At 64.4% G+C, this 57489-nt stretch carries 52 protein-coding genes, 1 tRNA gene and 1 pseudogene (2 of these 54 running past the window's edge); 40 read left to right on the forward strand and 14 right to left on the reverse strand.

Annotated elements, in window-relative coordinates; genetic code table 11:
• The 6 genes from NX862_RS11550 to NX862_RS11575 form a co-directional block, all read left to right on the forward strand.
• A protein-coding gene (locus NX862_RS11550) for a response regulator (RefSeq protein WP_264494065.1) crosses the window boundary here: on the forward strand, positions 1-745 show its 3' portion. The gene continues 626 nt to the left of window position 1, outside the view; 745 of the gene's 1371 nt are visible here — the last part of the coding sequence; the start codon falls outside the window, past its left edge; the stop codon is at positions 743-745.
• A gap of 87 nt (positions 746-832) precedes the next feature.
• On the forward strand, positions 833-3073 hold the full coding sequence (locus NX862_RS11555; protein ID WP_413694558.1) for a sensor histidine kinase NtrY-like: 2241 nt from the start codon (positions 833-835) through the stop codon (positions 3071-3073).
• Complete coding sequence (ntrX, locus tag NX862_RS11560; protein ID WP_264494066.1) at positions 3070-4446, forward strand: nitrogen assimilation response regulator NtrX; 1377 nt, start codon at positions 3070-3072, stop codon at positions 4444-4446. Before NX862_RS11555 ends, ntrX begins: the two co-directional genes overlap by 4 nt.
• A gap of 100 nt (positions 4447-4546) precedes the next feature.
• Positions 4547-4780, forward strand: coding sequence for an RNA chaperone Hfq (gene hfq, locus NX862_RS11565; RefSeq protein WP_264494067.1), 234 nt, complete (start codon positions 4547-4549; stop codon positions 4778-4780).
• A 23-nt stretch (positions 4781-4803) separates the two neighbouring features.
• Positions 4804-6120, forward strand: a complete 1317-nt coding sequence (gene hflX, locus NX862_RS11570) for a GTPase HflX (protein ID WP_264494310.1) — start codon at positions 4804-4806, stop codon at positions 6118-6120.
• A 133-nt stretch (positions 6121-6253) separates the two neighbouring features.
• Entirely contained in the window at positions 6254-7642 is a 1389-nt protein-coding gene (locus NX862_RS11575; RefSeq protein ID WP_264494068.1) for an aminotransferase, read from the forward strand.
• A 404-nt stretch (positions 7643-8046) separates the two neighbouring features.
• On the opposite strand, the gene uraH is transcribed toward NX862_RS11575, so the two are convergent.
• A complete protein-coding gene (gene uraH, locus NX862_RS11580; protein ID WP_264494069.1) occupies positions 8047-8406 on the reverse strand; it encodes a hydroxyisourate hydrolase in 360 nt (119 codons plus the stop codon).
• Positions 8407-8542: 136 nt separating this feature from the next.
• Between uraH and puuE the strand changes: the two genes are divergently transcribed.
• From puuE to NX862_RS19455, 9 genes and pseudogenes are all read left to right on the forward strand, one after another.
• Positions 8543-9946, forward strand: a complete 1404-nt coding sequence (gene puuE, locus NX862_RS11585) for an allantoinase PuuE (RefSeq protein WP_264494070.1) — start codon at positions 8543-8545, stop codon at positions 9944-9946.
• A 10-nt stretch (positions 9947-9956) separates the two neighbouring features.
• On the forward strand, positions 9957-10781 hold the full coding sequence (locus tag NX862_RS11590; RefSeq protein ID WP_264494071.1) for a bifunctional allantoicase/(S)-ureidoglycine aminohydrolase: 825 nt from the start codon (positions 9957-9959) through the stop codon (positions 10779-10781).
• Between the two features lie 172 nt (positions 10782-10953).
• Complete coding sequence (speB, locus tag NX862_RS11595; RefSeq protein ID WP_264494072.1) at positions 10954-11919, forward strand: agmatinase; 966 nt, start codon at positions 10954-10956, stop codon at positions 11917-11919.
• A gap of 73 nt (positions 11920-11992) precedes the next feature.
• A complete protein-coding gene (locus tag NX862_RS11600; RefSeq protein WP_264494073.1) occupies positions 11993-12436 on the forward strand; it encodes a DUF1499 domain-containing protein in 444 nt (147 codons plus the stop codon).
• A gap of 100 nt (positions 12437-12536) precedes the next feature.
• Complete coding sequence (locus NX862_RS11605) at positions 12537-15209, forward strand: hypothetical protein (protein WP_264494074.1); 2673 nt, start codon at positions 12537-12539, stop codon at positions 15207-15209.
• 81 nt (positions 15210-15290) lie between these two features.
• The gene (gene prfA / locus NX862_RS11610; RefSeq protein ID WP_264494075.1) at positions 15291-16343 is read left to right on the forward strand and encodes a peptide chain release factor 1; all 1053 of its coding nucleotides are present in this window, start codon (positions 15291-15293) and stop codon (positions 16341-16343) included.
• Positions 16340-17197 carry a peptide chain release factor N(5)-glutamine methyltransferase gene (gene prmC, locus NX862_RS11615; RefSeq protein ID WP_264494076.1) on the forward strand — a complete coding sequence of 286 codons (858 nt, stop codon included), beginning with the start codon at positions 16340-16342 and terminating at the stop codon, positions 17195-17197. The genes prfA and prmC overlap by 4 nt, the downstream gene beginning before the upstream one ends.
• Before the next feature lie 164 nt (positions 17198-17361).
• Positions 17362-18143: pseudogene (locus NX862_RS19450) on the forward strand (DUF4167 domain-containing protein).
• Positions 18144-18225: 82 nt separating this feature from the next.
• Positions 18226-18522, forward strand: coding sequence for a hypothetical protein (locus NX862_RS19455; RefSeq protein ID WP_413694559.1), 297 nt, complete (start codon positions 18226-18228; stop codon positions 18520-18522).
• 314 nt (positions 18523-18836) lie between these two features.
• Here NX862_RS19455 and rsmA read toward each other — a convergent pair whose 3' ends face one another.
• Together rsmA and NX862_RS11630 are read right to left on the reverse strand one after the other, a co-directional pair.
• Positions 18837-19679, reverse strand: a complete 843-nt coding sequence (gene rsmA / locus NX862_RS11625) for a 16S rRNA (adenine(1518)-N(6)/adenine(1519)-N(6))-dimethyltransferase RsmA (RefSeq protein ID WP_264494077.1) — start codon at positions 19677-19679, stop codon at positions 18837-18839.
• Position 19680: 1 nt separating this feature from the next.
• Positions 19681-20139, reverse strand: a complete 459-nt coding sequence (locus tag NX862_RS11630; RefSeq protein ID WP_264494078.1) for a YbaK/EbsC family protein — start codon at positions 20137-20139, stop codon at positions 19681-19683.
• Positions 20140-20277: 138 nt separating this feature from the next.
• On the opposite strand from NX862_RS11630, the gene ndk reads away from it, so the two are divergent.
• A complete protein-coding gene (gene ndk, locus NX862_RS11635) occupies positions 20278-20700 on the forward strand; it encodes a nucleoside-diphosphate kinase (protein WP_264494079.1) in 423 nt (140 codons plus the stop codon).
• Positions 20701-21038: 338 nt separating this feature from the next.
• Here ndk and NX862_RS11640 read toward each other — a convergent pair whose 3' ends face one another.
• Positions 21039-21392 (reverse strand): TfoX/Sxy family protein, encoded by a 354-nt coding sequence (locus NX862_RS11640; RefSeq protein ID WP_264494080.1) that lies wholly within the window; start codon positions 21390-21392, stop codon positions 21039-21041.
• 201 nt (positions 21393-21593) lie between these two features.
• On the opposite strand from NX862_RS11640, the gene NX862_RS11645 reads away from it, so the two are divergent.
• From NX862_RS11645 to NX862_RS11675, 7 genes are all read left to right on the forward strand, one after another.
• Complete coding sequence (locus NX862_RS11645; RefSeq protein ID WP_264494081.1) at positions 21594-21956, forward strand: hypothetical protein; 363 nt, start codon at positions 21594-21596, stop codon at positions 21954-21956.
• Positions 21957-22052: 96 nt separating this feature from the next.
• The gene (locus tag NX862_RS11650; RefSeq protein ID WP_264494082.1) at positions 22053-24461 is read left to right on the forward strand and encodes a glycogen/starch/alpha-glucan phosphorylase; all 2409 of its coding nucleotides are present in this window, start codon (positions 22053-22055) and stop codon (positions 24459-24461) included.
• Between the two features lie 30 nt (positions 24462-24491).
• Positions 24492-26660 (forward strand): 1,4-alpha-glucan branching protein GlgB, encoded by a 2169-nt coding sequence (gene glgB / locus NX862_RS11655; RefSeq protein WP_264494083.1) that lies wholly within the window; start codon positions 24492-24494, stop codon positions 26658-26660.
• A 53-nt stretch (positions 26661-26713) separates the two neighbouring features.
• Positions 26714-27985: a glucose-1-phosphate adenylyltransferase gene (gene glgC / locus NX862_RS11660; protein ID WP_264494084.1), complete on the forward strand. Its 1272-nt coding sequence runs from the start codon at positions 26714-26716 to the stop codon at positions 27983-27985.
• A gap of 75 nt (positions 27986-28060) precedes the next feature.
• A complete protein-coding gene (gene glgA, locus NX862_RS11665; RefSeq protein ID WP_264494085.1) occupies positions 28061-29494 on the forward strand; it encodes a glycogen synthase GlgA in 1434 nt (477 codons plus the stop codon).
• Positions 29491-31584: a glycogen debranching protein GlgX gene (glgX, locus tag NX862_RS11670; RefSeq protein ID WP_264494086.1), complete on the forward strand. Its 2094-nt coding sequence runs from the start codon at positions 29491-29493 to the stop codon at positions 31582-31584. Before glgA ends, glgX begins: the two co-directional genes overlap by 4 nt.
• Before the next feature lie 15 nt (positions 31585-31599).
• Positions 31600-33228, forward strand: a complete 1629-nt coding sequence (locus NX862_RS11675; protein WP_264494087.1) for an alpha-D-glucose phosphate-specific phosphoglucomutase — start codon at positions 31600-31602, stop codon at positions 33226-33228.
• A gap of 22 nt (positions 33229-33250) precedes the next feature.
• Here the strand turns inward: NX862_RS11675 and NX862_RS11680 are convergent, their stop codons facing one another.
• Positions 33251-33694 (reverse strand): lytic transglycosylase domain-containing protein, encoded by a 444-nt coding sequence (locus NX862_RS11680; RefSeq protein ID WP_413694560.1) that lies wholly within the window; start codon positions 33692-33694, stop codon positions 33251-33253.
• Between the two features lie 255 nt (positions 33695-33949).
• Between NX862_RS11680 and NX862_RS11685 the strand changes: the two genes are divergently transcribed.
• The 4 genes from NX862_RS11685 to pgi all read left to right on the forward strand — a co-directional run bounded on the left by NX862_RS11685 (position 33950) and on the right by pgi (position 38477).
• Entirely contained in the window at positions 33950-34534 is a 585-nt protein-coding gene (locus NX862_RS11685) for an HNH endonuclease (RefSeq protein WP_264494088.1), read from the forward strand.
• Between the two features lie 211 nt (positions 34535-34745).
• Positions 34746-36197: a glucose-6-phosphate dehydrogenase gene (gene zwf / locus NX862_RS11690; protein WP_264494089.1), complete on the forward strand. Its 1452-nt coding sequence runs from the start codon at positions 34746-34748 to the stop codon at positions 36195-36197.
• A complete protein-coding gene (gene pgl, locus NX862_RS11695; protein WP_264494090.1) occupies positions 36194-36862 on the forward strand; it encodes a 6-phosphogluconolactonase in 669 nt (222 codons plus the stop codon). Before zwf ends, pgl begins: the two co-directional genes overlap by 4 nt.
• A 1-nt stretch (position 36863) precedes the next feature.
• Positions 36864-38477 carry a glucose-6-phosphate isomerase gene (pgi, locus tag NX862_RS11700; protein ID WP_264494091.1) on the forward strand — a complete coding sequence of 538 codons (1614 nt, stop codon included), beginning with the start codon at positions 36864-36866 and terminating at the stop codon, positions 38475-38477.
• Between the two features lie 305 nt (positions 38478-38782).
• Here pgi and NX862_RS11705 read toward each other — a convergent pair whose 3' ends face one another.
• Positions 38783-39127 carry a RidA family protein gene (locus NX862_RS11705; protein WP_264494092.1) on the reverse strand — a complete coding sequence of 115 codons (345 nt, stop codon included), beginning with the start codon at positions 39125-39127 and terminating at the stop codon, positions 38783-38785.
• A gap of 169 nt (positions 39128-39296) precedes the next feature.
• A tRNA-Gly gene (locus NX862_RS11710) sits at positions 39297-39370 on the reverse strand.
• A 294-nt stretch (positions 39371-39664) separates the two neighbouring features.
• Here NX862_RS11710 and NX862_RS11715 point away from each other — a divergent pair.
• From NX862_RS11715 to NX862_RS11725, 3 genes are read left to right on the forward strand one after another with little or no spacing between them, the layout of a single operon-like run.
• Positions 39665-40039, forward strand: coding sequence for an NADH:ubiquinone oxidoreductase subunit NDUFA12 (locus NX862_RS11715; protein WP_264494312.1), 375 nt, complete (start codon positions 39665-39667; stop codon positions 40037-40039).
• A 3-nt stretch (positions 40040-40042) separates the two neighbouring features.
• A complete protein-coding gene (gene mlaD / locus NX862_RS11720) occupies positions 40043-40501 on the forward strand; it encodes an outer membrane lipid asymmetry maintenance protein MlaD (protein ID WP_264494093.1) in 459 nt (152 codons plus the stop codon).
• Positions 40498-40860: a DUF2155 domain-containing protein gene (locus tag NX862_RS11725; RefSeq protein ID WP_264494094.1), complete on the forward strand. Its 363-nt coding sequence runs from the start codon at positions 40498-40500 to the stop codon at positions 40858-40860. The genes mlaD and NX862_RS11725 overlap by 4 nt, the downstream gene beginning before the upstream one ends.
• A 31-nt stretch (positions 40861-40891) precedes the next feature.
• Here the strand turns inward: NX862_RS11725 and aat are convergent, their stop codons facing one another.
• From aat to accB, 3 genes are all read right to left on the reverse strand, one after another.
• Complete coding sequence (aat, locus tag NX862_RS11730; protein WP_264494095.1) at positions 40892-41503, reverse strand: leucyl/phenylalanyl-tRNA--protein transferase; 612 nt, start codon at positions 41501-41503, stop codon at positions 40892-40894.
• Between the two features lie 84 nt (positions 41504-41587).
• Positions 41588-42934 (reverse strand): acetyl-CoA carboxylase biotin carboxylase subunit, encoded by a 1347-nt coding sequence (accC, locus tag NX862_RS11735; protein WP_264494313.1) that lies wholly within the window; start codon positions 42932-42934, stop codon positions 41588-41590.
• A 19-nt stretch (positions 42935-42953) separates the two neighbouring features.
• Entirely contained in the window at positions 42954-43445 is a 492-nt protein-coding gene (accB, locus tag NX862_RS11740; RefSeq protein ID WP_264494096.1) for an acetyl-CoA carboxylase biotin carboxyl carrier protein, read from the reverse strand.
• Between the two features lie 271 nt (positions 43446-43716).
• On the opposite strand from accB, the gene NX862_RS11745 reads away from it, so the two are divergent.
• Both NX862_RS11745 and preA read left to right on the forward strand, forming a co-directional pair.
• Positions 43717-45003 (forward strand): NAD(P)-dependent oxidoreductase, encoded by a 1287-nt coding sequence (locus NX862_RS11745; RefSeq protein ID WP_264494097.1) that lies wholly within the window; start codon positions 43717-43719, stop codon positions 45001-45003.
• Positions 45004-45021: 18 nt separating this feature from the next.
• Positions 45022-46317, forward strand: coding sequence for an NAD-dependent dihydropyrimidine dehydrogenase subunit PreA (gene preA / locus NX862_RS11750; protein WP_264494098.1), 1296 nt, complete (start codon positions 45022-45024; stop codon positions 46315-46317).
• A 108-nt stretch (positions 46318-46425) separates the two neighbouring features.
• Here the strand turns inward: preA and NX862_RS11755 are convergent, their stop codons facing one another.
• Together NX862_RS11755 and NX862_RS11760 are read right to left on the reverse strand one after the other, a co-directional pair.
• Positions 46426-46704: a hypothetical protein gene (locus NX862_RS11755; RefSeq protein ID WP_264494099.1), complete on the reverse strand. Its 279-nt coding sequence runs from the start codon at positions 46702-46704 to the stop codon at positions 46426-46428.
• Positions 46689-46907, reverse strand: a complete 219-nt coding sequence (locus NX862_RS11760) for a hypothetical protein (protein ID WP_264494100.1) — start codon at positions 46905-46907, stop codon at positions 46689-46691. The genes NX862_RS11755 and NX862_RS11760 overlap by 16 nt, the downstream gene beginning before the upstream one ends.
• A gap of 386 nt (positions 46908-47293) precedes the next feature.
• Between NX862_RS11760 and NX862_RS11765 the strand changes: the two genes are divergently transcribed.
• Positions 47294-48298 carry an LLM class flavin-dependent oxidoreductase gene (locus NX862_RS11765; protein WP_264494101.1) on the forward strand — a complete coding sequence of 335 codons (1005 nt, stop codon included), beginning with the start codon at positions 47294-47296 and terminating at the stop codon, positions 48296-48298.
• Here NX862_RS11765 and NX862_RS11770 read toward each other — a convergent pair.
• Complete coding sequence (locus NX862_RS11770) at positions 48295-48663, reverse strand: hypothetical protein (protein ID WP_264494102.1); 369 nt, start codon at positions 48661-48663, stop codon at positions 48295-48297. The two genes, NX862_RS11765 and NX862_RS11770, sit on opposite strands and share 4 nt — an antisense overlap.
• A 138-nt stretch (positions 48664-48801) precedes the next feature.
• Between NX862_RS11770 and NX862_RS11775 the strand changes: the two genes are divergently transcribed.
• The 7 genes from NX862_RS11775 to phoB all read left to right on the forward strand — a co-directional run bounded on the left by NX862_RS11775 (position 48802) and on the right by phoB (position 56315).
• Positions 48802-49821 carry an ATP-binding protein gene (locus NX862_RS11775; protein ID WP_264494103.1) on the forward strand — a complete coding sequence of 340 codons (1020 nt, stop codon included), beginning with the start codon at positions 48802-48804 and terminating at the stop codon, positions 49819-49821.
• A 366-nt stretch (positions 49822-50187) separates the two neighbouring features.
• The gene (locus NX862_RS11780) at positions 50188-51243 is read left to right on the forward strand and encodes a substrate-binding domain-containing protein (protein ID WP_264494104.1); all 1056 of its coding nucleotides are present in this window, start codon (positions 50188-50190) and stop codon (positions 51241-51243) included.
• A 99-nt stretch (positions 51244-51342) separates the two neighbouring features.
• Positions 51343-52791 carry a phosphate ABC transporter permease subunit PstC gene (pstC, locus tag NX862_RS11785; RefSeq protein WP_264494105.1) on the forward strand — a complete coding sequence of 483 codons (1449 nt, stop codon included), beginning with the start codon at positions 51343-51345 and terminating at the stop codon, positions 52789-52791.
• Complete coding sequence (gene pstA, locus NX862_RS11790; protein ID WP_264494106.1) at positions 52788-54110, forward strand: phosphate ABC transporter permease PstA; 1323 nt, start codon at positions 52788-52790, stop codon at positions 54108-54110. The genes pstC and pstA overlap by 4 nt, the downstream gene beginning before the upstream one ends.
• Before the next feature lie 3 nt (positions 54111-54113).
• Positions 54114-54914, forward strand: a complete 801-nt coding sequence (gene pstB / locus NX862_RS11795) for a phosphate ABC transporter ATP-binding protein PstB (protein ID WP_264494107.1) — start codon at positions 54114-54116, stop codon at positions 54912-54914.
• Positions 54915-54924: 10 nt separating this feature from the next.
• Positions 54925-55632, forward strand: coding sequence for a phosphate signaling complex protein PhoU (gene phoU / locus NX862_RS11800; RefSeq protein WP_264494108.1), 708 nt, complete (start codon positions 54925-54927; stop codon positions 55630-55632).
• Complete coding sequence (gene phoB, locus NX862_RS11805) at positions 55632-56315, forward strand: phosphate regulon transcriptional regulator PhoB (protein WP_264494109.1); 684 nt, start codon at positions 55632-55634, stop codon at positions 56313-56315. Before phoU ends, phoB begins: the two co-directional genes overlap by 1 nt.
• 279 nt (positions 56316-56594) lie before the next feature.
• Here the strand turns inward: phoB and NX862_RS11810 are convergent, their stop codons facing one another.
• Positions 56595-57489, reverse strand: the end of a protein-coding gene (locus NX862_RS11810; RefSeq protein ID WP_264494110.1) for a penicillin acylase family protein. 1574 nt of this gene lie beyond the right edge of the window; only the last 895 of its 2469 coding nucleotides appear in the window; its start codon lies beyond the right edge, outside the window; it ends in the stop codon at positions 56595-56597.

Below are 57489 nucleotides of genomic sequence, written 5' to 3' on the forward strand. Positions count from 1 at the left end.
ACTGGTGGCCAAGGCCAAGGGCGGCACTTTGCTGATCGACGAGGTCGCCGATTTCGACGAAGACGGCCAGTCGCGCCTTGTCCGGATGCTGGATGTGGCCGATGACCATGCGCCGCGGATTTTGGCGACCTCGCAGGCCGATCTGGCCGCCAAGGTCGAGGAAGGCCGCCTGCGCAAGGACCTGTTTTACCGTCTGGGAGGGGTCAGTTTCAACGTCCCCCCCCTGCGTGAACGGGTCGAGGATATCCCGCTTTTGACCGACCATTTCCTGACCAAGGCCGAACGCGAACTGGGCGCCGTGCGCAGGCTTTCGCCCGAAGCGCGGGCGATTTTGCGCGCCTTCCCCTGGCCCGGCAATGTCCGCCAGCTGGAAAATGTGCTGAAACGCCTGCTGGTGACGTCTTCCGAGCCTGACATTTCGGCGGCCGAGCTTGAGGCCACCTTGGGTGGCCCGCAGCCCACCGAACCTGCGCGGGCGGGGGCTGTGGAAAACGAGAAACTCAGCCAATCCGTGGCCCGTCACCTCAAGCGTTATTTCGATCTGCACAATGGCCAACTGCCGCCGCCCGGCGTCTATGACCGCGTCTTGCGCGAAATCGAGATGCCCTTGATCGAGATTGCCTTGGATGCCACCGCGGGCAACCAAGCCAAATGTGCCGACCTTTTGGGGATCAACCGCAATACCTTGCGCAAGAAGATCACCGATCTCGATATCCGCGTGACACGGCGGCGCAAGCTGATGTAATCTCGCAACAGGACGCGGCAAAGCGGTGACGTCACCGGAATGCCGCGCCCTGTGACAAAGGGGCCGCAGCGCCCTGCGGGAGGCGCATTGAGGAACAGGGCGGAAAGCCGGTGGTTGACGCGCCTGTCGCGACTGCGGCGGCAAAAGCAGATGCAGTCCGCGGCGACGCTGGGGCTTGTGCTTTTGGGGCCCGCGCTGGCGGTTGCGACCTTTCTGACGCTGGGGCCTTTGAACCTTGGGGCTTCGTCGAACGCGCTGCGTTTGGTGCTGCTGGCGGACTTGGTTTACGTGCTGGTCATCGCCACGATGGTGCTGCGGCGGATCATTCAGATCGTGGCCGATCGCCGCTCTGCCTCGGCGGGCTCGCGGCTGCATCTGCGGCTGACGCTGGTGTTTGCGACCGTCGCGCTGGTGCCGACCGTGCTGGTCGCGGTCTTTGGCGTCTTGACGGTGAACATCGGGCTGGAGGGCTGGTTTTCCGACCGCGTGCGTGGCGTGATCGGCGCAAGTCTGGATGCGGCCCAAGCCTATGAGGCCGAACAGACCGCCAATTTGCAGGCCGATGCCGAGGCGCTGGTGGGGCTTCTGGTTCAGGCGCATGAGGCCAATGGCCTGCTGCAGGACGGCGACATCCGCGCCATTCTGGTTCAGGGCCAGGGGCAGATCCAGCGCGGGTTAAAGGAAGCCTATCTGGTCTCGGCAAACGGCGAAATGAAGTTGCGGGGCGACAAGTCCTATCTCTTTGATTTCGAAGCGCCTTCCCTGGCTCAGGTCGCCCAGGCCGAGGCCGGCGAAGTCGTCATGATCCCCGATTGGCCGAATTCGGAACTGCGCGCCCTTGTTGATCTGCCGGGCTATCCGGACCGGCTTTTGTATGTCTCGCGTCGGGTTGACGGGCGAATCCTGGGGCTTTTGGACGAGACGCAGGCCACGGCGACCCTGTATCAGCAACTGGAGGCCGAACGAGGCAAGATCCTGTTCAACTTCGGCCTGTTATACCTTGGTTTTGCAGTGATTTTGATCGTGGCCTCGGTCTGGGGCGGGCTGTGGTTTGCCGAAAGGCTCTCGCGTCCCGTGGGGCGTCTGGCGGGGGCGGCGCAGCGGGTCGGCGGCGGCGATCTGGACGTGCAGGTCCCCGAGGACGAGGGCGACGACGAAATCGCCATGCTGGGGCGGTTGTTCAACCAGATGACGCGGCAGCTGCGCGGTCAGCGGCGCGACCTGGTGCAGGCCCATGCCGAAACCGAGGGGCGGCGGCGGCTGTTTGACAGCGTTTTGTCCAATGTGACGGCGGGGGTGATCGGTCTGGATGCGGAGGGCCGTGTGGACGTCATCAACCGCGCGGGCCTGCGGCTTTTGGATGTGACCGAGGCGCCGGGTCGCGCGCTTGGCGAGATTGCACCGGAGTTCGTCAATCTTTTCCAGCGTTTGCAAGGCGATCTTGGTGTGGCTGTCCAAGACGAGGTCCGCCTTTCGCGCCGGGGTCGGTTGGAAAGCCTTTTGGTCCGCATGTCCGAACGTCAGGGCGAGACGGGCGCGGTTGAAGGCTATGTCGTGGCCTTTGACGATGTGACCGATCTTGTGTCGGCGCAGCGTATGGCGGCCTGGGGTGATGTCGCCCGCCGCATCGCGCATGAGATCAAGAACCCGCTGACGCCGATCCAGCTTTCGGCCGAACGCATAAGGCGCAAGTTCAGGACCCAGGTGCAAGACCCTGATGATCTTGAACAATTGGCCGATGTGATCATCCGCCAGACCAACGACCTGCGCCGGATCGTCGATGAATTCTCGAAATTCGCGCGGATGCCCGAGCCGGATCGTCGCGAAACCGACCTGACGGCTTTGGTCAAGGCGGCGGTCATGCTGCAGGAAAACGGCCTGCCGGGGGTTAGTTTCACCAAGGACCTGCCGCAGAGCCCTGACATGATCGAGATTGACGCGACGATGATCGGTCAGGCGCTGACGAACTTGATCAAGAACGCCGGGGAAGCGCTTGATGAGCAACGCGAAAAGACGCCGGGCATGGCTCCGGAAATACGCGTCAGCCTGAAGGTCAGCGACACCCATTCCACCATCCGCATCGAGGACAACGGCCCAGGCCTGCCGCCCGACCGCGCGCGCCTGTTTGAACCTTACGTGACGACCAAGGAAAAGGGCACCGGTCTTGGCCTGCCCATCGTGAAAAAGATCATCGAGGAACACGGCGGGACCCTGGTCCTGACCGATGCACCGGTTTTTGACGGCGGGACCCATGCCGGGGCCCTGGCCGAGATCCGTTTGCCGCGCGCCACGCGGGGACGGCGTTTGAATTTAGGAGGAGCCGCATGAGTATTCTGATCGTCGACGACGAAAAGGACATCCGCGAATTGATCGCGGACATTCTGAAGGACGAGGGCTATGCCGTTCGTATGGCAGGAAATTCCGACGATTGCATGACGCAGGTCAATGCCGAACCGCCCAGCCTGATGATCCTTGATATCTGGTTGAAGGACAGCCGGATGGACGGCATCGACATCCTGAAATCGGTCAAACGTGACAACCCAGACATCCCGGTCGTCATCATCTCGGGCCATGGCAACATCGAAATCGCTGTGGCGGCGATCAAGCAGGGCGCTTACGATTTCATCGAAAAGCCCTTCAACATCGACCAGCTGATGGTCGTGGTTTCCCGCGCGATGGAGACGGCGAAACTGCGCCGGGAAAACGCCGATCTGCGGCGGCGCGAGGTGACGGCCTCAGAGATGATTGGATCAAGTCCGTCCTTCAAGGTCTTGAAATCGAACCTGGAAAAGGTGACGAAATCCAACGCGCGTGTCATGCTGGCGGGGCCTGCGGGATCGGGCAAGGAACTGGCCGCGCGTCAGATCCATGCCGGGTCGAACCGGGCTGCCGCGCCCTTTGTTTCGGTCTCTTCGGCCTCTGTCGAACCCGAACGGATGGAGGAGGTGCTTTTCGGCCGCGAAACCTCGGATCGTGGTGTGGAAAAGGGGCTGTTGGAACAGGCCCATGGCGGCGTCGTCTATTTCGACGAAGTGGCCGATATGCCCTTGGGAACGCAGTCGAAAATCCTGCGCGTCCTGACCGAAAGCCAGTTCACCCGGGTGGGCGGCTCTGACAAGGTGCGCGTCGATCTGCGGGTCATCTCCTCCACCTCACGCGATTTGCGCGCCGAAATTGCCGCCGGGCGCTTTCGCCAAGAGCTTTACGACCGGCTGAACGTGGTCCCGATCCAGGTCCCTTCGCTGGAGGAGCGCCGCGAGGATATCCCTGAGCTGACCGCGCATTTCATCGACCATTTCCACCGCACGCAGGGCCTGCCGCTGCGTCGCCTGACCACCGAGGCCGAGGCCGTGTTGCAGACCATGGCCTGGCCCGGCAACATCCGCCAACTGCGCAACATCATCGAACGCGTCCTGATCCTGGGCGATGGCGCGGGCCCCGTCGAGGCGCGCGAACTGCCGCAGCCCGAACCCCAGGCCGATTCTGGCGCGCGGATGGTGCTGGGAGGCGCAATGGCGACGCTGCCCCTGCGTGAGGCGCGCGAGGTTTTTGAGCGCGAATATCTGCTGACCCAGATCAACCGCTTTGGCGGCAACATCAGCCGCACCGCCGGTTTCGTCGGCATGGAGCGTTCGGCGCTGCACCGCAAGCTGAAGTCCCTGGGTGTGGTATCCTCGTCCAAGGGCGCAGATGATGAGTAAATAGGGCTGGAATCTCCGACTATACCGCAGCATAGTGACCCCGGGTGCGCCCGCGACAGGGACAAAACTGACCCGCCACGAGAAAAACAAGGGCTATAACATGGCTGGCGATAAACAAAACTTGCAGGACGCTTTCCTGAACCATGTCCGCAAGGCCAAGGTTCCGGTGACGATTTTCCTGATCAACGGGGTCAAGCTGCAAGGCGTGATCACCTGGTTCGACAACTTCTGCGTTTTGCTCCGCCGTGATGGGCAAAGCCAATTGGTCTATAAACACGCGATTTCGACCATCATGCCGGGCGGGCCCATCGCTTTGTATGAAGGCGAAGAGTGAGCGACGACCTGACCGAAGAAGACATCTTCGCCGAGGACCTTTGGGCGGAACGCCACAAACGGCGTGGGCACGAGACGGCGGACAAGCCGACCCGGGCCTATGTTCTGCATCCCGATGTCAAGACGACCAAAAAGCGTCGCCTGGCCGAACATGGCCTGGCCGAGGCCGTGTCGTTGGCCCGCGCTTTGCCGGGGCTGGAGGTCGTGGGGGCCGAGGTTGTGCGCCTGTCCAAGGTCCATCCCGGGATGCTGTTTGGCACCGGCAAGATCGAAGAGATCAAGGGTCGGATCAAGGACCACGAGGTCGATTTGGTGCTGGTCGATGGCACCGTGGGCCCGGTGCAACAGCGCAACCTGGAAAAGGAATGGGGCATCAAGCTTCTGGACCGGACCGGGCTGATCCTGGAGATCTTCGCCGACCGCGCCCGCACGCGTGAGGGCGTGTTGCAGGTGGAACTTGCCGCGCTGACCTATCAACGAAGCCGCCTTGTCCGCGCTTGGACCCACCTGGAACGCCAGCGTGGCGGTTTCGGTTTCGTGGGCGGCCCCGGCGAGACGCAGATCGAAAGCGACCGCCGCGCCATCGACGAACAGGTGGTCAAACTGAAGCGTCAGCTGGACACCGTCAGTCGTCGTCGGGAACTGCAAAGGGCAGGGCGGCGCAAGGTGCCTTTCCCGATCGTGGCCTTGGCGGGCTATACCAACGCCGGAAAATCCACGCTGTTCAACCGGATGACCGGGGCAGAGGTGCTGGCGAAAGACATGCTTTTCGCCACTTTGGACCCGACGATGCGCGGCCTTGAACTCCCCTCGGGTCAAAAGGTGATCCTGTCCGATACCGTGGGCTTCATCTCGGACCTGCCGACGCAGCTGGTGGCGGCCTTTCGTGCGACCTTGGAAGAGGTTCTGGAAGCCGATCTGATCCTGCATGTCCGCGATATCTCGCATCCCGAGACCGCCGAACAGGCCGCCGATGTGGCCGATATCCTGACCTCTTTGGGTGTGACGGCTGCGACGCCGCAGTATGAGGTCTGGAACAAGCTGGACCTTGTCACCCCCGAGGCCCGCGCCTCTTTGGAGTTGGCCCAAAGCGGCCGCACGGGCGTCTTTGCGCTGTCGGCCATCACCGGAGAGGGCATCCCCGCGCTTCTGGAGGCGATTTCCACCGCCTTGTCGGATGCGCGCACCGAAGCGCTGCTGGAGATCCCCTTTGCCCAGGGTCGCCAACATGCCTGGCTGCATGGCAAGGGTCTGGTCCGCTCCGAGACCCAGACCGAGGACGGCTGGCACCTGACCGTCGAATGGACCGAACGCCAGGCGGGCGAGTTCCAGCGCCTTTGACCCCAAGCGCGCTGGCTTCACCTGCGAAGGCCTGACACCACCCCCCGCCCTCGGCGGGGGGTTTCATTTGATCAAAACTCTGGCGCGGATTTCGGGCCTCTGCTATCCTTATTATATTGGATGGAGATTCAAAATGAACGTGACCAGCAACCAGGATTTCGCAGCCCTCGACCAGGCCCATGCTTTGCACCCCTGGCAGCATTTTGCGGGCATGGCGCGCGAGGCGCCCTTGGTGATCACCGGCGGGCAGGGCTGCATGGTCACTGACAGCGCCGGGCGCAGCTATCTGGACGCGGTGGGCGGGGTGTGGTGCACCAATATCGGGCTGGGTCGGGCGGAAATGGCCGAGGCGATCGGCGCCCAGGCGTTGAAACTGGCCTATGCCAATCCCTTCGTCGACATGACCAATGACCCGGCGGCGCTTTTGGCGGCCAAGCTGGCCGAACTCGCGCCCGGCGACCTGAACCGTGTGCATTTCACCACCGGAGGCTCCACCGCCGTCGATACCGCCGTGCGCATGGTCAGCTATTACCACCACGCCCGCGGCAATCCGACCAAGACCGACATCGTCAGCCGCGAGAACTCTTACCACGGCTCGACTTACCTCACGCAATCGGTGGGAAAGCGGCCGGGCGACCGGGTCGACGAGTTTCGCTACAAGACCGAGGGCATCCATCACCTGAGCTGCCCCAACCCCTACCGTCGCCCGGCCCATCTGACCGAGGCGCAGTTCTGTGACGCGCTGGTGGCCGAGTTCGAAGCCCTGATCGCCCGCGTCGGCGCCGACCGGATCGGCGGTTTCATCGCCGAGCCCATCCAGGCCTCGGGCGGCATCATCATCCCGCCCGAAGGCTATCTGCGGCGGATGTGGCAGCTCTGCCAGCGCCACGACATCCTCTTTATCGCCGATGAGGTCGTCACAGGCTTCGGCCGCATTGGCCATTGGTTCGCAAGCTTGGCCGAATTCGGCGTGCAGCCCGACATGATCACCACGGCCAAGGGCCTGACCTCGGGCTATATCCCCTTGGGCGCCTTGATCTTTTCCGACCGGGTCTATCAGGCCATGGCGGGCGGCGCCTCGGGCTGGTTCACCTCAGGTTTCACCTATTCCGGCCATCCGGTCGCCTGTGCGGCAGGGCTGAAGAACATCGAGATCATGGCCCGCGAAGACCTCTTGGGCAATGCCGTCCGCGTCGGCGCCTATTTCGAGGCGCGGTTGCAAGCGCTGTCGTCGCTGCCGTTGGTGGGTGATGTGCGCGGCCGCAAACTGATGCTGTGCGTGGAGAACGTGGCCGACAAGACGACCAAGGCGCTGTTGCCCGACGAGGCGGGTGAGAGCAAGCGCATCTCCAACGCCTGCGAAGAGATGGGGCTTCTGGTTCGCCCGATCGGCCATCTGAACGTGATGTCGCCGCCCCTGACGATCACCGAAGCCCAGGTGGATTTCGTGGTGGACACGCTGGAACGCGCCATCGCCAAAGTCGCGGATGATCTGGTGCGTGAAGGGTTCAAACTGGGCTGACGGTTGGGGCGCAGCGCCTGTTGCTGACCCTTGCCCTTTCCGGCCCAAGGCGGCCTCGCGCAAAGCGCTCGGCCCGCGCGGCGGCGGAGGGGGCCTCGCCCTGCGGGCTCGTCCCGCGCAGCGGCCCCGGCCCGGGGGCAAGCCCCCGGGTCCATCCGGTCTGCCCGGCCCAGCCTATCCCCTGGCGGAAACAACAGACGCCCAAGCGTCCTTGCTCTTTCATCTTTTCAAAAATATCCCACGGAGGGATCCGGGGAGGTGTGAAACCTCCCCGGGGCCTCCGCCCGCGCGCCGTCTGGCATTACGCCCGCGCGTCCCGCAGCGCCACCGCCGCCGCGCGGGCCGAGCCGCAGGCGAGGCCCCCCTTTCCGCCCAAATGCCCCCCGAATCAGCTTCCCCCCGACTCAGCTGCCCCGGTAAGTCGAATAGCCAAAGGGCGACAGCAACAGCGGCACATGGTAATGTGCGTTCTCATCGACGATGCCGAACCGGATCGGCACCTGGTCGAGAAACAGCACCTCCCCCGCAACCTGACCCGTCGCCCGCAAGTAATCGCCCGCGTGAAACACCAGCTCGTAACCGCCCGCCCGGAAGTCCTTGCCCTTCAGCAAGGGCACATCCGACCTTCCATCAGCATTGGTCACCACTTCGGCGATCTTTTTGTGGCTGTTGCCCGTCACCCGGTAAAGCCAGATCACCACCCCCGCCGCAGGCATCCCCCGCGCGGTATCCAGCACATGCGTCGTCAGCCAACCTTCCGCCATTTCTGCCTCCATTTTCCGCAAATCTAGCCGCCTGCGCCGCCCCTGTCGCGCCCCTTATCCCCCGAAATCACCTATCGGCATTATTTGATACCGCCCGCGCCGCCCTGCGCCTAAACTCCGGCCATTGGAGGCGAAAATGATCCGTTACCCCCGTGACTTCCGTGGCCATGGCCGCAATCCTCCGCCCGCGAATTGGCCCGGTGGCGCCCGCATCGCGATTTCGCTCGTGCTGAACTACGAGGAAGGCGGCGAGAACAACCTTCTGCATGGCGATGCGCAGTCCGAGGCCTTTCTTTCCGACATCGCCGGCGCTGCGCCCTGGCCGGGGATGCGGCATTGGAACATGGAATCGATCTATGACTATGGGGCGCGGGCCGGGTTCTGGCGGCTGCATCGGCTGTTCACGAGCCTTGATTTGCCGGTGACGATCTATGGCGTCTCGACCGCCTTGGCGCGCAACCCCGAACCGGTGGCCGCGATGAAAGAGGCCGGTTGGGAGATCGCCTCGCATGGCCTGAAATGGGTCGATCACCGTGACATGGACCCCGCGGAGGAGGCCCGCCAGATCGCGGAATCCATCCGCCTGCACACCGAAGTCGTGGGCACCCCGCCGCGCGGCTGGTATACCGGGCGCTGTTCGATGAACACGGTGCGCCTGACCGCCGAGACGGGCGCTTTCGACTGGATTTCCGACACTTACGACGACGATCTTCCCTATTGGGCCGAAGTGGGCGACCGTGACCAACTGGTCATCCCCTATACGCTAGAGGCCAATGACATGCGCTTTGCCACGGCGCCGGGCTATACCGATGGCCAGCAGTTCGAGACCTATTTGCGCGACACCTTCGATACGCTGATGACGGAGGGCGGAAAGATGTTCTCGATCGGGCTGCACAACCGCTTGATCGGGCGGCCGGGCAAGATGGCGGGGCTGAAGCGCTTCCTTGATTACGCCATGGCACATGACGGGGTCTGGTTCGCGACGCGGGGCCAGATCGCGGCGCATTGGGCGGCAACCCATCCCCACACCCGCATCGAGCGGCCCTCGAAGATGACCCGCGACCGGTTTGTGGCGCTTTATGGTGGGATATTTGAACACTCCCCCTGGATCGCGGAGGGGGCACATGGGCTGGAACTGGGGCCCGCACATGACAGCGCCTTGGGTCTGCACTCTGCGCTCGCCCGGGTTTTCCGAAGCGCCCCGCAGGCGGCGCGGCTTCAGGTGCTGCAATCCCATCCCGATCTGGCCGGAAAACTCGCCGCAGCCAAAAGGCTGACAGCGGACAGCAGCGCCGAACAGGCCTCGGCCGCCCTGGACGCCCTTACGGATGAAGAACGCCAGCGTTTCAGGGGCTTGAACGCGACTTACACCGCAAGGCATGGCTTTCCCTTCATCATCGCGGTGCGCGACCATTCGAAAGCGCAGATCCTGCAGGCCTTCGAAACCCGCATCGCCCATGACACCGACACCGAATTCGTCACGGCCTGCGCCCAGGTCGAACGCATCGCCCTCCTCCGATTGAAGGCTGTTTTGCCATGAAAGTTTTGCCATGAACTACCACCTGCCCCCCGGCGGACTGCCGCCGCAAACCGCGCTGATGACCGGACGTGCCGTCTTTACCGAGGCCTATGCCTTCATCCCGCGTGGTTGCTTTTCCGATATCGTGACCAGCCATCTGCCAGGCTGGGCCCAAACCCGTCTTTGGCTGATCGCGCGCCCCATGTCGGGGTTTTCCGAAACCTTCAGCCAATATGTGATGGAGGTCGCCCCAGGCGGCGGTTCGGACATGCCCGACGCCGATGAAGGCGCCCAGCATTGGCTGTTTTTCACCGGCGGCAAGGCGACCTTGACCGTGGATGAGGTAACGACAGAGGTGTCCGCCGGGTCCTATGCCTATATCCCGCCCGGCACAGCCTGGCGTCTGCGGGCCGAGGGCCAAGACCCCACCCGCTTTCACTGGATACGCAAGCTATATGAGCCCGCCCCGGGGATTGCGGCGCCCAAGCCCTTTATCACCTCGGACCAGGAAACCCCGATCCGCTGGATGCCCGACACGCAAGACCGCTGGGGCACGACGCGCTTTGTCGATCCCCAGGACCTGAGCCATGATGCCCATGTCAATATCGTCACCTTCGAGCCCGGCGGCGTCATCCCCTTCGAGGAAACCCATGTCATGGAGCATGGGCTTTACGTGCTGGAGGGCAAGGCGGTCTACAAGCTGAACCGCGATTGGGTCGAGGTCGAGGCCGGCGATTTCATGTGGCTGCGCGCCTATTGCCCGCAGGCCTGTTACGCGGCAGGCCCGGGGCGGTTCCGGTATCTGCTGTATAAAGACGTGAACCGCCATGCGAAGTTGCGCGGGGTGTTGAGGTAGCGGCGGGGTGAACCCCGCCCTACGTCCTGCGGTAACGGGGGGATTGATCTGGCTTGACCCCAAGCCGGAGCATCTTGCCCGCCCCCCCTGTTTCGGCTACCAAAACCCACCGGATAGGCTGCGTCTCCGGGGCATCAGGCCGAACGACGGGGCTCCCCATATGGAGCTGACGATGGCCCTTGAAGATGCCAAACACGAGATCGACACCGCCTTCACCCGCACCCAGCACCGCGGTTACGCCTTTGAAAACGCCTTTGCCGGGGCGACATCCTTCCTGCGCCGGACCTATACCAAGGACCTGACCGGGGTGAACCTCGCGATCACCGGCGTCCCGTTTGACCAGGCCGTCACCCATCGCACCGGCACCCGCTTTGGGCCAAGGGCGATCCGCGAAGCGTCAAGCCTCATGGCCTTTGACCCGCCGACGGGCTGGCCCACCAACCCTCTGGAAGAGCTGGACATCATCGACTACGGCGATGTGGCTTTCGATTATGCCATGGTCAGCGACTTTCCCGCGACGCTGACCGCGCATATCCGCAAGATCCTGGATGCCGGGGCAGGGTCCATCACCCTGGGCGGCGACCATTACATCACCTTTCCGATCCTGCGGGCCTATGCCGAGAAGTTCGGCCCCCTGAGCCTGATCCATTTCGACGCCCATTCCGACCTGTGGCCCGATGATGATCTGACCCGGATCGACCACGGCACCATGTTTTACAAGGCGGTCAAGACTGGGCTGGTGGACCCCAAACGCTCGGTCCAGATCGGCATCCGCACCACGACCGAGGATTACCTTGGCGTCAATGTGATCACCGCGCGCGAGCTGCATGAAAAGGGCACCGCATGGGCCGTGGCGCGCGCGCGTGACATCGTGGGCGACCATCAGACCTATGTGACCTTTGACATCGACGCGCTGGACCCGGCCTTTGCGCCGGGGACGGGGACGCCGGTTTGGGGCGGTCTTGCCTCTTGGCAGGCGGCGGCGATGCTGCGCGACCTTGCAGGGATCAACATGGTCGGCGGCGATGTGGTCGAGGTCTCGCCGCCCTATGACCCGACAGGCGTCACGGCGATTGCCGGGGCCCATGTTGCTTATGAGTTGATCTGCCTTTACCATTGGGCCCGAACCCAAAGGTAAGCCCAACCCAAAGGTAAGCCCAACCCAAAGGGGAAACCCTGCTCATGGGGAAACCCGAATCCATAGGAAAGCCATGACGCTGAAATCCGCAGCCCTGTTGATCCTGACGATTTTCGCGGGGCTGCAGATCTATATCCGCCTGGCGGTGAATGATCCGGCCGATTGGCATGTCGACCTGGTCAAGGCGCGGCCTGCCGATCTGGTGCCCAACCCCTCGGCTGCGATCACGCGACTGGAGGGCGGGGCCTTTGTCGACCTGACCCCCACCGATCCCGCCGCGGCCCTGGCCGCCATGGCCCAAGCGGCCGCCGCCACGCCGCGGACCCAGGTCTTTGCGGGCTCGGTCGCCGAGGGCCACGTGACCTGGGAGACCCGCTCTCTGCTGTGGGGCTTCCCCGATTACACCACGGCCCAAGTGACGCCACAGGGGCTGACGGTCTATGCCCGCCTGCGCTTTGGGCGGGGCGATATGGGCGTGAACGCGGCACGGCTGGCGGAATGGACTGCCGGGCTGTAGGTTTGGGGGATTGACCAAAGCTGTCATTGACCAAACCTGTCATTGAACAGTTGCGACTTGCCCTGTATCGGCAAAAGGCCCCCCCGGACAGGAGCCTTGCGTGTCGACCATCGTCTTTATCCGCACCACCAAACTGACCGCCGCCGTCACGCAGCTTTTTGACCTTTGGTCGCAAATCCTGCCCGGAGAGGTGGCGCTTCTGGTCGACGAGACGGCCGGCGCGGTTGATACCGGCGATCTGCCCAAGCATGGCTTTCGCTGGGGCGATCTTTTGGCCCAGGGCCTGCCGGATCGGCCACGGGGTCAGACACAGGCGGTCTGCGCCGATTACCTGATGGCGGCGCTGGCGGCGGATATGGCGCCGACCGACAGGGCTTTGGTCGTCGATGCGGCCCTGGTGCCGCAGATTGCCGATGTCCAGGCCTGGCGCGCGGTTCTGGACGGGCTTGGCGGCCATGACCTGATCCTGGCGCAGGTGGCGCCTGCGCCGAAACCGATGGCCGGGCTTTACGCCGAAGCCCTGACCGCAAGCCCCGCGCTCTTTGGCTTTACGGCGGCTGCGGCGCGGCTTTTGCTGCAGCGCCGGCGCGAGATTGCCGATCAGATCCTGTCGGGCCAGCACCTGCATTGGCCGGCGGCACAGGTTTTCTTGCCCTCCGAGGCGCGCGCCCTGGGGCTTGTGGTGGCCGACCTTGCCACGCTGTTGCCCGGCCCTGTGGTGATGGAGCCTGCGGCGCCGCTTTTGCGCGAAAGCCAGCCAAAGACGGTGCTGGCCAATGGCCTGACCTTCCCCCTGGCCGATGACCGCGCCGATTACCTGACCCGGGTCGGTGCGCTGTTGACCGCACGTCTGGCGCCCGAGGCCCTGGCCGCACTTCTGGCCCCCGTCATGCCCCTGACCGCGCCCGAGGAAAAGGCGCTCTCCGACCTGGCCTGGCAGCGCTACGGCTCGCCCTCGCTTGAACGGTTCTTGCCCCGCCCGCGCCCTGCGCCGCGGCTTTATGTCCAGGCCAGGGTGTTTGACGATCAGGCGGCCGAAGTCTTTGATCTGTGGTCCAAGGTCCTGCCGGGCCGAGTCAGCCTTCTGCTGCCCCAAGCGGCCGAGACGGGGGACCGGCCCTTTGTCCTGTTGGCCACGGCTTCCGACCCCCAGACCCCCGACCCCCAGACCCCCGAGACCGCCATGGCGACCCTGGCGCCGCTGATGTCGGACCTGGATTTCACCTTGGTCGTCCAGGTCGAGGCCGTGCCGGTGGTGCAGACCCCCAAGGCCTGGGCCAAGATCCTGACCCAATGCGCCGAGGCGGATCTTGCGCTGGTCCAGGTCACGCATCGCGGGGCGGCCTGGGTCCATGCCCGCGGTTTGGACGGGCTTTACACCGATGCCGAAATCCACGGCTGCCAGCCCTTCTTTGTGGGCTTTACCGCCCAGGCCGCCCGGGCGCTTTTGGCGCGTCGGGCCGCGCTGACATCCCAGCCCGCGCCGATGGTCTTTCTGGCCACCGAGGCGCTGCGCCTGGGTCTGACCATCGCGGACCTTGCCAAGCTCATGCCGCGCCTGGCGCGCGGGTTGCAGCCGAACCGCCCCTGGTGGTGGCCCGCCCGGCCGCGCTATTTCGGCCATAACCTGCTGGTCCATCCCGTGACCTCTGACCGCAAGGTCTTTTTGACCGGCGTGGTCAGCATGATCCGCGCCAAGGTCGACCCCGCGCGTGTGGCCTCTCATCTGGCGCCGGTCCTGCCGCTGACCGCGCAGGAAACCCGCTGGATGCAGGTGACGGTGGACAAGGCCTGGGGCGGCGTGCCCGGGCTGGAGGCGCTGATCCCCCAGACCGCGCGCGACCCCGGCACCCCCGCCACGCTGCGGCTTTTCATCCGCAGCAAGGTCATGGACGACATGACTGCGGCGCTTTTCGACCTTTGGTCGCAGGTGCTTCCCGGTCAGGTCACGATCCTGATGGATGAGACAGAGGGCAGGATCGACACCGGCGATCGGCCGAAAGTGGCCTTCGACCTCAAGGACTTGCAACGCCAGGGCCTGCCCACGCGGCCCGAGGACAAGGCCGCCTGGCATTGCAGCGACTATGTCATGGCCGCGCTGGAACCCCATCTGGCGCCGCAGGATTTCGCGCTGGTGATGGATGCCGCCGCCGTGCCGGTGATCCATGACCCAGAGGCCTGGCGCGCGGCGCTGGCGCGGCTGGCCCTGGGCGATCTGGCCGCCGCCGACCTGGGGCCGCGCCCCGAAGAGTGGCGCTGGCGGCGCGGCCTGGGCCGGATCTATGCCGATGCCGAGGTGATGGGCTGTCAGACCGTGGTTCTGGGCTTCACCCGCGCCACCGCCCGCGCCATGACCGCGCGCCGGCTGCAGATTGCCGCGGACCTTGCCGCCGGTCTGCACGACCAATGGCCGCATGGCGAGGCTTTCGTGGCCACCGAGGCCCTGCGCCTGGGGCTGCGTGTCACCGATCTGATGGTCGAGATGCCGGGGCTTGGACCCGAGTTCTCGCCCCATGCGCCCTTTTGGTGGGACAAGCGGCCGGCGCAGATCGGCCGCAACACCTTGCTGCATCCGGTGACGCGCCAGCGCGAGACCTTCGTGGCCAATATCGTGGCGATGATCCGCAAATCCGACCCGCCGCGCCTGGTGGCCGAGCGTCTGTCCGCGATCCTGCCGCTGACCGATGCCGAAAGGGAATGGCTTGACCTTGTGGTGTCGCGCCACACCGATATGCCCGACCTTGCGCGCTTCCTCGCCTTTGGCGCAGCTTGACGGGTCGCGGATCACCGGTTGGCCCCCCCGATCAAAGGAGGGGCCCTTGACCAAACCGACATTCCGCGCCAAACCCGCGCCATGCTGCCAGTGGACAAACTCGCCCAGATCGAAGACCGCTTCGCCTATGTCGAGGCGCGGTTGAATGACGGCGGCCAGCCGTCGCAGATTGCCGACCTGTCGCGCGAATACACCAACCTGCGCCCCGTCGTGGCCCAGATCGCTGAATGGCGCCAGTCGGTCCTGGACCTGACCGAGGCCGAGGCGATGCTTTCCGACCCCGAAATGCGCGAACTGGCCGAAGAAGAGCTTCCCCGGCTGAAGGCGCGCATCCCAGAAATGGAACAGGCGCTGCGCCTGGCGCTGTTGCCCAAGGATGCCGATGACGCCAAGCCCGCCATCCTGGAGATTCGCCCCGGCACCGGCGGCGACGAGGCGGGGCTTTTCGCCGCCGACCTGGCCCGGATGTATCAGCGCCATGCCGAAAAGATGGGCTGGTCCTGGGAGGTGCTGGAAGAGGCCCATTCCGACCTGGGCGGGATCAAGGAACTGACCGTCCGCGTGGCCGGCGAGGGCGTCTTTGCCCGGCTGAAGTATGAAAGCGGCGTCCACCGCGTCCAGCGCGTCCCCGAGACCGAGGCCCAGGGCCGCATCCATACCTCGGCCGCGACCGTCGCCGTCCTGCCCGAGGCCGAAGAGGTCGAGATCGACATCCCGGCATCAGATATCCGCATCGACACGATGCGCAGCTCTGGCGCGGGCGGCCAGCATGTCAACACGACCGACTCGGCCGTGCGCATCACCCATTTGCCCACCGGCATCATCATCACCTCGTCGATGAAGTCCCAACACCAGAACCGCGCCACCGCCATGGCCGTCCTGCGCGCCCGCCTGCACGACATGGAGCGTTCGCGGATCGACAATGCCCGGTCAGCCGATCGTCGGGCGCAGGTGGGGTCAGGCGACCGGTCGGAACGCATCCGCACCTATAACTTCCCCCAAGGCCGCCTGACCGATCACCGCATCAACCTGACGCTGTATAGTCTGGCGCAGATCATCGAAGGCAACCTGACCGAAATCATCGACGCTCTGACCGCCCATGACCAGGCCGCCAAACTGGCCGAAGCGGAATGAGGGCGCAACAGGCCCTGACCGAGGCCGTGGCGGTCTTGCGCGGGGCAGGGGTCGCGGATGCGGGCCGCGATGCGCGGCTTCTTTTGGCCCAGGCGCTGGGGATCGCGGCGGAACGGGTCAACATGATCTTGCATGACGATATGCCCGACGCGGCCCATCTGCGTCTTGGCGCCCTCGTGCAAATCCGGGCCTCCCGGGTGCCGATGGCGCAGATCCTGGGGGAAAGGCTCTTTTGGGGCCGCGCCTTCAAGGTGACGCGGGACACGCTGGACCCCCGCCCCGAAACCGAGATCCTGGTGGCCGAGGCCCTGACCCGGCCCTTTTCCAGGATGCTGGACCTTGGCACCGGCACGGGCTGCATCCTGATCTCTTGTCTTTTGGGGATGCCGCAGGCGGTGGGGGTGGGCGTCGATATCTCGCCCGAGGCCCTGCAAGTGGCCGCGCAAAACGCCCGCACCCATGGGGCCAAGGCCAGCTTTCTGGAGTCCGACTGGTTTGCCCGAGTCGAGGGGCGCTTTGACCTGATCGTGTCGAACCCGCCCTATATCGCCGCGGACGAGATGGCCGACCTCGCGCCCGAAGTGCGCGACCACGAACCCCATCTGGCCCTGACGCCCGGTGGCGACGGGCTGCAGCCCTACCGGATCATCGCCCGCGCGGCGCCGGCGCGGCTGATGGCGGGGGGGCGTCTGATGGTCGAGATCGGCCCGACCCAGGGCGCCGCGGTCCTGCGGCTTTTTGCCGCCGAGGGGCTGAAGCCCATCCGCATCCTGCAGGATTGGGATCAGCGTGACCGGGTTGTGATTGCGGAAAAACCGGCCTTGGAGCGTGACTTTGACGCCACCTTGGGCTGATTGTCCCGGATTGGCGGAAAAATCTCCTTGCCGTGAGCGCCGGCATGTGGTTATCAGACCCAACGCAGGCAGGTGCATGACGCCGCCCGCGCCCCCTTCCATCCGCTTCTTTCCGGGTCATTCTGTCCCGAAGCGCTGATCGGATCATCGGATCAAAGGACCCCATGCGCTCTTCCAAGTCCCGCTCGCGTTCGAAAACGAACCGCCCGCGCACGCTCGGCAATATCATCAACCGGGTGTTTGACTCGTCGGGCCCCGAGGGCAAGGTGCGTGGCACGCCGGCCCAGCTGATCGAGAAATACCAGTTCCTCGCCCGCGACGCACAATTGTCGAACGACCGGGTGGCGGCCGAAAACTTCCTGCAGCATGCCGAACATTACACGCGCCTTTTGGCCGAGGCCCAGCGTGAGATGGCCGCCGAACAAGAAGCCCGCCAGCAGCACCAGCCCCAAGGTGGCGGGAACGGCCAGAACGGGGGCCAGAACGGGGGCCAAAATGGGGGCGGTCGGCGTGACGATTTCCGCCAGGACTACCGGCCCGAATACCGCGAACAGGACGATCAACCCGATATCTCCGGCCATGACGTGATCGACGTGATGGGCGACGAGGATGTGGGTCTGGTCGCCACTCCCGAAGCCCGCCCCGAAAGCCGGCAGGACAATCGGGGTGAGGGGCGTGGCGAGGGGCGCGGCGACTACCGCGACCGCAACCAGCAACCGCGGCCCGAGCGCACAGAGAACCGGAACGAGAACCGCGGCGAGAACCGCAGCGATAACCGGGGCGATGGCAATCGCAACGGCGGTGCCAATGGCCAGCGCCGGACCTATCCGCCCCGCGTCGATCAACGCGACCAAGCCCCGCGCGACGCGAACCGCGGCGAGCAAGGTGCGCGCGACCAAAGCCGGGGCGACCAAAACCGCGGCGAGCGCAACGAAACCCGCCGTGACGCGCCCCGTCAGGATGCGCCCCGTCAGGAGGCCCCGCGCCGCGAAGACCCGCGCCGCGATGAGCCCAAGCGCGACGAAGCGATGACGCCCGAAGCCGTCAAGGCCGAGGCGCCCCGCAAAGAGACCCCGCGCCCTGAAAAGCCCCGCCGCGACCCCGCAGTTCAGGCGGCAGACCAAACGGGGGCCCAAACGGGGGTTCAAACCTCCGAGGCCAAGGCAAATGCTGCGCCCGAAGCGCAAACCGCGCTGTTCCCCGAAGACCAGGCCCCGGCGAAAAAGCCCCGCGCCACTCCGGCCAAGCCGCGCGCCCCGAAAAAGCCCGCCGAGGCCGCATCGGAGCCCAAGGCGGAACCCAAATCCGAAGACACCGCTGACTGAATCCCAGCGGAGCGCCTGCGGCGCAAGCCTTTGCCTCACCTCTCGCGCCAAGCGCGCGAGAGGCTCAGGTGCTCCGCAGGGGATATGTAAGCCAGTATGAAAGAGGGGCGGGGCCAGTCGGTTCGCGCCCCCCTTTCATACTGACACAAATACTCTCTGAGATTCGGCCAAGGCCCGGAAGCCGAAATAAAGGCCTTGGTCTTCGCGTCTTTCACAATGGCCCAAATATCCCCGCCAGAGGCTCCCGGAGACGAAGGGCGTCAGCCCGCAGTCGACACATAGGCTTGCGGCGCAGCCGCGCCTTTGGATCAGGGCTAGCCACGCGCGGCAAAGGCCCGGGCCAGCGCGCAGAACTGCTCCAGCGGGATTTCTTCGGCCCGCGAGGTCGGCTTGATCCCGACGCTTTCCAACAGCGCCTCGACATCGCCCAAGGGTTTCAGCGACGACCGCAGCATCTTGCGCCTTTGGCCAAAGGCCTGGGCCACGACGCGGTTCAAGACAGCGGCATCGGCGGGAAAACGCGGCTCGGGCAGGGCCTTCAGATGGACCACCGCGGAATGGACCTTGGGGGCCGGGGTAAAGGCCTCGGGCGGCAGATGCATCACGATCTTGGGGTCGGTCCGCCATTGGCACAGGATCGCAAGACGCCCGTAATGGTCATCGCCGACCTTGGCCGTGATGCGCAAAGCGACTTCCTTTTGGAACATCAACGTCATCGAGGTCCAGAAGGGTGGCCAAACCGCCGGCGTCAGCCAGCGGGTCAGAAGCTCGGTGCCGACGTTATAGGGCAGATTGGCGGCAATGCGGATCGGCGGGGTCAGATGCTGCAACGGGTCCAGTTGCAGCGCGTCGCCTTCGATCACGGTCAGGCGGCCGGGGTAATGGGCGCCGACCTCCTCCAGTGCCGCGATGCAGCGGCGGTCTTTTTCCACGGCCACCACGCGCCGCGCACCCTCCATCAGCAATCCGCGGGTCAGGCCACCGGGGCCGGGGCCGACCTCCAGGATATCGGAATTCGCCAAATCCCCGGCCAGACGCGCGATTTTCGACGTCAGGTTCAGGTCCAAAAGGAAGTTCTGCCCCAACTCTTTCTTGGCGGCAAGATCATGGGCGCGGATCACGTCGCGCAGCGAGGGCAGGCCATCAGGAGAGGTCATGTCACACCGTAAAGGGGGCGAGAGTCGCGCCGGTCAAAGTCAAAAGCACCGAAGGCGCCACGCAGAAGATATGGTTGGGCGTGCCCGCCGCGGCCCAAACCTGGTCGAAGTCCATCAGCCGCGGGTCCATCCAAAGGGGCGAGGCCGTCAGATGGCCCACAGGTGACACCCCGCCGATGGCAAAGCCCGTCACCGCCCGCACCGTCGCCGCATCGGCCCGGGTCAGGGCCTGTCCCGCAAGTGCCGAGGCGCGCGATGGGTCAACCTGGTTGCCGCCTGCGGTCAGAAACAGGCACAAGGACCGCTCGCCCTGAAACAGGATCGACTTCACGATCTGATCGACCGCGCAGCCCGCCATGGCTGCCGCCTCAGGGGCCGTGCGGGTCGAGGCCGGCGTTTGCAGGATCGTGACATCGACCCCTTTCAGGGCCTCGGTCACACGGGTCAGGCTTTTGGACATCAAGGGCTCCTTGGCTTCGCTTCTGGCACCGCTTGACCCGCCCCGCAAGTGCCCGGGGCCTTTTCAACGCGCGCAGGCCGTGATAGAGGCCCGGGGCAATTCGGCGCCAATCGCGGCGCCCCATATCCGGAGTTTCCCATGGCGATCGAACGCACCCTGTCCATCATCAAGCCTGATGCCACCAAGCGCAACCTGACCGGCAAGATCGTTGCCAAGTTCGAGGATGCCGGCCTGCGCGTTGTCGCCTCCAAGCGCATCCACCTGTCGGCCGCCGTCGCTGGCGAGTTCTACGGCGAGCATAAAGAGCGCGGCTTTTTTGGCGAGCTGGTGGCCTATATGGCTTCGGAGCCGGTCGTGGTTCAGGTTCTGGAAGGCGAGAATGCCATTGCCAAGAACCGCGAAGTGATGGGCGCGACCGATCCGGCCGCCGCCGCCGAAGGCACGATCCGCAAGGACTTCGCTTTGTCCAAGGGCGAAAACTCGGTCCATGGGTCGGACAGCCCGGCCGCTGCCGCGCGCGAGATCTCTTTCTTCTTCTCGGGCCTTGAACTGGTCGGCTGATCGGTTTCAACGTCTTGGAAAGGGCCGCGCCGCAGGGTGCGGCCCTTTTGCTTTGGTTTGTGGCCCCGATCTCTTGAGGGCCAGATCGCTTGGGGGCCAGATCTCTTGGTGGCCAGCGTCGATTGGGGGCCAGCCCCCAAACCCCCGGGATATTTATGAAAAGATGAAATGGGGGGCAGGTCCATCCGCGTCGGCGGGGCCTTCAGGCCAGTGCGGTGAGGGCGCGCGCCCTACAAAGCTGATCCCATATCGGTGAGAGACGTGAAAGCCTCGTGGCGGCCATGTCCCGCCGATTGCAGGCTTGGCATCCGGTAGGGCGACACAGGCGGTGGTTAAGCTTAGGCCGGGATCACGCCGATCTGGCGCAGGGCCTGATCCAGCGGGCGGGGCAGGGTGCCAGCCTTGGGGGGTGCCGCAAAGGCAGCCGTTTCGACCTCGGCCTTCAGCGCGTCGAAATCCGCGCGCAGTTGCGCTTTTTCGGCGCCCTTGCAATCGTTCCAGGGACGGCCTTGCAGCGCCATCACCAGCACGTAATAGCCGATGAAATGCGGCGGTTGGCCCGAGAGCAACAGCCGGCGATAGGCCTCATGCGCGCCCAGCGTGCGCAGCTCTTCGGCCGTGGTCAGGCCGGCCTTGGCAAAGCTTGCCTCGGAGGCCGGACCCAGGTTCTTGATTGTCGAAATCGCCGCCATGCATCGCATCCCAAGCCTTTCGGCCAGTCTAGCCGCTGGCGCAGGGCACGGGAAGCCGGTTCGGCCTCAAAGCCGGGCCGCGTTTTGGACGGGCTGTGTTACAGCGCGGCCCAATCGCGGAAGATCGGTTTCGGCGCCTGGCCACCGGTCTGTTGCGGGGTGGTGGGTTGCTGGCCCTGCTGCTGTTGCGGGGCGGTATCTTTGGCCAAGGACATCTCTGCTCCTGATGTTTGCGGCATTCTGCCTGTCATTTCCACCCGGTCAGATATCGCATCAGATTGCGGCAAAGACGTGGCGGATGGGCGCCTGATACGCGCCCTGATGGTCAAATGCAATCTGCCCCGGGTGCGCCACCTTCACCTTGTCGTGCACAAAACGCCCAAGCTTTGGGCGGATTTTGCAAAGCGCTTGTCAGATGAGGCGGCGACCGCCATTCTGGTCCTTGCGACAGGGGAAGGACGAGGGCCGAATCCAAAGCGTTTTGATTTCGTCACAATCGTGAAAAAACTGCTAGGAGTCGGGCTGAAAATGAGAAATGTTTGCGCTAACAGTGACGCGGTTTGAGGCGGGGAATCAGGCAGGGTGTCTGACCCTTGCCTTGACGGGACCAAGGCAGGGATTAGGCTCATGGCAGCAAGAACAAAAACGGCGGACACCAGCGTGAACCAACAGATCCTCTCGACTCCCAGCTTGACGGCCAAAGACCTGCAAGCCGATGTGCTGCGCCACCTGACCTCGACGCTTGGCAAGGATCAGCCCAATGCCTCGCTGTTCGATTGGCGCATGGCCCTGTCCTATGCGATCCGCGACCGGATCGTGGCGCCGTGGTTTGCCTCGACCCGCCGGGTTTACGGCGAGGACCGCAAGCGCGTCTATTACCTGTCGATGGAATTTCTGATCGGCCGCCTTTTGGAAGATGCGACCGTCAACCTTGGCCTGCGCGACACCGCGATCGAGGTCATGGCGAACCTGGGTCAGGACTTCCGCGCCATCGTCGAGGACGAGCCCGATGCGGCGCTGGGGAATGGCGGGCTTGGCCGTCTGGCCGCCTGTTTCATGGAAAGCATGGCGACGGTCGGTTGCCCGGCCTATGGCTATGGCATCCGCTATGAACATGGCCTGTTCCGCCAGCGCTTTGTCGGCGGCCAACAGGCCGAGGTCCCCGAAGACTGGCTGACCCACCGCTACCCCTGGGAGTTCGAGCGTCCCGAAAGCGCCTATGTGATCGGCTTCAAGGGCCATGTCGAATTGCAGGACGGCCGCGAGGTCTGGGTTCCGGGCGAGACGGTTCAGGCGCAGGCCTATGACGCCCCGGTCGTGGGCTGGCAGGGCAAATGGGCCAATACGCTGCGGCTTTGGTCGGCCAAGCCCACGGCTCTGTTCGATCTGGAGCGGTTCAACCGCGGCGACTATGCGGCCGCGGCCGAGCCCGAGGCTTTGGCCCGCACGCTGTCGCGCGTGCTGTATCCCGATGACACGACCTATCAGGGCAAGGAACTGCGGCTGAAGCAAGAGTTCTTCATGACCTCGGCCGCGCTGCAAGACATCCTGCGGCGGTTCACCGCCAATCATGCCGACCTGCGCCAGTTGCACAAGCATGTGGCGATCCAGATGAACGACACCCATCCGGCCATCGCGGGCCCGGAACTGGTGCGGCTTTTGGTCGACGACCACCGGCTGGACTTCACCGAGGCCGTGCATATCGCGCAAAAGTGCCTGGGCTATACCAACCATACGCTGCTGCCCGAGGCGCTGGAGCGGTGGGCGACCTTTACCTTCGGCACGACCCTGCCGCGCCACATGCAGATCGTCGAACGCATCGACGCCTGGCACAAGGACGAGAACCACGCCCGGCCGCATTACGTCGGCATCGTCAAGCACCACGAGGTGCGGATGGGGGAGCTGGCCTTTGTCATGGCCCACAAGGTCAACGGGGTTTCGGCCTTGCACTCTGACCTGGTCAAGCGGTCCTTGTTCCCCGAGTTGAACGCGCTGCATCCTGACCGCATCATCAACATGACCAATGGCGTGACACCGCGCCGCTGGCTGAAGATGTGCAACCAGCCGCTTGCCGGTCTGATCACGCGCACGATTGGCGAGGGTTGGGAAGACAACCTTGACCGGCTGAAAGAGCTGGAGCCCGCGATTGAAACCCCGGAATTCCGCAAGGAATTCATGGCGGCCAAGCGGGAAAACAAGGTGGCCACGGCGGCCTGGATCAAGGCGCAATGCGGGATCACCGTCTCGCCCGATGCGCTGTTCGATGTGCAGATCAAGCGCATCCATGAGTATAAGCGCCAGCTGTTGAACATCCTGCAGACCATCGCGCATTGGAACCGGTTGAAGGCGAACCCCGGTGGCAACCATGTGCCGCGGGTCAAGATCTTTGGCGGCAAATCCGCGCCGGGTTATGCGGTGGCCAAGGAAATCATCCATCTGATCAACGATGTGGCCAGCGTGATCAATGCCGATCCGGTGACGGGCGACCTGCTGAAAATCGTCTATCCGGCGAATTACAACGTCTCGATGGCCGAACATCTGGTGCCTGCCGCCGACCTGTCCGAACAGATCTCGACCGCGGGCAAAGAGGCCTCGGGCACCGGCAACATGAAGTTCATGATGAACGGCGCGCCGACCATCGGCACGCTGGACGGGGCCAATGTGGAAATCCTGCAGGAAGTGGGGGCGGAGAACTTCTTCCTGTTCGGCATGACCACCGAAGAGGCCTGGAAGCGCCGTGAGGACCCCGACCATTCGCGCAAAGCCATCGACGCCAGCCCGGCGCTGCAACTGGTCTTGCAGCAGATCGCCGAGGGCAAATTCTCGGCCGGCCAAACCGACCGCTATCATGGGCTGGTGCACCGCGTCTGGCACCACGATTACTTCCTCGTGGCGGCGGATTTCGACGCCTATGACCTTGCGCAACAAGAGGTTGACCGCGTCTTTGCCGATCCCGACCGTTGGGCGCGGATGGCGGCCTTGAACACGGCGCGGTCGGGCTTCTTTTCGTCGGATCGCACGATCCGGGCCTATATGAAAGACATCTGGGATATTCCTTCGGCGCTGTAACGGCGCCGGGGGCTGAAGGGGGAGGGGAGCATGACTGCAATCGACATGGGGGCCGCGGCAGCGGTCGTCGAGGGGCGACATGGCGATCCTTTCGCCGTGTTGGGGCCTCATCTGGCGGGCAACGCGTGGCGGGTGACGGTCTTTGTCCCCGGTGCCACGCGGTTGGCTCTGTTGCCCAAGGGCAAGGGGGCCAAACCCGTCGAGATGGAACAGGTCCTGCCCGGCCTTTTCGTGGGCAGCCTGCCCAAGCGGGTGGATTATCGGCTGCGAGCGGGCAATGACCATGCCGAATGGGAGTTCGACGACGCCTATCGCTTTGGCCCCGTGCTGGGCGAGATGGATGAATACCTGTTGGGCGAGGGCACGCACCAGCGGCTTTGGCAGGTTCTGGGCGCGCATCTGATCACCCATGAGGGCGTGGCGGGCGTCCATTTCGCGGTCTGGGCGCCCAATGCGCAGCGCGTGTCCGTGGTGGGCGATTTCAACATCTGGGACGGGCGGCGCCATCCGATGCGGCGTCGCGGTCCGACCGGCATCTGGGAGATCTTCATCCCCGGCCTGCAAGACGGCGTGTCCTATAAATACGAACTTCGCACCCATGACGGCGCGCTTTTGCCGCTGAAGGCCGATCCGGTGGGCTTTGGCAGCGAACATCCCCCCGCCAATGCTTCTGTTGTCCGCGATATCAGCCCCCGCGACTGGCAGGATGCGGCGTGGATGGCGTCACGCGCCGAGGTGCCCTTCGTCGATCAGCCGATCTCGGTTTACGAAGTCCACCTGGGGTCCTGGAGGCGTGCGCCGGGCAACCGGATGCTGTCTTACCTGGAGATGGCCGAGCAGTTGGTGGATTACGTCGCTGACATGGGCTTCACCCATATCGAGATGCTGCCGGTGTCGGAATATCCCTTTGACGGGTCATGGGGCTATCAGCCGGTGGGGCTTTTCGCGCCGACGGTGCGCCATGGCACGCCGCAGGAATTCCGTGCTTTGGTCGATGCGGCGCATGGCAAGGGCATCGGCATCTTGCTGGATTGGGTGCCGGGGCATTTCCCGACCGATGCCCATGGGCTTGGCCGGTTCGACGGGTCGTCGCTTTACGAACACGCCGATCCGAAAGAGGGCTTCCATCAGGACTGGAACACCTTCATCTACAACTATGGCCGGACCGAGGTTGAAAACTACCTCGTCTCCAACGCCCTGTTCTGGCTAGAGGAATTCCACATCGACGGGCTGCGCGTCGATGCGGTCGCCTCGATGCTGTATCGCGACTATTCCCGCAAGGACGGCGAATGGGTGCCCAACAAGGACGGCGGCCGCGAGAATTACGAGGCCATCGCCATGATGCGCCGCGCCAATACAGTCGCTTATGGCGAGGTGCCGGGCATCATGATGGTGGCCGAGGAATCGACCGCTTTCCCGGGCGTCTCGCGCCCCGTGGATCAGGGCGGCCTGGGCTTTGGGTTCAAGTGGAACATGGGCTGGATGAACGACACCCTGTCCTATATGGAAAAGGACCCTCTTTACCGGAAATACCACCACAACCAGATGACCTTTGGCATGGTCTATGCCTGGTCGGAAAACTACATCCTGCCGATCTCTCATGACGAGGTCGTCCATGGCAAAGGCTCCATGCTGGGCAAGATGCCGGGCAACGGATGGGAGAAATTCGCCAACCTGCGCGCCTATTACGGTTTTATGTGGGGGCATCCGGGGAAAAAGCTGCTGTTCATGGGGCAAGAGTTCGCCCAAGGCAAAGAGTGGAACCACAACCAGTCCTTGGACTGGCACCAGTTGGATTTGCCCGAACACAGGGGCGTGCAATCCCTGGTGCGCGACCTGAACCGCGTCTACCGCGACAACCCCGCGCTGCATGTCAATGACACGCGGCCCGAGGGCTTTGAATGGGTGGATGGCGGCGATGCCGAGGGCTCGACCTTCAGCTGGTTGCGCAAGGCCAAGGGGCATCCGACGGTTCTGGTGGTGTCCAACATGACGCCGGTCGAACGGCGGATGCGGATCGGCCTGCCGGGGGGGCGGCTGTGGGAAGAGATCTTGAACACCGACGCCGAGGTCTATGGCGGCGGCAACCGCGGCAATCTGGGAGGGTTGGTCGTGGAAGATCAGGGCTGGAATGGGCAACCGCAATCGGCAATGCTGACCTTGCCGCCTTTGGCCACCTTGTATTTTCGATTGGCTTAACTGCGGCACAGCCGCAGGCATAACAGCGGCAAAACCGCGAGAGGGAGGATAAGATGCAACCGAAACCCAATGCGAGGCTGTCTTCGCAGGCCATGGCTTTCGTTCTGGCCGGCGGGAGGGGAAGCCGCCTGAAGGAACTGACCGATTTCCGCGCCAAGCCGGCGGTCTATTTCGGCGGCAAGACGCGGATCATCGACTTTGCGCTGTCCAATGCGCTGAACTCGGGCATCCGGAAAATGGCGATTGCGACGCAATACAAGGCCCATAGCCTGATCCGCCACATGCAGCGCGGCTGGGGATTTCTGCGCGCCGAACGCAACGAATACCTGGATATCCTGCCCGCGTCTCAGCGCATGGACGAGACCAATTGGTATCGCGGCACGGCCGATGCGATTGCGCAGAACATTGATATCATTGATTCCTATGGGATCAACTATGTCGTGGTCCTGGCCGGCGACCATATTTACAAGATGGACTACGAGATCATGTTGCAACAGCATGTGACCTCGAAGGCCGATGTGACCATCGGTTGCCTGACCGTGCCGCGCGAAGAGGCAAGCGCCTTTGGCGTCATGGCGGTGGATGCCAGCCTGCGCATCACCCAGTTCCTGGAAAAGCCCAAGGACCCGCCCGGCATGCCCGGCGATCCGACCCATGCGCTGGCGTCCATGGGGATCTATGTTTTCGACTGGAAGTTCCTGCGGGCGCTTTTGATCGAGGACATGAACAACCCCAACTCCACCCATGACTTCGGCTTTGACCTGATCCCGGCCATCGTCAAGGGCGGCAAGGCCATGGCGCACAAGTTCTCCGACAGCTGTGTGACTTCGGGCCTGGAGACCGAGCCCTATTGGCGCGATGTCGGCACGATCGACGCCTTTTGGCAGGCGAACATTGACCTGACCGATTTCGTGCCCAAGCTGGATATCTATGACAGCTCCTGGCCGATCTGGACCTATGCCGAGATCGTGCCGCCCGCCAAGTTCATCCACGACGAGGACGGTCGGCGCGGCATGGCGATCTCCTCGCTGGTGTCGGGCGATTGCATCGTTTCGGGCTCTGAGGTGCGCAATTCGCTGCTGTTCACCGGGGTGCGGACGCACAGCTATTCCAGCATGGAATATGTTGTGGCCCTGCCTTACGTGACGGTCGCGCGCAATGCGATCTTGAAGAACTGCGTCATCGACCGCGGGGTGAATATCCCCGATGGGCTTGTCGTGGGCGAGGACCCCGAGGACGACGCCAAGTGGTTCCGCCGCACCGAGTCGGGGATTGTGCTGATCACTCAGCCGATGCTGGACATGCGGGCGGCGAAACTGGGCTAAGGTCGGCGCCGGGGGGGCTCGCCCCCCCGGACCCCCTGAGGATATTTATGAAAAGATGAAAACGAGGGCGCGTGGATGAAACTGAAGGGTCGGGTTCTTTCTGTGGCCTCGGAATGTGTGCCTTTGGTCAAGACCGGGGGCTTGGCGGATGTCGTGGGGGCTTTGCCCGCGGCGCTGGCGCCTTTGGGTTGGGAGATGCGGGTGCTGGTGCCGGGCTATCGCGCGCTGCTGGCGCGGGCGGCGGATTGGCCCGAGGTCTTTGCCGAGGAGGGGCTTTTCGGCGGGCGGGGACGGGTTCTGGCCGGAGAGGTCGGCGGCGTGCCGGTGCTGCTGTTGGATGCAGCCCATCTTTATGACCGCGAGGGCGGGATTTACTCTGGCCCCGGGGGCGATTGGTGGGACAATCCGCAAAGGTTCGCCGCCCTGTCCTGGATCGCGGCGCGGATCGCGCGTGAGGGGCTGGGCGACGGCTGGAAACCGGACGTGGTCCATGCCCATGACTGGCAGGCGGCCTTGGCGCCGGCCTATCTGGCCTATCACGGCTCTGGTGGGGTGGGATCGGTGCTGACCATCCACAACATCGCGTTTCAGGGCTGGGCGCAGGCCGGGTTGTTGCGGGAAATGCGCTTGCCGCCCGATCAATTCCACCCCGGCGCTTTGGAGTATTACGGCGGGCTTTCGACCTTGAAGGCGGGGCTTGTGACGGCGGACCGGATCACCACCGTGTCGCCGACCTATGCGGCGGAGCTGTCGCGCCCCGAGTTCGGCATGGGGCTGCAAGGCGTCATCACGGCGCGGGCCGCGGTGGTGTCGGGCATCCTGAACGGCGTCGATACCGCGGTCTGGGACCCCAGCGCCGAGGCGACCCCTTTCAGTGCCAAGGAGCCGGGCGGCAAGGCTGTGGCCAGGGCGGCGCTGTGTGCGGAGTTCGGCCTTGACGTGCCGGGGCCTCTGGCGATCCTGGTCAGCCGTCTGACCGATCAAAAGGGCATCGACCTGATCCCCGCCGTTCTGCCCGATTTCATCGCGGCAGGGGGCGGGCTGGTGGTTCTGGGCTCGGGCGATCAGGGGCTGGAGGGCGCCATGCGGGGCCTGGCCGAGCGGTTTCCGGGCCGGGTGGGCTTGCGCATCGGCTATGACGAGGCGCTGTCGCATCGGATGTTTGCGGGCGGCGATGCGGTCCTTGTGCCCTCCAGGTTTGAACCTTGCGGGCTGACGCAGATGTATGGGCTGCGCTATGGCTGCCTGCCCGTCGTGGCTGCGGTGGGGGGGCTGGCCGATACGGTGATCCATGCCAATCCGGCCGCCTTGTCGGCGGGCGTGGCCACCGGGATCACCTTTCACCCGACCGATGCCACGGCTTTTGCTCAAGGGTTGCGGCAGTTGGTGGCGCTTTATGCCGATCCGAAATCCTGGGCCCGCGTGCAGAAGAACGCGATGAAGCAGGATGTCTCCTGGGCGGCCTCGGCGGCCGAATATGCCAGCCTTTACGACGGGTTGCTGGCATGACGCCGCGCAGCAACCTGCCTGGGGTTCCGCCGGGCATGTCGCTTGGATCGGGGCGGCCCTTTCCCTTGGGCGCCACACCGGACGAGGGCGGGGTGAACTTTGCCGTCTTCTCGGCCCATGCCCATTTCATCGAACTGTGCCTGTTCACCGAGGATGGCCGCCGCGAGACCGCCCGCATCCTGATGACGGAACGCGACGGGGACATCTGGCATATCCGGGTCGAGGGGATGAAGCACGGCCAGCTTTACGGCTTTCGCGCCCATGGCCCCTATGAGCCCGAGGCGGGCCACCGCTTCAACCCGCACAAGCTGCTTTTGGACCCCTATGCCAAGGCCTGGGATGGGCGGCTGAAATGGTCCGACGCGCTGATGGGCTATAAAATCGGCTCGGCGCGGGGCGATCTGTCCTTTGACACCCGCGACAGTGCCTTTGCCGTGCCAAAGTCGATGGTGGTCGATGAACGCGCCTTGCCGCCCCTGCCGCCCGGCCCCGCGCGCCCGATGGCCGACAGCCTGATCTATGAGGCCCATGTCAAGGGCCTGACCATGCGCCACCCGGTCATCCCCTCGCAGTTGCGGGGCCGGTATGCCGGGCTGTCGCATCCGGCGGTGATCGACCACCTGGTCAAGCTGGGCGTGACGGCGGTGGAACTTTTGCCGGTGCAGGGTTTCTTTGACGACCGGTTCTTGGTGGCCAAGGGGCTGACGAATTACTGGGGTTACAACACGATGGGCTTTTTCCTGCCCGAACCCCGCTATAGCGCCCGCCCCGGCCGTGGAGAGTTCCGCGAAATGGTCTGGCGCCTGCATCAGGCCGGGATCGAAGTGATCCTCGACGTGGTCTATAACCACACCGGAGAGGGCGACGAGCTGGGGCCGACGCTGTCCTTCCGCGGTCTGGACAATGCCAGCTACTACCGGCTGGCGGGCGGCGGGCGGCATTACATGAACGACTCTGGCACCGGCAACAGCCTGAACCTGACACATCCCATGGTGCTGCGGATGGTGATGGATTCGCTGCGCCATTGGGTGACGCATTTCGGGGTGGATGGCTTTCGCTTTGACCTTGCAAGCTCGATGGGGCGCGAGGTCCATGGCTTTGACCCCGGTGCGGGGTTTTTCGACGCCCTGCGTCAGGACCCGGTTCTGGCCCGTGTAAAGCTGATCGCCGAGCCCTGGGACATCGGCCCGGGCGGCTATCAGATGGGGGCCTTTCCCCATCCGTTTTCGGAATGGAATGACAAGTTCCGCGACGGCGTGCGGCGCTATTGGCGCGGCGATGCGGGGATGACGGCGGAACTGGGGCGCCGCCTGCTGGGGTCGGCCGAAAACTTCGACCACCACGGACGCCCCGCCACCGCCAGCCTGAACTTTGTCACCGCTCATGATGGGTTTACGCTGGAAGACCTGGTGTCTTACACCGTAAAGCGCAACCTGGCCAATGGCGAGGACAACCGCGACGGCCATTCGGAAAACCACTCGGACAACCTTGGCCACGAGGGCGCAAGCGACGACGCCCGCATCCTGGCCGCCCGCCGGTTGCGCAAGCGCAACATCCTGGCCACGCTGATGCTGGCGCAGGGGACGCCGATGATCCTTGCGGGGGACGAGCTTGGCCATTCCCAGGGCGGCAACAACAACGCCTATGCTCAGGACAACGAGACGACCTGGATCGACTGGGCGCGGGCGGATGGCGAACTTGCGGCCTTTGTCGCACGTTTGGCCGCGATCCGTGCGGGCCATCCGGTGCTGCGGCAAAGGCATTTCCTGCATGGCCGCAAGCGTCATGGCCAGGCCATCCCCGATGTCCTTTGGCGCCGCGCCGATGGCAACCCGCCCGAGGCCTATGAGTGGCACGACCCCGCCTTCCGCTGTTTGTGCGTCGAGTTGCGCATGGCGGCTCAGGGTCCCGAGGATGACGACGTGATCTTTGCCGTTTTCAACACCGGCCCCGAACAGGCCCTGACGCTGCCCGAGACCGAGGCCGGCTGGCAGTTGATCCTGGACACGACCCGCCCCGATCTGCCCCCCGCTCCTGCAGGAGCAGGCCAGACCGTGCCCGCCAATGCCGTTCTCGTCTTTACCGCCTGATACCCGGAGGAACCCATGACCGCCCTGACCATCCAGACCCAACCCATTGCGGGGCAAAAGCCCGGCACCAGCGGTTTGCGCAAAAAGACCCCGGTTTTCATGGGGCCGCATTACCTGGAGAATTTCGTTCAGGCGATCTTTGATGTCGTGGGGACCAAAGGGAAAACCTTCGTCCTCGGCGGCGATGGGCGCTATTTCAACGACCGCGCGGCGCAGGTGATCTTGCGGATGGCGGCGGCCAATGGCGCGGCGCGGGTCATCGTGGGGCAGGGCGCGGTTCTGTCCACGCCGGCCGCCAGCCATCTGATCCGGCTGAACCAGACCGATGGCGGGATCATCATGTCGGCCTCGCACAACCCCGGCGGCCCGAACGAGGATTTCGGCGTCAAGTTCAACATGCCCAACGGCGGCCCCGCGCCCGAATCCGTGACCGAGGCGATGTATCAGCGCACGACCGAGATCACGGAATACCATATCCTTCAGGCGCAGGATGTCGACCTTGGCACCGTGGGGCGCGTCATGCTGGGCGCTATGGTGGTCGATGTCGTCGACCCGGTGGCCGATTACGCCGACCTGATGGAAAGCCTCTTCGACTTCGACAAGATCACCGCGATGTTTGCCGCGGGCTTTCGGATGCGGATGGATTCCATGTGCGCCGTGACCGGACCTTACGCGGTCGATATCCTGGAGCGTCGTTTGGGTGCCAAGCCCGGGACCGTGACCCATGCAACGCCCTTGCCCGATTTCGGCGGGATGCATCCCGACCCGAACCCGACCTGGGCGCATGAGCTGATGGCCGAGATGATGGGGACGGATGCCCCCGATTTCGGCGCGGCGAGCGACGGCGACGGCGACCGCAACATGGTGGTGGGGCGCGGGATCTATGTGTCTCCGTCCGACAGCCTGGCGGTGCTGGCGGCCAATGCGCATCTGGCCAAGGGCTATCGCGGCGGCCTGAAGGGGATCGCGCGGTCGATGCCGACCTCTGCCGCCGCCGACCGGGTGGCCGCGGCGCTGGGGATTGCGGCCTATGAGACGCCGACCGGCTGGAAGTTCTTTGGCAACCTGCTGGATGCTGGAAAGGCCACGATCTGTGGTGAGGAGAGCTTTGGCACCGGGTCCGACCATGTCCGCGAAAAGGACGGGCTTTGGGCCATCCTGTTGTGGCTGAATATCCTGGCCGTGCGCGGCGACAGCGTGGCCGATATCCTGGCCGCGCATTGGGCCAAGTTCGGGCGCAACTACTATTCGCGCCACGATTTCGAGGCGATTGCCACCGACAAGGCCGATGCCATGGTCACGGCGCTGCGTGCCGGCCTTGGGGATTTGCCCGGGCGCAAACTGCAGGGGATGGAGATCGCCAGCGCCGACGACTTCGCCTATACCGATCCGGTCGACGGCTCGGTCAGCGCCAAACAGGGCATCCGGGTGAATTTCACCGATGGCAGCCGGATCGTCTATCGCCTGTCGGGCACGGGAACCGAGGGCGCGACCCTGCGGGTCTATCTGGAACGCTATGTCGCCGGCCCCGAGGGTCTGGACCGCGATGCGCAAGAGGCCCTGGCCCCGGTGATCGCCGCAGCCCATGACCTTGCGGGGATCACTCGCTTTACCGGCAAGGCCGCACCCGATGTTGTGACCTGAGATCGGGGGGCTGGCCCCCCGCTTAGCCCCGCAAGCCCGTCTCTTCCAGCAATCCCATCCGCTTGGCCTCGTAGTAATAGCCGCGGGAATACCAGCTGACGGCGCGGTCCTGGTTGCGGCGCGACACAAGCCAGGCGCCGCGCAGATATTTGCCGGCATATTTCAGGTTGGCTTCGGCATCCAGCAGGTCAGAGGCCTCGCCGCGAAAGCCCATGGTGCGGGCGGTGCGCGGGTCGATCTGCATCAGCCCGTAATAGGTCCCGTTGCGCGCGCCCGGGTTATAGCCGCTTTCGCGCTGGATCACGCGGTGGATCAGGCTTTCGGGCATGTCGTAAAGCCGCGCATATTTTGCCACAAGGCGGTCCATCTGGGGCGTGCGCCCGGCGAATTGCGGCGTCTCCTCGCGCTTGCGGCCACAAGCGGCCAAAGCCACAAGGCCGATCATCATCAGGCGGCGGTCAAGCATGGTTTTCCCCTTTGTTGCGCGCCTGATAGCCTTTTGCAGACCATCCTGCCAAGTCCGGGGCGCAGAGCGGTGGTTTTTCCGGCAAGATGTCGCAAGGAGCGGCCCGCCTGTCATTCCCGCGTCATGCAAAAGCGCCAAAAAGAGGGCGGCACAGATGCGGGGGCTTGCCTGCAAGGAAACGCCAGATATAGTGATTCCATGCGCAGAACGGCGCATTTTGTGCCAGATGCGCAGACCGGCAGAAAGGTCTTGGGCGTGGACGGTGATTTTCGAACCCATTTCGTGCGTGATCCTGCGACGTTGAAACACTGCCCGGCGCTGGTGTTGAATGCGGATTTCAGGCCCTTGTCCTATTACCCGCTTTCGCTTTGGCCCTGGCAAGAGGCGATCAAGGCGGCGGTTCTGGACCGTGTGACGATCCTGGCCGAATATGACACGACGGTGCGCAGCCAAAGGACAGAGTTCCGCCTTCCCTCGGTTGTGGTGCTGAAGGAATTCGTCCAACCGCAAAAGCGCGTGGCCTTCACGCGGTTCAACCTGTTTTTGCGCGACGAATTCTGCTGCCAGTATTGCGGCTCACGCGGGGAGTTGACCTTTGACCATGTCATTCCGCGATCCAAGGGCGGCATCACAAGCTGGGAGAATGTCGTGGCGGCCTGCAGCCCTTGCAACCTGCACAAGGCCAACAAATCGCTGAAACATTCGGGCCTGCACCTGCGCAAGCCCGCCCGCGCCCCCAGCCCCGAAGAGATGCAGGCCCATGGCCGCCGCTTCCCCCCCGGCCATCTGCATCAAAGCTGGATGGATTACCTGTATTGGGACACCGAACTGGACGCCTGACCGCGCAACGTCCTTGGCCAAAGCCGGTTCAGGTCCATGCCCCCCCGTTTGATCGGGGCGGCTTCGGGGTTCTTTGCCGAGGGTTAACCCTTTTGCCATAGGGCTGGCTTTCCACCGGATGCGGGTCTTGCTAGACTCCGCGCACATTCGGGGTTAAAACCGCTCCGTTAGCGCTAACGGCGACAAAACGCAGCAGGCAAGCGAGGTTCTGATGGTCTCCCGCGTCATTCCAGTGGATACGTTCGATCTGGTGATCTTTGGGGGCACGGGCGACCTTGCCCGCCGCAAGATCTTTCCGGGTCTTTATCGCCGCTTTCTGGCAGGTCAGATGAATGGCGAAAGCCGGATCATCGGTGCGGCCCGCGGCCAGAACACGGATGAGGCCTTTCGCGCCCTGATCAAATCCTCGCTTGAGGAGTTCGTGGCCAAGGATCGTCAGGACCCGGCCCAGATCGCGGCTTTCCTCGATCACCTGTCCTATATCGCGGTTGATGCCAAGGAAGAGGCGGGTTGGGAGGCGTTGAAAGCCACCCTGCGCCCCAATGTCGTGCGCGCCTTTTACTTCTCGGTCGCGCCCACGATCTTTCCTGACCTGGCCGAGCGTCTGCACGGCCATGGCATCACCGACGCCTGGTCGCGCATCGTGGTGGAAAAGCCCTTTGGCCGCGACCTCGCCTCGGCCCGCGCCCTGAACGAGGTTCTGGCCAAGTATTTCACCGAAGCCCAGATCTACCGCATCGACCACTATCTTGGCAAAGAGACGGTGCAGAACCTGATGGCGGTGCGTTTCGCCAATATCCTGTTCGAGCCGATCTGGAAGGCGCAGTATATCGACCATGTCCAGATCACGGTGGCCGAAACCGTCAGCGTGGACGGGCGCGGTGCCTATTACGATAAGTCGGGCGCCATGCGGGACATGGTGCAAAACCACCTGATGCAGCTGTTGTGCCTGATCGCGATGGAGCCGCCCTATCACTTTGACCCCGACGCGGTGCGCGACGAAAAGGTCAAGGTCATCCGCGCCTTGCAACCCGTTCCGCCGCAAAACATCGTCCGCGGTCAGTATCTGGCCGGCAATGGCGAGGGTGGCTATCTGGAACATTGCGAGGATGCGAATTCCAAGACCGAATCCTACATCGCGATGAAGGTGGAAATCGCGAACTGGCGCTGGAAGGGCACACCGTTTTATCTGCGCACCGGCAAGCGCCTGCGCGCCCGCAGCTCCGAAATCGCCATCCATTTCAAAGAGCCGCCCCATTCGATCTTTGACGATGCCAAGGGTTGGAAGGAAAACGTCCTGGTCATCCGGTTGCAGCCGAATGAGGGGATGAACCTGATGGTGATGATCAAGGAACCGGGGCCGGGCGGCATGCGCCTGATGCAGGTGCCCTTGGACATGACATTCGCCGATGCTTTGGGCGCCGAGGCCGATGATGTGCCGGATGCCTACGAACGCCTGATCATGGATGTGATCCGCGGGAACCAGACGCTGTTCATGCGCGGCGACGAGGTCGAGGCGGCTTGGGCCTGGACCGATCCGATCATCGGCGGTTGGGAATCGCGGGGCGACAAGCCACAGGGTTACGACCCCGGCAGCAGCGGCCCCGAAGATGCCCTGATGCTGATGCACCGCGACGGTCGCCGCTGGCGGGAAATCAAATGAGCCTGATCGAATATCCCTCGCGCGAGGCTCTGATGGCGGGCCTTGCGCAGACCATCGCGGGCGAGCTGCGCGCCGCGCTGGTCACTGGCGCGGCCACGCTGTCGGTTCCGGGTGGCACGACCCCCGGCCCGATCTTTGACGCGCTAAGCAAAGAGGACCTGGATTGGCCCCGCGTCGCCGTGATGCTGAACGACGAGCGTTGGGTGGGCGAGGACAGCCCCCGGTCGAACACGCGTCTGCTGAAGGAACGGCTTCTGGTGGGCTTTGCCGCCAAAGCCCGCCTTGTGCCGCTTTATGCGCCGACCGCGACGCCCGAGGAAAGCCTTGACAAGCTGGCCGAGGGGATCATTCCCCATCTGCCGATCACCAGCCTGCTGTTGGGCATGGGCGCCGATATGCATACGGCGAGCCTGTTTCCCGGTGCCGACAAACTGGCGCAGGCCCTGGCCAGCAATGCCCCGGTGCTGATGGCACTTCGGGCCGAGGCCGCGGGCGAGCCCCGCATCACCTTGACCGCGCCGGTTCTGAAACAGGCGCGCCATATCCACATCCTGATCACCGGCGACGACAAGCGCGCGGCTTACGCCCGCGCCCTGACCCTGTCGCCAGACCTGGCCCCCGTGGCCGCCGTCCTCCCCCTTGCAACCGTTCATTGGGCCGCATGACATGACCAAGTTTCAGGCTTTGCTTGACCACCACGCCAAGGTCGCCGACCGCAAGATCCTTGGACTGTTCGGCGCGCCCAATGGCAAGACTGGCCGGGCACAAAACTTCACGGTGACGGTCGACGGCATGCTGTTCGACTATTCCAAGACCAATATCGACGAAACGGGTCTGGGCCTGCTTCTGGAATTGGCCGAGGGCGCCGATCTGCAGGCCAAGCGCGAGGCGATGTTCGCCGGGGAAAAGATCAACGAGACCGAGGGCCGCGCCGTCTTGCACACGGCGCTGCGGGCCGGCGACAGCGCCGTGGTCACGGTCGATGGCCGCGACGTCATGCCCGAGGTTCGCACTGTTCGCGCCCGGATGTTCGACTTCGTCCGCGCCGTCCGCGACGGCAGCTTTGCAGGGCAGGGCGGCAAGATTACCGATGTGGTCAATATCGGCATCGGCGGCAGCGACCTTGGCCCGGCCATGGCCACCATCGCGCTTTCGCCCTTCGCCAAGGGCCCGCGGCTGCATTACGTGTCGAACGTGGATGGCGCCCATATCGCCGACACTCTGCGCGACCTGAACCCGGAAACCACCCTGGTCATCGTGGCCTCCAAGACCTTCACCACGATCGAGACGATGACCAATGCCGACACCGCCAAGCGCTGGATGCGGCAAAAGGTCTCCGAGCCCGCGCGGCAGTTCTGCGCGGTGTCCACCGCCCTGGACAAGACCACCGCCTATGGCATCGACCCGGCGCGCGTCTTTGGCTTTGAGGATTGGGTGGGCGGGCGCTATTCGATGTGGGGCCCGATCGGGCTCGGCATCGCGCTGGCCGTCGGCCCCGAGGCCTTCGAGGAATTCCTCTGGGGCGGGCGCGCCATGGACGACCATTTCCGCAGCGCTCCGCTGGCACGCAACATGCCTGTGCTTCTGGCTTTGGTCGGGCTGTGGCACAATCAGGTCTGCGGCCATGCCACCCGCGCCGTGCTGCCCTATGACCAGCGCCTGTCGCGGCTTCCGGCCTATCTGCAACAGCTGGAGATGGAGAGCAACGGCAAGCGCGTCAGCATGGATGGGGTGGATTTGCCCTATGCCTCGGGTCCCGTGGTCTGGGGAGAGCCGGGGACCAATGGCCAGCACGCCTTTTACCAGCTGATCCATCAGGGCACGCGGGTCGTGCCCTGCGAATTCCTGGTGGCCAAAAAGGGCCATGAAGCCGACCTGCGCCATCAGCATCTGTTGCTGGTGTCGAACTGCCTGGCGCAATCCGAAGCGCTGCTGCGTGGCCGTTCGCTGGACGAAGCCACCGCGATCATGGCCGCCAAGGGTCTGACCGGGGATGAGCTGGACCGCCAGGCCCGCCACCGGGTATTCCCCGGCAACCGGCCCTCGACGACGCTGGCCTATGAGCAATTGACGCCCTTTGCCCTTGGCCAGATCATCGCGCTTTACGAACACCGGGTCTTTGTCGAAGGCGTGATCCTGGGGATCAATTCCTATGACCAATGGGGGGTTGAACTCGGCAAGGAACTGGCGCTGGCGCTGCAACCCATGTTGGAAGGCCGGGCAGGGACGGAAGGCAAGGACGGATCGACCGCCGCCCTGGTCGCCTGGGCCCGCAGCTGATCGCCCGAAGCTGATTGACAGCAGGCGGCGCTTCGGGGGTTCATCTCGGGGGGGGGCATCTCGCCTCTGCGTCTGCAGAGCAATCGACCCGGGGATTTGCCTCCGGCGGGAATATTTGGGTCAGTATGAAAGCCGCATCCGTCCTTTCATACTGACAGAAATACTCTCCGGGGGTGCGGGGGTGGAAAACCCCCGCTTGGCGTCCGAAATGCCAAAGGCGCCCGTGGGTTTCCCCTGGGCGCCTTTGCTTTCGACGTGGATCAAATATCCCCCGGGGGGCAGGCGGCCGCCCTCCGATCAGGGCTTCAAAGCGCCGCGGTCACGATGATTTCGACCAGGTATTTCGGAGCGGCCAACTTGGCCTCGCCGGTGGCGCGGGCCGGGGTATGGCCTGCGGGAACCCAAGTGTCCCAGACCGCGTTCATTTCGGCAAAGGTGCCGATATCGGCCAGCCAGATCTGGGTCGACAGGATGCGGGTCTTGTCGGTCCCGGCCTCGGCCAGGATGCGGTCGACCTGGGCCAGGCAATCGCGGGTCTGCTCGGCGACATTGGCGCCCTCGCCGACCTGGCCCGCCAGCCACACCACGCCATTATAGGCCACGGCCTCGCTCATCCGCGCGCCAACGCCGATCCGCTTGATATCGCTCATCTTGGAAAACTCCCGTTTTGGATGCTGGCTGGTTATCGCAACCCAAGGCGCAAAGGAAGGGGGCGGTGCGGATTTGCCCCAGAGGGGAAGCTACAGAGCCCAAAAGACGCGCGCGACATGACATCGCCATCAGGCCAAGCCTTGCAAGGCCGGGAAATCGAAAGGGGATTGGAGCGGGTGAAGGGAATCGAACCCTCGTATTCAGCTTGGGAAGCTGCTGCTCTACCATTGAGCTACACCCGCATGGGGGGCTGATTACAATCTGGCATGGGGGGCGTCAAGGGGCCATTCCGGCCAAAGCCCACCCTGAGGCTATCCCCAGGGCCCTCTTTGCGCCCTTTGCGCATCGCCGCAACCTGCGCCCCCATCACGCCTCGGCGTCCCCCGCTTGGCAGGCCTGCCGCCCAAGCCATGTTAGCCCCGAAATCGCCGGCGCCCCTTCACCGAATTGCAAGGCTTTTCCCCTCAGGCTCTGGACCTTGACCGCCCTTTGCGGCATACCTGACCCAGATTGCCCCCATGACTGCCGAGAGCTCCATGAACGTCATCAAGCGCCTGCTTACCTGGTGGAACGGCCAGACCCTCAACACGCAAGTTTTCACCGCCCGCAACGGCGTGAAAGTCGGCGAGGATGGCGAGGGCAATATCTATTACCAGACCCGCGACGCGAAAAAGCGCTGGGTGATCTATAATGGCGAGATGGAGGCCTCTCGGGTCTCGCCCGATTGGCATGGCTGGCTGCACCACACCTGGGACGAGCCGCCGACCACAGCGCCCTTGAAGCACAAGTCCTGGGAGGCGCCGCATCAGGAAAACCTGACCGGCACCGCCGCCGCCTATGCGCCGCCCGGGTCGATCCGCAAGGGCCAGGCCCAGGGCCGCGCCGATTACGACGCCTGGTCGCCGGAGTAACCCATGGCCGAGAACCGGTTGGAAATCGCGGCGGGCGCTTTGGTCCTGGTCGCAGCGCTTGGCTTTGCCGCCTATGCCGGCAAGGGCATGGGGCTGACGCAGGGCGGCGATGCCTATCAACTCCGCGCGTCCTTTCGGTCGATCCAGGGCGTTGGGCTTGGGTCCGATGTCAAGCTTGCGGGGGTCAAGGTCGGCACGCTGTCGCAACTGACGCTGAACCCCGAGACCTATATGGCCGATGCGGTCATCACGGTGGACAAGTCGGTTCAACTTCCCTCGGACAGCGCGATCCTGATTTCGTCGGACGGACTTTTGGGCGGCAGTTTCGTGGAATTGCAACCGGGCGGGATGCCCGATTACCTCGCCCCCGGTGACGAGATCGAGGATACCCAGGGCGCGGTGTCGCTCATCACGCTGCTCATGAAATTCGTCGGCGCCAAATCGGACGAGAGCGCCAAGTGATCCGCGCCGCTGTCCTTGTCCTGCTGCTTGCCGCGCCTGCCTTGGCCGAACAGACCCAGGCGCGGGGCGGCAATCTGCGCGTGCTGGACCGGATGAGCGACAAGGTAGAGGACCTGCATCTTGACCTTGGCGGGCAGGGTGTCGTGGGCAAGCTGATGGTCACGCTGGACGATTGCCGCTATCCGCAGGGCGAGCCTTCGGGGTCCATCGCCCATATCACCGTGCATCAGGATGCGATCACGGACCCGGTCTTTGCCGGTTGGATGTCGGCCTCCAGCCCGGCGCTGAACCCGATGGACCATCCACGCTATGATGTCTGGCTGTTGCAATGCGACGTGCCGGCGGCCGAGGCGGGCTAAACCGCGGCTATAACCTCCGTTGATATCCGGGCTAAAACCCCGACTGATATCCGGGCGGAAAAAAGGTCGCCTGCACCTGAAGGGCCTCGGCCAAGCGCGCCTCATAGGTCCGCCGCGGCAGTTCCACCGCCCCAAGGCTGGCCAGATGCGGCGTCAGGAATTGCGTGTCAAACAGCGCAAAGCCCCCGGCGCGCAGGCGGTGCATCAGAAAGGCCAGCGCCATCTTGGACCCGTTCACCCGGGCCGAGAACATGCTTTCCCCGAAGAACGCCCCGCCCAGGACGACGCCATAGACCCCGCCGGCCAGGGTCTCGCCCTCCCAGACCTCAAGCGAATGGGCATGGCCTTGGTCATGCAGGGCGCGGTAGGCGGCAAAGATCGCCGGGTTGATCCAGGTTTCGGGCCGATCCGCACAGCCCCGGACGACGGCGTCGAAAGCCGCATCCACCGTCACCCGCGGCGCCATGCGGCGAATATGGCGGGAAAGGCTGCGCGAGACATGGAAGCCGTCGATGGGAAAGACCCCGCGGCGGGTGGCCGTGACCCATTGCACCTCGGTCGCTTCGGCGCTGTCGGCCATGGGAAAAATCCCCATCGCATAGGCGCGCAACAAGATGTCCGGGGTCAATTCGGGCGCAGTCATGGGGGCTCTGTCGCAGCTGCGTGGCCTGGGGCGTATACCCCGGGTCTTGTGAAAAGGGCCGCCCTTGACAGGCGGCCCCCAGGTTCAGCCGTAAGTCCGGGCCAGCCACTTTTCCAGCCAGTGGATGTTGTAATCCCCCGACTGGATGGCCGGATCGTCCAAAAGCGCATCGAACAGCGGCATCGTGGTTTCGATCCCGTCGATGATCAGTTCCGACAGGGCGCGACGCAGGCGGGCCAGCGCCTCGGGCCGGTCGCGGCCATGGACGATCAGCTTGCCGATGAGTGAATCGTAATAGGGCGGGATCGAATAGCCGCCATAAAGCGCCGAATCCATCCGCACCCCCAAGCCCCCCGGCGCGTGGAAGGTTTTCACCTTGCCCGGACGCGGGGCGAAATCGGGCAGGCGTTCCGCGTTGATCCGCACCTCGATGGCATGGCCGTTGATCACAAGGTCGTCCTGGGTAAAGGACATGTCCAGCCCCGAGGCCACGCGGATCTGTTCGCGCACCAGATCGACGCCAAAGATCGCCTCGGTCACGGGATGTTCGACCTGCAAACGGGTGTTCATCTCGATGAAATAGAACTCGCCGTTTTCATAGAGGAACTCAATCGTGCCGGCGCCGATATAGTTGATCTTGGCCACGGCCTCGGCACAAACCTTGCCGATTTCGGCGCGCTGCTGCGGGGTGATGGCCGGGCCCGGGGCCTCTTCGAAGACCTTCTGGTGGCGGCGCTGCAAGGAACAGTCGCGTTCGCCCAGATGGACGGCCTTGCCGCGGCCATCGCCAAAGACCTGGATTTCGATGTGACGCGGGGTCTGGAGATATTTCTCCATATAGACCTCGTCATTGCCGAAAGCCGCCTTGGATTCGCTGCGCGCGGTGCGGAAGGCGATCTCCAGCTCCCCGGCGTTTTGCGCCACCTTCATGCCGCGCCCGCCGCCGCCCGCGGTCGCCTTGATGATGACCGGATAGCCGATCTCTTCGGCCACCTTCAGCGCGGTTTCCGTATCGGGAACCCCGCCCTCGGACCCCGGAACCACCGGAATCCCCAGCGCCTTGGCGGTTTCCTTGGCGGTGATCTTATCGCCCATGATGCGGATATGTTCCGCATTCGGCCCGATGAAGGTGATGCCGTGGTCCTGCAACGCCTGCGCAAAAGACGCATTCTCGGACAGGAAGCCATAGCCCGGATGGACGGCCTGCGCCCCGGTGATCTCGCAGGCCGAGATGATGGCCGCCTTGTTCAGGTAGCTTTGCGTCGACGAGGCCGGCCCGATGCAGACGGATTCGTCAGCCAGGCGCACATGCATGGCATCCGAGTCGGCGGTGGAATGGACCGCCACCGATTTGATCCCCATTTCACGGCAAGCGCGGATGACGCGAAGCGCGATCTCGCCGCGGTTGGCGATCAGGATCTTGTCAAAGATGGGTTGCGTCATGCGCCACTCACTCGATGATCATCAGGGGCGCGCCGTATTCGACGGCCTGGCCGTCGCTGGCAAGGATGCGCTTGACCGTGCCCGCGCGGGGGGCGGGGATGTGGTTCATCGTCTTCATCGCTTCGATGATCAGGACGGTTTGCCCTTCAGAGACCTGGGCGCCGACCGTCACGAAAGGCGTCGCTCCGGGTTCGGCGGACAGGTAAACCGTGCCCACCATGGGCGAGGTCACGGCGCCCGGATGCTGGGCGGGGTCTTCGGGCAAGGCGGCCGGGGCTGCTGCGGCTGCAGCGACCGGGGCTGCAGCGGCCACCGGGGCCGCCGCATAGACCGGAGCCGCCTGGATCACCTGCGGCGCCTTCTTGACCACCTTGACGTCAAGGCTGTCCTTTTCCCCATATTCGCGCTTGACCGCGATTTCGGTCAGGTCGTTCTTGTTCAGAAGTTCGGCCAGCGCCGCGATGAAAGTGACATCCGCATCGGGGGAATTCTTGCTCATGCAGTCCTCTTTAGCCTGGTTGTTATGGGGCCGCAGCCCAGGGTCCGGCGAGCTGGCCCGGCCCATTTCGGCCCTTGGTATAGCGCCAAGCGTCCGAAAGGGGAAGCATCCCGTTACCGCAACCGGTTTGGCGGGGGGGATGGTGAAAAATGCGGCGGAAAACCCGACCTGTCGGATTTTTCGGCCCTCCCGAAATTTACCGTTTGATAAAAAATGAACCTCGTGCATTCTGATCCCCAAGAGCCAGCAATTGGCCAGCCACGGAGGTATCATGACGAACTCGCCCCTGACGCCGGGGGTGGCGCCTGCGCGCCTTGACCCGGCCACGATCCAAGCCCATTTCGCCGATCACATCCCGGCCTTTGACGCCCATGAGGCGCGTGTGGCCGCCGACCGCTGTTACTTTTGCCACGACGCGCCCTGCATGACGGCTTGTCCGACCTCGATCGACATTCCGCTGTTCATCCGCCAGATCGCGACCGGCACGCCGGATGCGGCGGCGAAAACCATCCTGGCGCAAAACATCATGGGCGGCATGTGTGCCCGGGTCTGCCCGACCGAGACCCTGTGCGAAGAGGTCTGCGTGCGCGAAGTGGCTGAGGGCAAGCCGGTTGAGATCGGCCGCCTGCAGCGCTTTGCTACCGATGGGCTGATGGCCAAGGGGGTGCATCCTTTCACGCGGGCGGCGGCCACGGGGAAAAAGGTTGCCGTGGTCGGCGCCGGTCCTGCGGGGCTTTCGGCCGCGCACCGGCTGGCGATGAAGGGCCATGACGTGACGGTCTTTGAACGCAAAGCCAAGCTGGGGGGGCTGAACGAATACGGCCTTGCCGCCTACAAGACGACCGAGGATTTCGCCGCGCGTGAGATCGACTGGCTGTTGCAGATCGGCGGGATCACGGTGAAGACCGGGGTGTCGCTGGGGGGGGGCGTGACGCTTGCGGGCCTGGAGGCCGAATATGACGCCGTCTTCCTTGGCATCGGTCTGGCCGGGGTGAACGCCCTCGCGCTTCCGGGTGAGGATCTGGCGGGCGTCCTGAACGCCGTCGATTTCATCGCAGGCCTGCGGCAATCCGACCTTGCCAGCGTGGCCGTGGGCCGCGATGTCGTGGTGATCGGCGGCGGCATGACGGCGGTGGATGCGGCGGTGCAATCGAAACTGCTGGGCGCCGAATCCGTGACCATGGTCTATCGCCGTGGCAAGGACCATATGTCGGCCAGCCTTTACGAGCAGGAACACGCGACCTCGGCCGGGGTCAAGATCATCTATGGCGCAGCGCCAGTGCGGATGATCGGCAAGGCCGCGGTCGAAGCGGTCGAATTCACCAAGGGCGGTGAGACCTTCACCCTAAAGGCCGATCAGGTGATGAAGGCCATTGGCCAGACCCTGACAGGGGCTCCGATTGCACAGGACGGCCGCAAGCTGACCAAACGCGCGGCCATGGTCTGGGCGGGTGGCGATTGCGCCACGGGGGGTGAGGACCTGACCGTGACAGCGGTGGCCGAGGGTCGCGATGCGGCCGAAGAAATCCACGCGGTTTTGATGGGGGCGGGCGCCTAAGCGTCCAGGAGAACGAACATGGCAAATCTGACATCCAACTTCATCGGCATCAAATCCCCCAACCCGTTCTGGCTGGCCTCCGCCCCACCCACCGACAAGGCCTATAACGTCGAGCGCGCCTTCGAGGCGGGCTGGGGCGGGGTGGTCTGGAAGACGCTTGGGAGCGAAGGCCCGCCGGTCGTCAACGTCTCCGGCCCGCGGTATGGCGCGATCTGGGGCGCGGATCGGCGGCTTTTGGGGCTGAACAACATCGAGCTGATCACCGACCGGCCTTTGCAGGTGAACCTTGACGAGATCAAGATGGTCAAGCGCAAGTGGCGCGACCGGGCCCTGGTGATCAGCCTGATGGTGCCCTGCGATGAGGAGTCGTGGAAAGACATCCTTCACCGCATCGAAGACACCGAGGCGGACGGGGTCGAGCTGAACTTCGGCTGCCCGCATGGCATGGCAGAGCGCGGCATGGGAAGCGCGGTCGGCCAGGTGCCGGAATATATCGAAATGGTGACGCGCTGGGTGAAAAAGCACTCGCGCATGCCCTGTATCGTGAAACTGACGCCGAATATCAGCGATATCCGCAAGCCGTCAGAGGCCGCACATCGCGGTGGCGCCGATGCGGTGAGCCTGATCAACACGATCAACTCGATCACCTCGGTCAACCTGGACAGCTTCGCACCCGAGCCGATGATCGACGGCAAGGGCACCCATGGCGGCTATTGCGGTCCCGCGGTCAAGCCCATCGCGCTGAACATGGTGGCCGAGATCGCCCGCAACCCCCTGACACGCGGCCTGCCGATCTCTGGCATCGGCGGCGTGACGACCTGGCGTGACGCGGCCGAATTCCTCGCCTTGGGCGCGGGGAACGTGCAGGTCTGCACGGCGGCCATGACCTATGGCTTCAAGGTCGTCCAAGAGATGATTTCGGGCCTGTCGGAATATCTGGACGACAAGGGGATGGCGCTGTCCGACCTGATCGGCCGCGCGACGCCCAATGTGACGGACTGGCAGTTCCTGAACCTGAACTACGTGACCAAGGCGCAGATTTCGCAGGACGATTGCATCAAATGCGGCCGTTGCTATGCGGCTTGCGAGGACACGTCCCACCAGGCGATTGCCATGTCTGCGGACCGCACCTTTACCGTCAAGGACGAGGAATGTGTGGCCTGCAACCTCTGTGTGAACGTCTGCCCGGTGGACAATTGCATCACCATGGTCGAGATGCCGAAAGGCGCCACCGACCCACGCACCGGCCGCAAGGTCGGCGATTATGCCAACTGGACGACGCATCCGAACAACCCGTCGGTTGCGGCGGAGTGATCCCAGGACCCGGGGTATACCCCGGGCTACGCAAGCCCCACCAGAGCGCCCCTGTCTTTTCCGGCGCTCTGGTTCCCTCGCGTAGCCCGGGGTACACCCCGGGTTTTCCTATTCGACCGCGCAGTCTCCAGAGGTGAGATAGGCATCCGTCGCCTGCAACTCCGTTCCCGTCCAATGCCAGATCAGGGGACAAAGCGGCTTGCCCGACTTGGCAAAGCCCGTGGGCCCGTCGAAGATCAGGTCCCCCTTCTCCAGCAAGAGGACCGAGCCCGGCGGCGTGGAAAGGCCAGGGTCCTCGACCCGCCATGGCCCCCCGTCTTGATTGGCGCCTGGATTGGCGTCCTGCACCCCGTCCTGCACGAGGATCAGGGTCAGGTAACCCCGCATGCCGCAGCCGCCCAATCGCCACAAAAACGCTGCCCCACCGTCAGGGAACATCTGCACCCCAGGCCCGCGCAAAGGTCATCCGACCCGCAAGCCACTTCGGCCAGAGCCTGCACCTCGGGAGGGATCGCTTGGGTGTCGCCGAACGCGGGCACGGCGATCAGAAAGGTCGCGAAGATGGCAGGATGCAGATAAGACGCGCGCATGGGGTCCCGATTTTCGACCACTTGATCGGCTCCCCTCGCGCCCATCAAGCGCGCCCTCTTCTTCCCCTTTCATCTTTTCATAAATATCCCACGGGTGGGTCCGGGAGGGTGTGAAACCCTCCCGGGTTTTCCGCCAGAGACCGGCCAGGGCGTGAAACCCTCCCATGCGGCCAATGGTGATCGGCATAGCCATGCGGTTTACCGCAAGGGACCGGCACAGGGATCGGGCACAGGGATCGGGCACAGGGATTGGGCACAGGGATTGGGCACGGACATTTGACGCGCAGATGGGGCCCAGGGATTGCCCCCCGGCGCCCCACCCCGCCGATCCGCCCTTGCATCTGCGCGCACAAGGCATATCTCGGTCCTGAAAGGGGAACCTTCCCATGCGCTATTCCCTCCTTGACCTCGCCTCCGTGGCCGAGGGTCAGACGCCCTCCGCGGCCCTGGCCCAGACCGCCGACCTTGCCATCCATGCCGAGGCGCTTGGCTATCACCGCTTCTGGCTGGCCGAACATCACGGCATGGCGGGCATCGCCTCAGCCGCCACCTCGGTCGTCATTGGCCATGTCGCGGCGCGCACCAAACATATCCGCGTGGGGGCCGGCGGCATCATGCTGCCCAACCATGCCCCCCTGATCATCGCCGAGCAATTCGGCACGCTGGACGCCCTGTATCCCGGCCGTATCGACCTTGGCCTGGGCCGCGCGCCCGGCACCGATGGCGCCACCGCGCGGGCCATGCGCCGCGCCATGGACCCTGACGATTTCCCCAACGATGTCGCCGAACTCATGGCCTATCTGGGCGATCCGACGCCGCAGACCCGCATCCATGCCTTCCCGGGTGAGGGCTCTCATGTGCCGCTCTTTATCCTGGGCTCTTCGACCTATGGCGCGCAGGTGGCGGCGCATTTCGGCCTGCCCTTCGCTTTCGCCAGCCATTTCGCCCCCTTTCAGTTGGAGGAGGCCTTTCACCTTTACCGCAGCCATTTCCGCCCGTCAGAAACCCTGGCCGCACCCCATGCCATGATGGCCATCGGCCTGTGCGCCGCCGAAACCGACGACGAGGCGGTCTATCTGCGCTCGTCCCAGGTGCAGGCCTTTGCCAATCTGCGCCTTGGCCGGCCCGGAAAACTGCCCGGCCCCACCCATGACCTGAGCCATATCCCCGCCCCCATGCTGGCCGAGGTCGACCGCGTGCTGGGCTGTTCAGCGGTGGGCTCACCCGCCACCGTGCAATCCCGGCTAAAGGCGCTGATCGCCCGCCATCAGCCCGACGAAGTCATCCTGACCGGCATGACCCATTCCCACGCGGCCCGGTTGGACAGCTTTCGCATCGGGGCCGAGGCGATGCAGGCCCTGGGCGCCATCCCCTTTGCGCAGGCCGCCTAGGGCGTCACCAGGGTCAGCCGCTCGCCCGGGCCTGCCGCGCGCAATTCACGCTCGACCAGGGCGGGGCGCGGCAAGGGGGGGGCGATGACCACGATCTTGCCGGTGTAGTGCAGGGCCTCCAGTTGCTCGATCACCGTCATGGCATCGCAGGGCCCGGCAAACAGCGGCAGAACGATGCGCTCGGGGGCAAGTTCGGCCAGCAAAGCCGCCGACAGATCAGCACTGGCGCGCAAAACCGCATGGGGCAGGGGGATCGGCCCCTTGGGCGCCAAAAGGTTCTGGCAATCCAGCGCAAGAACCCGCTCTTCCCGCAGGACGGGAAGTTCGGCAAGCCTTGGGTAAAGAACGGTCGGAGGGGTTGCCATGTGCGAATCATCTGCTGGGTGGGTCGATTTTCAACCTGTGGTCACAAAACTTCCATGCTTTGGTCGCTATGGGCGAAATGAAGCGGGCAAGTGGGGTCCGCAGGTCACAATAGTTTAACGAACGGAAAGTCACAAACAATGCCGAATGACGCTTTCCTGCGCGATTTCCTGGCCGCCATGCCGGACCCGGCGCTTCTGGTGGGCCAGGACGAGCGGCTGATCGGCGCCAATCTGGCGGCCGAATCTCTGCTTGGAACAGGAATCGTCGGGCGCCACCACGCTTTCGTCCTGCGCCACCCCGAGATCCTGGCCGCCATCGAAGAAGCCTGGACCGGCACCCGCGCCGAGGCCCGCCACGTCATCCCCCGCGCCAGCCACGAGGTCATCCACCGCATGACCGCCGCCCGTGTGGGCGATCACGTGCTTTGCACCTTTCAGGACCTGACCGACCGCGAGCGCATGGACGCGATGCGCCGCGACTTTGTGGCCAATGTCAGCCATGAACTCCGCACCCCCCTGACCTCGGTCTTGGGTTTCATCGAGACCCTGCGCGGCCCCGCCCGCGAGGATGCCGCCGCCCGCGACCGGTTTCTGGCCATCATGCAGACCGAGGCCGAACGCATGGTCCGCCTGGTGCGCGACCTGTTGAACCTGTCGCGCGTCGAGGCTCAGGAACGCCAGCGCCCGACCGAGCGCCATGACGTGGCCTTGCTGATCCGCTCGGCCGCCCATTCGCTGCGCCCCCAGGCCGAAGCCGCGCGGGTGAAACTGACGCTGGAGGGTCTGGAGGCTTCGGCCGATGTGCCGATAGATCCCGACCAGATCACTCAGGTGGCGATGAACCTGATCGAAAACGCGATCAAATACGGCGGCCCGGGCAAAGAGGTCACTGTGAGGCTGGACCAGATCCAGACCCCGCGCGGCGCGAAACTGCGCTTCGCGGTCCGCGACCAGGGCGAGGGGATCGAGCCGCACCACCTGCCGCGCCTGGCCGAGCGATTCTACCGCGTGGACAGCCATCGGTCGCGCGAAAAGGGCGGCACGGGGCTTGGCCTTGCCATCGTCAAACACATCGCCCACCGCCACGACGGCAAGCTGGTGATCGAAAGCGAGATGGGCCAAGGATCAACCTTTACCCTGATTTTGCCGATGGGGTGATGGCCCATTCTTTCATACTGACGAAAATACTCCCGCCGGAGGCCCCGGGCTCCCCCAGCGCCGCGGCCTGAAAAGACAGCACGTCGGTGGGGCAAGAGCCTCCGGCGGGAATATTTTGGTCAGTATGAAAGGGCGGGGCGGTGGTCTGCGGCTTGGTTCCCCGAGGTTCCACGAACGCGCCCCCCCTTTTCGCGCCCCTTGTTGGGTCAACTGGCGCCGCCCATGTCTTAACCCTGGATGACAGGAAAAGCCGCGGAAATGGGGTCTGTCATGATCCTGTTACAAAACCATCGCAAAACCGCAGCCAAGGCGCCTTAAACGGGCGGCAACGGTGGCAACTGGCCATCGGATCACTCGGAGATAAACATGTCCTTCACCAAGGTTTCCGTTTCGGCGCTGGCGATCCTCGCCGCTTCGACCGTCGTGGCTTCGGCCCGTGACCAGCTGCAGATTGCCGGCTCCTCGACCGTGCTGCCCTATGCCACCATCGTCGCCGAAGCCTTCGGCGAGCAGGGCGAGTTCAAGACCCCGGTCGTCGAAGGCGGCGGTTCGGGCGCAGGCCGCGCGGCGCTGTGCAAGGGCGTTGGCGAAGATACGATCGACATCGCCAACTCGTCCTCGGGCATCAAGAAATCCGACGTCGAGACCTGCACCGCCAATGGCGTCACCGACATTATGGAAATCCGCATCGGCTATGACGGCATCGTCTTTGCCTCGGACATCGCCGGCGCCGACTTTGCCCTGACCCCCGCCCTGGTCTTTGGTGCCATCGGTGCCAAGGTCGCCAAGGATGGCGCTCTGGCCGACAATGCCGCCAAGACCTGGGCCGAAGTCGATGCCACCTTGCCCGCGCAAGACATCCTGGCGCTGATCCCCGGCTCCAAGCACGGCACGCGCGAAGTGTTCGACATCAAGCTGCTGGAAGAGGGCTGCAAGGCCACCGGCACCTATGACCTGTATCTGGCCGCTGCCGAAGGCGCCGATGACAAGGAAAAGGGCGCCAATGCGCTGAAGGCTTGCCATGCGGTGCGCGCCGATGGCGTGGCTGTCGAAATCGACGGTGACTACACCGAGACCCTGTCGCGTCTGGATGCCAACAAGCAGGCCGTCGGCGTCTTTGGTCTGTCCTTCTATGAAAACAACACCGACAAGCTGAAGGTCGCGACCGTGAATGGCGTCGTTCCCGCCACCGCCACGATCGCCGACGGCTCTTATCCGGTGTCGCGCCCGCTGTTCATGTATGTGAAAAAGCAGCATATCGGCGTGATCCCCGGCCTGAAGGAATATCTGACCTTCTTCATGTCCGATGACATGGTCGGCCCCGAAGGCAAGCTGGTCGAATACGGCCTGGTTTCCGATCCGGAACTGGCCAAGACCCAGGCCGCCATCGAAGCCGAAGAGCTGATGGCTCCGCTGCAATAAGCCAAAGGCGGGGGGTCTGGTGGCCCCCCGTTTTCCCACGGCCCCGGCCCCGCTGCGGTGCGGGGCCCCGGCCCGCCCCCCTTCAAGCGAGACCCGACCATGAGCCTCGGCCTGCTTTTCCTGATCCTTCTGGCGCTGTGCACCGCCGGTTACATGATCGCCCGCTCCCGCGCTGTCACCTCTGCCCGGGGCGATACGCGGGTTCTTCATTCCTTGCCCGCCTTTCACGGCCGGTTCGCCGCGCTGGCGATGATCCTGCCCGCCGTGGCGATCCTGATCGTCTGGCTGGTGGTGGAAAGCTTTGCCCTGCGCGGGGTCGCCCTGTCGCATCTGTCGCCCGAAGACGTGCCCGATGGCGCCTCGATGGACCTGGTGATGGCCGATGTCACCCGCATCGCCGAGGGCCTGGGCAAGCTGCAGGCTGCGGGCGTCGACCTGGCGCCGCTGACCGCCGATCCGGCCGCGCTGAAGGCCCGTTTCTCGGAGGCGGGTTTTGCCCAAGGCGGCGATCCGACCCCCCATACGATTGCCGCCGCCGTTTCCATGCGTGACACGGCTGCGACCTCGCGACTGGCGCTGTCCGTCGTGGCGATTGCCGCTTCGCTGGCCGGGCTTGGCCTTGTGCTGCGCCGCATCACCCCCGAGTTCCGCGCCCGCAATGCCACCGAATTCGTCTCGATGGGCCTGTTGATCGGCGCTTCGTTGATCGCGGTGCTGACCACGGTGGGCATCGTGGCCTCACTGGCCTCCGAGACCATCCGCTTCTTCCAGCTTTACCCGGCCTGGGACTTCTTCTTTTCCGCCGACTGGAACCCGAAGTTCGGCGGCGGCTCCAGCCTGGGGATCTGGCCGCTGATCTGGGGCACGCTGTATGTCTCGGTCATCGCGCTGTTGGTCGCCGTGCCGGTCGGGCTGTTCTCGGCCGTCTATCTGGCCGAATATGCCTCCAAGCGGACCCGGGGCATCGTCAAACCCCTGATCGAGATCCTGGCGGGCATCCCCACCATCGTCTACGGCCTCTTTGCCCTTGTGACCGTCGGGCCCCTGCTGCGCGACTGGATCGCCATTCCGATGGGCTTTGGCAACTCGTCCTCGTCGGTCATGACCGCGGGCTTGGTCATGGGGATCATGGTCATCCCCTTTGTCTCGTCGCTGTCGGATGACATCATCAACGCCGTGCCGCAAAGTCTGCGGGATGGGTCGCTGGGCCTTGGCGCCACGCCGTCGGAAACCATCCGCCAGGTCGTGCTTCCGGCCGCCCTGCCGGGGATCGTCGGCGCCGTCCTGCTGGCCGCCAGCCGCGCGATCGGCGAGACGATGATCGTGGTCCTTGGCGCGGGGGCCGCAGCCCAACTCTCGCTGAACCCTTTCGAGGCCATGACCACCGTCACCGTCAAGATCGTCAGCCAGCTGACCGGCGACACCGAGTTCAACTCGCCCGAGACCCTGGTGGCCTTTGCGCTGGGTCTGACGCTTTTCGTCCTGACCCTGATGCTGAACATCATCGCGCTGATCATCGTGCGCAAATATCGCGAGCAATACGAATGACCGATATCACCGAACACGCGCTCTTGATGCCCGATGCGCGCACCAAGGCCCGCAATGCCGCCGAGCGCCGGTTCCGCGCCTATGGGCTGAGTGCCATCGTGATTGCCCTGGCCGCGCTGGTCTGGCTGCTGATCTCGATCTTCTCGGCGGGGCTGCCGGCCTTCCAGCAAACCTTCATCACCTTCCCCGTGACGCTGGAGGCGGCGACCCTGGACAAGTCCGGCAAGCTGGACATCGAGGAGATGAAGAAGGTCACGACCATCGGTTACGGCAAGCTGATCGCCCAGGCCTTCGAGGCCGAAATCGCCGCAAAGGGCATCACCCACGAGGTGAAGCCCAAGCAACTGGCCGAGATGATCTCGGAGCAGGCGGGCGCGCAGTTGCGGGACATGGTGCTGGCCGATCCCGCTCTGGTGGGGCAGACCATCACCTTCCAGGCGCTGGCGAATGGCCGGATCGACGGCTACTTCAAGGGCCGCGTCACGATGGAGACGGCGGCGCGCGACAAGAACACCTCGCCTGAAAAGCTGGCCCTGGCCGATCAGCTGCGCGATGCGGGCGTGGTCGCGGTCAAGTTCAACACGGGCTTCCTGACCATGTCGGATGCCAGCGACAAGCGGCCCGAGGCGGCAGGCCTGGGCGTCGCCATCATCGGCTCGCTTTACATGGTCGTGATCGTGCTGTTCCTGGCGCTGCCCATCGGGGTTGCGGCCTCGGTCTACCTGGAGGAATTCGCGCCCAAGAACTATTGGACCGACCTGATCGAGGTGAATATCGCCAACCTCGCCGCGGTGCCGTCCATTGTTTATGGCATCCTGGGCCTGGCGATCTTCATCAACTTTGCCGGATTGCCGCAATCGGCCCCCATCGTCGGCGGCCTGGTGCTGACGCTGATGACCCTGCCGCGGATCATCATTCCGACCCGTGCCGCACTGAAAGCCGTGCCGCCCTCGATCCGCGATGCGGCTTTGGGCGTGGGCGCGTCGAAACTGCAGACCGTGACCCATCACGTCCTGCCCTTGGCCATGCCCGGCATCCTGACCGGCACGATCATCGGCCTGGCCCAAGCCCTGGGCGAGACCGCGCCTCTGCTCCTCATCGGCATGGTGGCCTTTGTCAAAGACTTCCCCGGACTGCCGCCCGAGGGCCTGTTCTCGCCCTCTTCGGCGCTGCCCGTGCAAATCTACAACTGGACCCAGCGCGGCGACCCGGGCTTTGTCGAACGCGCCTCGGGGGCTATCATCGTCCTTCTGGTTTTCCTGATCCTCATGAACACGGCCGCGATTATCCTGCGGCGCAAATATGAACGTCGGTGGTAAGATATGTCGGTAATCGAAATGAAACTGGAGCGTGAAGTGACCGCCGATACGATCAAGATCGAGGCCCGCAAGGTGCAGGTGCATTACGGCCAGAACCATGCGCTGAAGGATGTCGATGTCGATATCCTGGCCAAGACGGTGACGGCCTTCATCGGGCCTTCGGGCTGCGGCAAGTCAACCTTCCTGCGCTGTTTGAACCGGATGAACGACACCGTGGCCTCGGCCAAGGTGACGGGTTCGATCCTGCTGGACGGCGCGGATATCTATGACCCGCGCGTCGACCCGGTGCAGCTGCGCGCCAAGGTGGGCATGGTCTTCCAAAAGCCCAACCCCTTCCCGAAGTCGATCTATGACAACGTGGCTTATGGCCCCAAGATCCATGGGTTGACCCGGTCCAAGGCGGAACTGGACGAGGTCGTGGAAAGCTGCCTGCGCAAGGCCGCCCTGTGGAACGAGGTCAAGGACCGCCTGCAATCGCCGGGCACCGGGCTTTCGGGTGGCCAGCAACAGCGTCTGTGCATCGCCCGCGCCATCGCGACCTCTCCGGAAGTGCTGCTGATGGACGAGCCTTGCTCGGCGCTGGACCCCATCGCCACAGCGCAAGTCGAAGAGCTGATCGACGAACTGCGGTCACAGTTTTCGGTCGTCATCGTGACGCACTCGATGCAGCAAGCCGCCCGCGTGTCGCAGCGCACTGCCTTCTTCCACCTGGGCAACCTGGTGGAATATGGCGAGACCGGCACGATCTTCACCAATCCCAAGGACCCGCGCACCGAGTCCTACATCACCGGCCGGATCGGCTGAGGAGGCGCTTATGAACACCGAACGTCACATCGCCTCGGCCTTTGACCGTGATCTGGAAGGCGTCCAGGCGCTGGTTGTCAAGATGGGGGGCCTGGTCGAGGCCGCCTTGTCCGATGCCGCCATGGCGCTGGAAATGCGCGACGAGGCCCTGGCCGAACGCGTGCGCGCCCAGGACACCGCCATCGACGCGCTGGAGGCGCAGGTGAACGACGAATGTCTGCGCCTGATCGCGACCCGGGCGCCCGCCGCCACCGACCTGCGTGTCGTGCTGACCGTGATGAAGATCGCGGCCTCGCTGGAACGCTGCGGGGATTATGCCAAGAACCTGGCGAAACGCTCCTTGGTCTTGAACAAGATGCATTCGGTCGAGGGCGCCACCGGGTCGATCCGCCGCATGGCGCGCCAGGTGGGCTTGTTGCTCAAGGATGCGCTGGACGCCTTCATCCACCGCGACGTGGAACTTGCGGCCAGCGTGCGCCAGCAGGACCGCGACGTGGATCAGATGTATACGGCGCTGTTTCGTGAATTCCTGACCCATATGATGGAAGACCCGCGCAACATCAGCGCCTGCATGCATCTGCATTTCATCGCCAAGAACATCGAGCGCGTGGGCGACCATGCGACGACGATTGCCGAGCAGGTGATTTTCCTGGCCACCGGTCAGCTGCCCTCCGAACCGCGCCCCAAGGCGGATTCGGTGAACATGGGAGAGGTGTGATGGCCCAACCCGTCGTCCTTCTGGTCGAGGACGAACCCGCACAACGCGAGGTCCTGGCCTATAACCTGGAAGCCGAGGGCTTTGTGGTGCAGCGCGCGACCAATGGCGAAGAGGCGCTGGAGCTTGTGTCGGAGGCGGCACCCGATCTGATCCTTCTGGACTGGATGATGCCGCATGTGTCGGGCCTGGAGGTCTGCCGGCGCCTGAAGCTGCGCCCGGAAACGCGGGGCATCCCGATCATCATGCTGTCGGCGCGGTCCGAAGAGGTGGACCGGGTGCGGGGGCTGGAGACCGGGGCGGATGACTATGTGATCAAGCCTTATTCGGTGGTCGAACTGATGGCCCGCCTGCGCGCCCAATTGCGCCGCGTGCGGCCTGCGACTTTGGGTCTGGCGTTGGAATGGCAGGACATAAGGCTGGACCCGGAGACCCACCGCGTGACGCGGGCCGGGGCGGTGCTGAAACTGGGCCCGACCGAGTTCCGGCTTCTGTCGACGCTGTTGGAAAAGCCCGGCCGGGTCTTTTCGCGCGAACAGCTGCTGGACCGGGTCTGGGGCCGGGATATCTATGTCGACAGCCGGACGGTGGATGTGCATGTCGGCCGCCTGCGCAAGGCGCTGTGCGCCTTTGGCGGCGAAGACCCGCTGCGCACGGTGCGCGGCGCGGGTTATGCCCTGGGGTGATTGCGGCCTGGCGGGAAAGCGCTGACGCGCCCTCCCGCTGCGCCCGCCCAAAGCGGGGGCTTCCGCCCCCGCACCCCCGACCAAAGGGGCGCACGCGCCCCCTTGGAACCCCCGTGAATATTTGGATCAGTATGAAAGGGGCGTCGGGCAAGGAGTCTGACGTCTCTTTCGTTTTCACATTTGCACAAATACTCATCTGAAAAAACGGGGAGGTCCGGAGGGGGCGGTAGCTCCCTTCGGGCTGGGGGATTGGGGGATGGCAATCCCCCAAATGCGGCCTCAGGGCGCAGGGACCAGAGTCGTGACCCCCACGGCCCCCGCCCGGGCCAGTTGCGGGTCCAGCGTCATCGGCACATATTCGCCCCGCCGCCACAGCTCTGACAGGTCATCGTAAAACCGCGACAGCGGATGGCCCGACTGGCCCGTGGCAATGACAAAGACCGAGCTTTCGGGGTCAGCGAAGTCATAGACCCCGCGATAGCCGCCGCCGTGGACATTCTCGTAGGGGTTCTCGCCTGTGCCGACCGTGCGCCCGCGCATCAGGGTGAAGTCGCCACCGCTGGTACTTTGGCGGATGTTCACGAAATACTGCAGCACCGGCACGTCCCCCAGGACCGCGTGATCATGCGCCGCCTCATGGGCATCGCCCCAGCGCCAGGATTCGATCTTGGGGCCATAGGTTTCGGACAGGCCCAAAAGCGCGTCGTCCAGCGCCAGTTGCGCGATCTCGGCGCAGCTTTCCACCGCGGCCGATTGCACCACATCGCACCAGACCGAGGCGCCATCGGTGTTGCGATAGACCCGCTCGATGAACTCGGGCGCGGGGCGGGTGAATTGATCGGCCAGCGGCCCCACCTCGTCGCGCATCAGGCGGCCCTGGATCGCCCGCAGCCAGGCTTCGGCGATCAGCGGCTCTGGCAGGTGTTCGTTTTCCTCGCCGTTCCAGGCCGCCAGCAGCTTCAGCGCGTCCTGGCGCTGGCGTTCGGGCGTGCCAAGGGGGCTGGGCTCTCCGGTGAACCACAGGTCCTTGCCGATCAGCGGCAGCAGCGTGCGCAAGGTGGGCGAGACCGTGTCCAACTGCGCCTCCATGAAGGAGGACCGCGTATGGACCTCGCGGGTTTTCATCAGCGTCAGCCAGCGCTGGATGCGCTGCGTGTCGCCCCAGGTAAAGCTG

Origin of the sequence: Stagnihabitans lacustris, assembly GCF_025950525.1 — a bacterium.
Taxonomy (GTDB): Bacteria; Pseudomonadota; Alphaproteobacteria; order Rhodobacterales; family Rhodobacteraceae; genus Stagnihabitans.

Excerpts from the sequence above, each read along its gene's own strand:
- pgl (WP_264494090.1), top strand. The coding sequence starts at position 36,194 with ATGAGCCTGATCGAATATCCCTCGCGCGAGGCTCTGATGGCGGGCCTT.
- NX862_RS11770 (WP_264494102.1), bottom strand. The coding sequence starts at position 48,663 with ATGGCAACCCCTCCGACCGTTCTTTACCCAAGGCTTGCCGAACTTCCC.
- rsmA (WP_264494077.1), bottom strand. The coding sequence starts at position 19,679 with ATGACCTCTCCTGATGGCCTGCCCTCGCTGCGCGACGTGATCCGCGCC.
- hfq (WP_264494067.1), top strand. The coding sequence starts at position 4,547 with ATGGCTGGCGATAAACAAAACTTGCAGGACGCTTTCCTGAACCATGTC.
- puuE (WP_264494070.1), top strand. The coding sequence starts at position 8,543 with ATGATCCGTTACCCCCGTGACTTCCGTGGCCATGGCCGCAATCCTCCG.
- zwf (WP_264494089.1), top strand. The coding sequence starts at position 34,746 with ATGGTCTCCCGCGTCATTCCAGTGGATACGTTCGATCTGGTGATCTTT.
- pstC (WP_264494105.1), top strand. The coding sequence starts at position 51,343 with ATGAGCCTCGGCCTGCTTTTCCTGATCCTTCTGGCGCTGTGCACCGCC.
- pstB (WP_264494107.1), top strand. The coding sequence starts at position 54,114 with ATGTCGGTAATCGAAATGAAACTGGAGCGTGAAGTGACCGCCGATACG.
- NX862_RS11745 (WP_264494097.1), top strand. The coding sequence starts at position 43,717 with ATGACGAACTCGCCCCTGACGCCGGGGGTGGCGCCTGCGCGCCTTGAC.
- NX862_RS11590 (WP_264494071.1), top strand. The coding sequence starts at position 9,957 with ATGAACTACCACCTGCCCCCCGGCGGACTGCCGCCGCAAACCGCGCTG.
- NX862_RS11705 (WP_264494092.1), bottom strand. The coding sequence starts at position 39,127 with ATGAGCGATATCAAGCGGATCGGCGTTGGCGCGCGGATGAGCGAGGCC.
- accB (WP_264494096.1), bottom strand. The coding sequence starts at position 43,445 with ATGAGCAAGAATTCCCCCGATGCGGATGTCACTTTCATCGCGGCGCTG.
- NX862_RS11780 (WP_264494104.1), top strand. The coding sequence starts at position 50,188 with ATGTCCTTCACCAAGGTTTCCGTTTCGGCGCTGGCGATCCTCGCCGCT.
- NX862_RS11600 (WP_264494073.1), top strand. The coding sequence starts at position 11,993 with ATGACGCTGAAATCCGCAGCCCTGTTGATCCTGACGATTTTCGCGGGG.
- aat (WP_264494095.1), bottom strand. The coding sequence starts at position 41,503 with ATGACTGCGCCCGAATTGACCCCGGACATCTTGTTGCGCGCCTATGCG.
- NX862_RS11775 (WP_264494103.1), top strand. The coding sequence starts at position 48,802 with ATGCCGAATGACGCTTTCCTGCGCGATTTCCTGGCCGCCATGCCGGAC.
- NX862_RS11630 (WP_264494078.1), bottom strand. The coding sequence starts at position 20,139 with ATGTCCAAAAGCCTGACCCGTGTGACCGAGGCCCTGAAAGGGGTCGAT.
- speB (WP_264494072.1), top strand. The coding sequence starts at position 10,954 with ATGGCCCTTGAAGATGCCAAACACGAGATCGACACCGCCTTCACCCGC.
- glgC (WP_264494084.1), top strand. The coding sequence starts at position 26,714 with ATGCAACCGAAACCCAATGCGAGGCTGTCTTCGCAGGCCATGGCTTTC.
- NX862_RS11760 (WP_264494100.1), bottom strand. The coding sequence starts at position 46,907 with ATGCGCGCGTCTTATCTGCATCCTGCCATCTTCGCGACCTTTCTGATC.
- NX862_RS11765 (WP_264494101.1), top strand. The coding sequence starts at position 47,294 with ATGCGCTATTCCCTCCTTGACCTCGCCTCCGTGGCCGAGGGTCAGACG.
- ndk (WP_264494079.1), top strand. The coding sequence starts at position 20,278 with ATGGCGATCGAACGCACCCTGTCCATCATCAAGCCTGATGCCACCAAG.
- NX862_RS11680 (WP_413694560.1), bottom strand. The coding sequence starts at position 33,694 with ATGCTTGACCGCCGCCTGATGATGATCGGCCTTGTGGCTTTGGCCGCT.
- mlaD (WP_264494093.1), top strand. The coding sequence starts at position 40,043 with ATGGCCGAGAACCGGTTGGAAATCGCGGCGGGCGCTTTGGTCCTGGTC.
- NX862_RS11755 (WP_264494099.1), bottom strand. The coding sequence starts at position 46,704 with ATGCGGGGTTACCTGACCCTGATCCTCGTGCAGGACGGGGTGCAGGAC.
- prfA (WP_264494075.1), top strand. The coding sequence starts at position 15,291 with ATGCTGCCAGTGGACAAACTCGCCCAGATCGAAGACCGCTTCGCCTAT.
- pgi (WP_264494091.1), top strand. The coding sequence starts at position 36,864 with ATGACCAAGTTTCAGGCTTTGCTTGACCACCACGCCAAGGTCGCCGAC.
- phoB (WP_264494109.1), top strand. The coding sequence starts at position 55,632 with ATGGCCCAACCCGTCGTCCTTCTGGTCGAGGACGAACCCGCACAACGC.
- glgB (WP_264494083.1), top strand. The coding sequence starts at position 24,492 with ATGACTGCAATCGACATGGGGGCCGCGGCAGCGGTCGTCGAGGGGCGA.
- ntrX (WP_264494066.1), top strand. The coding sequence starts at position 3,070 with ATGAGTATTCTGATCGTCGACGACGAAAAGGACATCCGCGAATTGATC.
- phoU (WP_264494108.1), top strand. The coding sequence starts at position 54,925 with ATGAACACCGAACGTCACATCGCCTCGGCCTTTGACCGTGATCTGGAA.
- NX862_RS11640 (WP_264494080.1), bottom strand. The coding sequence starts at position 21,392 with ATGGCGGCGATTTCGACAATCAAGAACCTGGGTCCGGCCTCCGAGGCA.
- preA (WP_264494098.1), top strand. The coding sequence starts at position 45,022 with ATGGCAAATCTGACATCCAACTTCATCGGCATCAAATCCCCCAACCCG.
- glgX (WP_264494086.1), top strand. The coding sequence starts at position 29,491 with ATGACGCCGCGCAGCAACCTGCCTGGGGTTCCGCCGGGCATGTCGCTT.
- glgA (WP_264494085.1), top strand. The coding sequence starts at position 28,061 with ATGAAACTGAAGGGTCGGGTTCTTTCTGTGGCCTCGGAATGTGTGCCT.
- pstA (WP_264494106.1), top strand. The coding sequence starts at position 52,788 with ATGACCGATATCACCGAACACGCGCTCTTGATGCCCGATGCGCGCACC.
- NX862_RS19455 (WP_413694559.1), top strand. The coding sequence starts at position 18,226 with ATGACGCCCGAAGCCGTCAAGGCCGAGGCGCCCCGCAAAGAGACCCCG.
- uraH (WP_264494069.1), bottom strand. The coding sequence starts at position 8,406 with ATGGCGGAAGGTTGGCTGACGACGCATGTGCTGGATACCGCGCGGGGG.
- NX862_RS11715 (WP_264494312.1), top strand. The coding sequence starts at position 39,665 with ATGAACGTCATCAAGCGCCTGCTTACCTGGTGGAACGGCCAGACCCTC.
- prmC (WP_264494076.1), top strand. The coding sequence starts at position 16,340 with ATGAGGGCGCAACAGGCCCTGACCGAGGCCGTGGCGGTCTTGCGCGGG.
- NX862_RS11575 (WP_264494068.1), top strand. The coding sequence starts at position 6,254 with ATGAACGTGACCAGCAACCAGGATTTCGCAGCCCTCGACCAGGCCCAT.
- NX862_RS11675 (WP_264494087.1), top strand. The coding sequence starts at position 31,600 with ATGACCGCCCTGACCATCCAGACCCAACCCATTGCGGGGCAAAAGCCC.